This is a genomic window from Enterobacter cloacae complex sp. P29RS, assembly GCF_014893445.1.
In the GTDB taxonomy this organism is placed as follows: domain Bacteria; phylum Pseudomonadota; class Gammaproteobacteria; order Enterobacterales; family Enterobacteriaceae; genus Enterobacter; species Enterobacter intestinihominis.
In genome coordinates, this window is sequence record NZ_JADBPZ010000014.1 from 56485 (window position 1) to 113291 (window position 56807).

Genomic DNA, 56807 nt, shown 5'->3' on the forward strand with positions numbered 1-56807 from the left:
TACATAAACTCCACCGGATCTTCCAGGGTCAGAATGTGCCCGTCCGTATGGTGATTGAGAAAATCGACCATCGCGGCCAGGGTGGTCGATTTCCCGCTGCCGGTGGCGCCGGTGACCAGAATCAGGCCATTGTCATTGGACAAAAGCTCCGGGATCGCGCGCGGCACGCCTAGCGCAGAGAGCTGCGGACACGTCAGCGGCAACAGGCGTAGCGCGATCGAAACGCCGTGCATATGCTTAAACGCACTGCCGCGCAGCCGCTGACCGTCTGTGAGGGTAACGGCAAAATCTACCTGCCCGTTTGCCCACCAGGCACCCTGCTGCTCGTCGTTGAGCCACGCTTTTAATAACGCCTCCACATCGGGGGGCGGAAACGGCGCAGGTTCAAGACGGCCTGACCTGCGCCAGCGCGGTGGTGAATCACTGCACAGGTGTAGATCGGAGACGTTATGCTTTACACTAAGGGCCACAATTTCTTCCACATCCATAGACAACTCCTCGGAAAATGAACGACATTGCGCATAACCTGGCACAGGTCCGGGACAAAATCTCAGCCGCGGCAACGCGTTGCGGCCGTGCTTCAGAAGAAATTACGTTGCTTGCAGTCAGCAAGACCAAGCCTGCGAGCGCCATCGCAGAAGCGATAGCCGCCGGTCATCGTGCCTTTGGTGAAAACTATGTGCAGGAAGGCGTAGATAAGATTCGCGCTTTCCGGGAGCGGGGAAATACAGACCTGCAGTGGCACTTTATCGGTCCGCTACAGTCGAACAAAAGCCGTCTGGTAGCAGAGCACTTCGACTGGTGTCACACCATCGATCGTCTGCGTATCGCTACCCGTTTGAGCGACCAGCGCCCTATGGAGATGCCAGCGCTTAACGTGCTGATTCAAATCAACATCAGTGATGAAAACAGCAAGTCCGGCATTACGCTGAGCGAACTGGATGCGCTGGCGGCGGACGTGGCGGCGCTGCCGCGCTTAACCCTGCGCGGACTGATGGCCATTCCGGCACCAGAGTCAAGTTATGAAAGGCAGTTTGCCGTAGCACAGCAAATGGCTGTAGCATTTGAGGCGCTTAAAGCGCGCTATGACACGGTAGACACGCTTTCTCTGGGCATGTCGGACGATATGGAAGCCGCCATCGCGGCAGGCAGCACCATGGTGCGCATCGGCACAGCAATTTTCGGTGCGCGCGATTACACCCAATAATAAGGAAACCTGAGGAACGCCATGAAGACGTTGACTTTCCTGCTTTCAACGGTCATTGAACTGTATACGATGGCGCTGCTACTGCGCGTCTGGATGCAGTGGGCCCGTTGTGATTTTTACAATCCATTCTCACAATTTATCGTGAAAATCACGCAGCCCATTGTGGGGCCGCTTCGCCGCATCATTCCGGCAATGGGGCCGATTGACAGTTCATCTCTGCTGATGGCGTTTATTCTGAGCGTTATCAAAGCGATCGTGCTGTTTATGGTCATCACTTTCCAGCCGATTATCTGGATTTCAGCCGTTCTGATCCTGGTTAAAACCGTCGGCTCGCTGATCTTCTGGGTCCTGCTGGTGATGGCGATTATGAGCTGGGTAAGCCGGGGCCGTAGCCCGGTGGAGTACGCGTTGATTCAGCTGACTGAACCATTGCTGCGTCCGATCCGTAGCCTGCTGCCTGCGATGGGCGGAATCGACTTCTCCCCGATGCTTCTCGTTTTGCTGCTGTACGTGCTGAATATGGGTATCGCGGAACTGTTACAGGCGACGGGTAATATGCTGCTGCCGGGGCTGTGGATGGCGTTATGAGTGCAGTTAGCCCCTGCGCCGACGGGCTGGTTTTACGGCTGTACATTCAGCCGAAAGCCAGCCGCGACAGCATTGTTGGGCTGCATGGCGACGAGCTAAAAGTCGCCATCACTGCCCCGCCCGTTGACGGCCAGGCGAATGCGCATCTGACCAAATATCTGGCAAAACAGTTTCGCGTCGCTAAAAGCCAGGTCATCATTGAGAAAGGTGAACTTGGCCGGCATAAACAGGTAAAAATCCTTAACCCGCAATCTATCCCGACGGAAGTCGCGGCTCTGACAAAACAGGACTAAACCATGCAGAAAGTTGTTCTCGCCACCGGTAACGCCGGTAAAGTGCGCGAGCTGGCCTCGCTATTACATGATTTTGGGCTGAACGTGGTGGCTCAGACCGAGCTGGGCGTGGACTCCGCCGAAGAAACCGGCCTGACGTTTATCGAAAACGCCATTCTGAAAGCGCGCCATGCGGCGCAGATCACCGGGCTGCCCGCGATTGCCGATGACTCCGGTCTGGCCGTGGATTTTCTGGGCGGTGCGCCGGGGATTTACTCCGCCCGCTATTCCGGGGTGGACGCCACCGACCAGCAGAACCTGGAAAAGCTGCTTGTGGCCCTGAACGACGTCCCTGACGAACAGCGTACCGCGCAGTTCCACTGCGTGCTGGTCTACATGCGTCACGCGGAAGATCCCACGCCGATTGTCTGTCACGGCAGCTGGCCGGGCGTGATCACCCGTGAAGCGGCGGGCAACGGCGGCTTTGGTTACGACCCGATTTTCTTTGTCCCGACCGAGGGCAAAACCGCTGCGGAACTCACCCGCGAAGAGAAAAGCGCGATCTCCCACCGTGGACGCGCACTGAAACTGTTACTGGAAGCACTGCGTAATGGCTAATTTGCCGCCTCTAAGTCTTTATATTCACATCCCATGGTGCGTGCAGAAATGCCCGTACTGCGATTTCAACTCGCACGCGCTGAAGGGCGAAGTGCCGCACGATGATTACGTCGCGCATCTGCTGGCCGATCTGGATGCCGATGTACCGTACGCACAGGGACGTGAAGTGAAGACCATTTTTATTGGTGGCGGTACGCCGAGCCTGCTTTCAGGCCCGGCGATGCAGACGCTGCTGGACGGCGTGCGTGTGCGCCTGAACCTGGCAGCGGATGCTGAAATTACGATGGAAGCCAACCCGGGCACCGTTGAGGCCGACCGTTTTGTCGAGTATCAGCGCGCGGGCGTGAACCGTATCTCCATCGGCGTGCAGAGCTTTAGCGAGCCAAAGCTGAAGCGCCTGGGGCGCATTCACGGCCCGGAAGAGGCAAAGCGCGCGGCAAACCTGGCAACGGGGCTTGGGCTGCGCAGTTTTAACCTCGATTTGATGCACGGCCTGCCGGATCAGTCGCTGGAAGAAGCGCTGGACGATTTGCGTCAGGCAATTGAACTGAACCCGCCGCATCTGTCGTGGTATCAGTTGACCATTGAACCGAACACCCTGTTTGGTTCCCGTCCTCCGGTGCTGCCGGACGATGACGCGCTGTGGGATATCTTCGAGCAGGGCCACCAGCTTTTGACCGCGGCGGGGTATCAGCAATACGAAACCTCGGCGTATGCGAAGCCGGGCTATCAGTGTCAGCACAACCTGAACTACTGGCGCTTTGGTGATTATCTGGGGATTGGCTGCGGGGCACACGGCAAAGTGACCTTCCCGGACGGGCGCATTCTGCGTACTGCAAAAACGCGTCATCCGCGCGGGTTTATGGAAGGCCGCTACCTGGAGCGTCAGCATGACGTCGAGGCGGTGGATAAGCCGTTTGAGTTCTTTATGAACCGCTTCCGTCTGCTGGAAGCCGCACCGCGCGCGGAGTTTGCGCTCTACACCGGGTTGTCAGAGTCGGTGATTCGTCCGCAGATTGACGAGGCGTTGGCGCAGGGGTATCTGACCGAGTGTAATGAGTACTGGCAGATCACCGAGCACGGTAAGCTGTTCCTAAACTCCCTTCTTGAGCTGTTTCTCGCTGAAAATCCTGAAGGCTGATTCAGGATTTTACATCCCGTTCTGCTGGTTGAGGGAAAGGCTGGCAGAGTGTGGGGATGGAAAAATCAAAACAACTCCGCAAACAAATGACACCCGAAGAATTACGCCTCTGGTATCTGCTCAGAGGTCGCCGCTTCTTTGGGTATAAGTTTCGCCGACAGATGCCGGTTGGGCCGTACATCGTGGATTTTGCCTGCTTTAAGGCGAAACTGATTGTTGAGCTGGACGGGGGGCAACATCAGGATAAAGAGGCCTATGACTCTCGTCGCACCGAGTTTTTGAATGCGAACGGCTGGGAAGTCGTACGGTTCTGGAATCATGAATTCAGGGCTAATGAGGAGGAGATGCTGATGGCTATTCTGCAACGATTGCAATGCCTGATGCCCTCACCCTAACCCTCTCCCACAGGGAGAGGGAACTGGTTACTCCCTCTCCCCTGGGGAGAGGGCCGGGGTGAGGGGCCCTACGCGCAGAGGCGTTACTTCAGCGTCCCCACCAGCGCCTTCCGGCTGTCTTCCAGGGACACCACGCGTTTACACACGTCTTTGCCGAACTGCTGGAAATCGGCTTCCTGATTCTTCCACTCGTTCTGAATCGAGGTTTGCAGTCCGCCCAGGCTACCCAGTACACCCTGCAACGGATTACCGCCGCCTTTCAGCACCGCTTTGGCGCCCATCTCGTTGATGCTGTCCTGGAGAATGCCGCCCATCGCCTGGTTCACCAGCTGCTGACCGTCGGCTCGCACCTGATCGATCGCCTTATAGTGGAATGTCAGGCCATCAGAGCGCGTCTCAATAATGCGGTTCATCTGTTCTTTCAGCTGTTTATCCAGCTTCGTCAGGCGGGTGCGCATATTGCTGCTCTCCCCCACCTCTTTGGTGATGATTTTATCCAGCGCCACGCGGCCCTTCTCAACGCGGGTCAGCGCGCCATCGTTTATCCATGGCAGCGCGGTACGCAACTCGGCCTGGTAGTCCATCGCCTGCTCGCGCTGGGCGGCCGTCAGGTTTTGCTGTTTGCCGTTAAACGTCACGTTGCCATCCGGCGTGATCACCAGATTGCCATTCTCGCCCTTAACCTGCACGGTTTGCGGGCTTAATACCACGTCGTCACGCGGGGTGACGCTACATTTATACTCCGCATGGGCGGTGGTTCCGATTGCCAGTAAAGCAACCGCCAGCAACGTTTTACGCATCTTCAACACTCCCTCAGACAAAATGGGCCAGCTAATGCTGGCCCCGTTCTTGCTTTATTAGTCCCACCAAACGTCGAAAAGTTCGCTGACGCGGACATCTTCCAGTTTGTGGTCTTCAAGCCATTTGCGTACCAGCGCCTGATGTTCTTCGGTGCATTTCCCCACTTCCTGGGTGCAAATCAGACCTTCCCACGCCAGATAGCCGCTACCGTCGAAGGCCAGCTTGTTGGGTTCGATCACCTCGTTGATGAACGCATCAACGTCCTGATCGATCTGCTCAACGCTGGTGCCTTCCGGGAAACGCCAGGCAACGGAGAAACCCACTTCCTGGAATTCTTCGATGTGCATCTTTTTACGCAGACGACGGCTACGATTCTTTGCCATTATTTCACCCTCTCGAACATTAAGTCCCATACGCCGTGACCAAGACGATGGCCACGCTGTTCAAATTTTGTCACCGGACGTGAATCCGGACGCGGTACGTAGTCGTTGCTTTCAGACTGGTTTTTATACCCGTCCAGCGACGACATCACTTCCAGCATGTGTTCCGCATAAGGTTCCCAGTCGGTCGCCATGTGGAAGACGCCGCCCAGCTTAAGCTTACTTTTCACCAGCTCGGCAAACGGTGCCTGAACGATACGGCGTTTATTATGACGCGCTTTGTGCCACGGGTCAGGGAAAAAGAGCTGAACCATGTTCAAAGAATTGTCAGGAATCATTTTGTGCAGCACTTCCACCGCGTCGTGACACATAACGCGCAGGTTCTCAACGCCCTCTTCATGGGCCGTTGCCAGACACGCACCGACGCCTGGCGAGTGCACTTCAATACCGAGGAAGTTTTGCTCCGGTCGCGCTTTCGCCATAGTGACCAGCGAGGTGCCCATGCCAAAACCGATCTCCAGCGTCACTGGCGCATCGCGGCCAAACAGCTCGGTAAAGTCGAGCGGCTGCTCGCTGAACTCAACGCCCATCACCGGCCAGTAGTTGTCCAGCGCGTGTTGCTGCCCTTTTGTCAGGCGGCCCTGACGGCGGACAAAGCTGCGAATACGGCGCAGCGGGCGACCGTTTTCATCAAATTCCGGTGAAATGACGTCGTTTTTCATAAAAGAGTTGTCTGCTTGTGAGAGTGTACGGGAAACGGGCATTATCCAAAGTTAAGGCTTCTATGCAAGCATGGGAAAGATCCGGTTTACAGCAGATTGACGCTGTGCTGCAATCTGCCTCCCTGATTAAGCGAATCGATGACCATGCAAGCCTCTCAATTTTCAGCCCAGGTGCTGGACTGGTACGACAAATACGGGCGTAAAACCCTGCCCTGGCAAATTGAAAAAACGCCTTACAAAGTATGGCTCTCCGAGGTGATGTTGCAACAAACGCAGGTCGCGACGGTCATTCCTTATTTCGAGCGTTTTATGGCGCGCTTCCCGACAATCACCGATCTGGCCAACGCGCCGTTAGACGAGGTACTGCACCTGTGGACAGGCCTCGGCTATTACGCCCGCGCGCGCAACCTGCACAAAGCCGCACAGCAGGTCGCCACCCGCCACAACGGTAAATTCCCGGAGACCTTTGACGAGGTGGCGGATTTGCCCGGCGTCGGGCGTTCAACCGCAGGCGCAATCCTTTCCCTGTCTTTAGGCAAGCATTTCCCTATTCTCGACGGCAACGTCAAGCGCGTGCTGGCACGCTGCTACGCCGTAGAAGGCTGGCCGGGCAAGAAAGAGGTTGAGAAGCGCCTGTGGGAGATCAGTGAAGCGGTCACTCCGGCGAAAGGGGTGGAGCGTTTTAACCAGGCGATGATGGATCTGGGCGCGATGGTCTGCACCCGTTCAAAACCGAAGTGCGAACTCTGCCCGGTAAATAACCTCTGCGTGGCCTATGCGAACCACTCCTGGGCGCAGTATCCGGGGAAAAAACCGAAGCAGACGCTGCCTGAACGCACCGGGTACATGCTGCTGATGCAGCATGGCGACGAGGTGTTTCTCGCCCAGCGCCCGCCGAGTGGTCTGTGGGGTGGTCTATACTGCTTCCCACAGTTTGAGGATGAAGCTTCGCTTCGGGCATGGCTTGAACAGCGCGGCATTGCGGCCGATACCGTGACGCAACTCAACGCGTTCCGTCATACCTTCAGCCATTTCCATCTGGATATTGTGCCTATGTGGCTTCCCGTGTCCTCATTCACCTCCTGCATGGATGAAGGCACCGCTCTCTGGTATAACTTAGCGCAACCGCCATCAGTCGGGCTGGCGGCTCCCGTGGAGCGCCTGTTACAGCAATTACGTGTCGGTGCAATGGTTTAGCATCGGCAAGACAAAGAGGAATGAGTATGGCCAGAACCATTTTTTGTACTTTCCTGCAGCGCGACGCTGAAGGCCAGGATTTCCAGCTCTACCCGGGCGACCTGGGTAAACGCATTTACAACGAGATCTCCAAAGAAGCCTGGGGACAGTGGCAGAAAAAACAGACCATGCTGATCAACGAGAAAAAGCTCAGCATGATGAACCCGGAACACCGCAAGCTGCTGGAGCAGGAGATGGTGAACTTCCTGTTCGAGGGTAAAGACGTCCACATCGAAGGCTATACGCCACCGGAAAAATAATACTCTGCGGCTGCTGCCCGGCGGCGCTGCGCTTGCACGGGCCTACGGTTATGTAGGCCGGGTAAGCGCAGCGCCACCCGGCAACAGCAACCTCAAAGCAAACACAACACGCACTCCCGGAATGATGAAAAAACTATTAGCGCTAGCACTTGTTGCGCCGTTGCTTGTGTCTTGTTCTTCCAAAAAGGGCGATAGCTATAACGAAGCCTGGGTTAAGGACACCAACGGTTTTGACATTTTGATGGGGCAGTTTGCCCATAACATCGAGAACATATGGGGATTTAACGAAGTTCTTATTGCCGGACCGAAGGACTACGTTAAGTATACCGACGCCTATCAGACCCGTAGCCACATCAACTTCGATGACGGTACGATTACGATTGAAACCATCGCGGGGACTGAACCTGCGGCGCATTTACGTCAGGCCATCATCAAAACCTTGCTGATGGGCGACGATCCGGGATCTATCGATCTCTACTCTGATGCCGATGACATTACTATCTCCAAAGAGCCGTTCCTGTATGGGCAGGTCGTTGACCAGACCGGTCAGCCGATTCGCTGGGAAGGTCGCGCGACGAACTTCGCAGACTATTTGCTGCAAACGCGCCTGAAAAGCCGCACCAATGGCCTGAAGGTGATCTATAGCGTTACGATCAACCTGGTGCCGAACCACCTCGACAAGCGTGCGCATAAGTATCTGGGCATGGTGCGTCAGGCGTCGCGTAAGTATGGCGTGGATGAGTCGCTGATCCTGGCGATTATGCAGACCGAATCCTCGTTCAACCCGTATGCGGTGAGCCGTTCCGACGCGCTGGGGCTGATGCAGGTTGTGCAGCACAGCGCCGGTAAAGACGTGTTCCGCGCGCAGGGGAAATCCGGTACGCCGAGCCGCAGCTACCTGTTCGATCCGCAAAGCAACATTGATACCGGCACGGCCTATCTGGCGATGCTGAACAATGTCTATCTCGGCGGGATCGATAACCCGACTTCACGTCGCTATGCGGTGATCACCGCCTACAACGGCGGTGCGGGCAGCGTCCTGCGCGTCTTCTCGAACGATAAAGTTCAGGCCGCGAACATCATCAACAGCATGGCGCCGGGGGACGTGTACTCCACGCTGACCACTCGCCACCCGTCTGCGGAATCCCGCCGCTATCTGTATAAGGTGAATACGGCGCAGAAGAACTACCGTCGCCGCTAGAAACCAACACCACCCCTCACCCTACCCTCTCCCCAATGGGGAGAGGGTGTTCAAGTTCCCTCTCCCCTTTGGGGTGAGGGGGCATCAGACCGCACCCATCTCATCCCACCCATACAAAAATGCTATTTGCATCACAATCCAAACTGCAAATTAATGTGGATTGCATTTTTTTGCGGGAGGTAACAAAACATATCGTTGCCAACTGATAGAATTGCATCAAATAACAACCCTGAATGTTCCTATAACAACATATCTCCCGCTCACTTGTGAGGAAAGTAACATGAACCTTAAGCTGCAGCTTAAAATCTTGTCGTTTCTGCAGTTCTGCCTGTGGGGTAGCTGGCTGACTACACTCGGCTCCTATATGTTTGTGACGCTCAAGTTCGATGGTGCGTCAATCGGTGCCGTCTACAGCTCGCTGGGTATTGCGGCTGTTTTCATGCCAACGCTGCTCGGTATCGTGGCGGATAAATGGTTAAGTGCGAAATGGCTGTATATGCTTTGCCATCTGGTGGGTGCGGGGACGCTGTTTATGGCGGCCGAAGTGACCACGCCGGGGGCGATGTTTATGGTGATCCTGCTTAACTCGCTGGCGTATATGCCAACGCTTGGCCTGATCAACACCATCTCCTACTACCGCCTGAAATCTGCCGGTCTGGATATCGTCACCGACTTCCCGCCAATCCGTATCTGGGGCACCATCGGCTTTATCATGGCAATGTGGGGCGTGAGCTTCGCGGGCTTCGAGCTGAGCCACATGCAGCTGTATATTGGTGCCGCGCTCTCCGTGCTGCTGGCGCTGTTCACCCTGACGCTGCCCACCATTCCGGTTTCTAACCAGCAGAAAAACCAGAGCTGGAGCACCATGCTTGGCCTGGACGCCTTCGCCCTGTTCAAAAACAAGCGCATGGCGATCTTCTTTATTTTCTCCATGCTGCTGGGCGCGGAACTGCAAATCACCAACATGTTCGGTAATACCTTCCTGCACAGCTTCGATAACGATCCGCTGTTTGCCGGGAGCTTTATCGTTGAACACGCGTCGGTGATGATGTCCATCTCGCAGATCTCTGAGACGCTGTTCATCCTGACCATCCCGTTCTTCCTGAGCCGCTACGGCATCAAGAACGTCATGCTGATCAGTATCGCTGCCTGGATGTTGCGCTTCGGTCTGTTCGCCTACGGCGACCCAAGCGCGTTCGGCACCGTGCTGCTGGTTCTGTCGATGATTGTTTACGGCTGCGCCTTCGACTTCTTCAACATCTCCGGCTCGGTGTTTGTAGAAAAAGAGGTGAAACCTGAAATTCGCGCCAGCGCGCAGGGCATGTTCCTGATGATGACCAACGGCTTCGGCTGTATTCTGGGCGGCGTGGTGAGCGGTAAAGTGGTTGAGATGTATACCACCAACGGCATCACCAACTGGCAGCCAGTGTGGCTGATCTTCGCCGGGTACTCACTGGTGCTGTTCTTCGCGTTCATCGTGCTGTTCAAGTACAAGCACGTACGCGAACCACACGGTGCGCAGCCGATCGCGCATTGATTGTTGTGCCCGGTGGCGGCTTCGCCTTACCGGGCCTACAAACCGCAAACCGTAGGCCGGGTAAGCGTTAGCGCCACCCGGCTATTTTATTCCAGACAGCACCCACCCCACCGACAGCAAATCCGCGCTGCCGCCCGGACTCAGGTTTCGTTCAATCAACGCGTTATCCATCCTAAGTAACGCATCCTGATCCCAGCCGTTCGCCAGCAGCTCCTGCGCATAACCCTGGACGTAGCGCAGCCCTTCAGTGCCGCCGCGCGAAACGAGATTACTGTCCTGGTTGATGGCCATCAGGCGCAATAACAGGTCATGAAGGGTGTTTCCCTTCCACTGAGCCAACGCCTTACGCACCGTGCTGAAGCCGCTTTCTGCCTCACCGCGCGCGCCGGTTAAACCGTACTGTTGAAACTGTCGCTCTCCCGCCGTTGCCTGCCCGCTGCGCCCGCCCAGTTCCCGCGCCACCAGCCCACGACAGATGTTACTTACCTCACAACAGAGGCTATCCGCAGAGATATTTTTTACACGTCCGGCGGCGAAGCAGAGCAAACCAAGGGCAAAAATCCCGCCCTTGTGCGTGTTCACCCCGCCCGTGGCGGCGTACATTGCCTGCTCACAGGCCATTCCCATCGGGCGGATAATCCGCAACTGCTGATCGGCAGGTTTGGCCGCATGTGCTTCACCCAGTTCCGCAAAACGGGCAAACCACGGCGTAATCGCCGCAATGCTGCGGAGGAATAAGGTATGGTCCATATCGCGATGGGAGCCGTTATTGAGCCTGTCCACCAGCCCCGGTTTGGGCGTCAGCTCCAGCTCCTGCCACAGCGCCTCTGCGGCAAGCGCAGGAACATCAACCGGGCGCGGTTTAGTCGCGAGCAAACCAGTCATCTATCATTTTCTCCACGCGGGAAACCACCTGCTCAACGGGATGGTGCCGAGAACGGGAACAAGCGTGGGCAGGCTCGTCGCAAATCAGACAGCGCCTGAGGTGTGAACCCAACGACTGACGGCCAACGTGGCCGTTTTCAGGGCAGATCACATCCAGATCCCACAGTCTGCCGAGCGGGTGCGTCTGCTCCAGTTCAGCACAGTGCGCTTTAATTTCCGCCGCCGGATGCGCGACGCACCACAGCGCTTCAGGTCCGGTGGGTAGCCAGAGCACCTGGCGGTCCAGCACCTGCCAGCGGTTTTCCCACAGCAGCTGGTCGCACATCTGTAACGCCACGCCCATGGTGTTGCGATAGCGCAGGCTGTCTTTAATTTGCCCGGGCGTGACCAGCGTTAGGGAGATCACCGGTTGTTGATGGTGCGTAAGCCAGTCAGCCTGACGGGCTGCGCGGCGCTCTTTCGCCGCCAGCAGCGCGTCCAGGCTGACACCCGTCCGCACGGGTGTCGCAATAGTCATATTCACTCCTTTACCTGTCGAACGGTGTCGATCACGCTGCCGTCGCGGTAGCGGATCACCCCGACAATTTTGTCGGTGAACTCAATCGGTTTCGGTACGCCGGTCAGGGAAATCGCCCGCTCATAGAGCGCGTTGATATCTACAACCTTCAGGCCTGCTTCCATGAGTCGTTCGCGGATCTCCGGGCGCGCCGGGTTGACCGCAATACCGTGGTCGGTGACCAGCACGTCAATGCTCTCCCCCGGCGTGAGGCGCGTGGTAACGCGCTTCACAACGGTCGGGATGCGGCTTCGCAGCAGCGGCGCGACCACAATGGTCAGGTTGGCTGCCGACGCCACGTCGCAGTGCCCGCCGGATGCGCCGCGCATCACGCCGTCGGATCCGGTGATGACGTTGACGTTAAAATCGACGTCGATTTCCAGCGCGCTGAGGATCACCACGTCGAGCTGGTCGCAGCTTGCCGCCTTGCTGCCGGGGTTGGCGTAGACGTTGGTGGAGATCTCCACGTGGTTCGGGTTGCGCGCCAGCGAGGCCGCCGCCTGGCCGTCAAAGCACTGGGTGTCGAGCAGCTTTTCGATGAGCCCCTTCTCGTGCAAATCCACCAGGCTGCCGGTGATACCGCCAAGGGCGAAGCGCGCCTTCACGCCGCTGCGCTCCATCTTCTCTTCCATAAAGCGGGTGCAGGCGGTCGCCGCCGCGCCGGAGCCGGTCTGCATCGAGAAGCCCGGTTTAAAGTAACCAGAGTGTTCAATCACGTCCGCCGCATAGCGGGCAATCATCAGCTCGCGCGGGTTGCTGGTGACGCGCGCCGCACCGACGCTGATTTTCGCCGGGTCGCCCACGCTCTCCACCTGCACGATGTAGTCCACCTGATCCTGCACCAGGCTGGCGGGCATATTCGGGAACGGCACCAGCTCTTCGGTCAGCAGCACCACCTTACGGGCAAAGTGTGCGTCCACCATGGCGTAGCCCAGCGAACCGCAGCACGATTTGCCCTGCGTGCCGTTGGCGTTGCCAAACTCATCGCTGCACGGCACGCCAAGAAATGCCACGTCGATATTCAGCTCGCCATCCTGGAGCAGCTTCACGCGCCCGCCGTGGGAGTGAATTTGTACCGGCTCGTCCATCAGCCCGTGGGAGATGGCCTCCGCCAGCCTGCCGCGCATACCGGAGGTGTAAATTCGGGCGATCACGCCGTTTTGAATATGCTCGATCAGCGCGTCGTTGCAGGTCATCAGCGAGCTGGAGGCCAGGGTCAAATTTTTAAAACCCATCCGCGCCAGCAGCGCCACAACGGTGTTGATCACCCGGTCGCCTTCGCGAAAGGCATGGTGGAAAGAGATGGTCATCCCGTCCTGCAAGCCGCTGCGCATGACGGCTTCTTCGAGGGAGGCGCAAAGCTTACGGTTGTGTTTCGCCTCGCTGTCCGCCAGCCACGGCGTCGCGCTGTGGGCGGTATCAAAGGGCTTCAGATCCCGCAGATGGGGGAAATTCACATGGAGAAGTTCTGTCTGATTCATTATGTCATCCTTACCGACGCACGCCGGAGGCCGCCGCGCGCTCCAGCACCACCTGCGCGTGGTTAATAATCGGTGCATCCACCATTTTGCCGTTGAGCGAGACCACGCCCAGGCCGTTACGCTCGCCCTCTTCTGCCGCTTCAATCACCCGTTTCGCGTGATCCACCTCTTCCTGAGTCGGGGCGTAGGCGTTGTGCAGCAGGTCAATCTGGCGCGGGTTAATCAGCGATTTGCCGTTAAAGCCCATCTTGCGGATCAGATCGACCTCGCGCAGGAACCCGGCTTCGTCGTTAACGTCTGACCACACCACGTCGAAAGCGTCGATGCCCGCAGCGCGGGCGGCGTGCAGCACGGCGCAGCGGGCGTAGAACAGCTCGGTGCCGTCGCCGCGCTCGGTCTGCATGTCCATTACGTAGTCAAAGGCGGCCAGCGCGATGCCGATAAGGCGCGGGGAGCTGCGGGCAATCGCCACGGCGTTGATGACGCCAATGGCCGATTCAATCGCCGCCATCACGCGGGTGGAACCTACTTCACGCCCGCACTCCTGCTCAATGCGCTCGAGGTGGTCCTCCAGCTCGTAGATATCGTCCGGGGTGTCGGTTTTTGGCAGGCGAATCACGTCTACGCCCGCGCGTACGGCGGCCTCCAGATCCAGCAGGCCAAACGGCGTGCTCAGCGGGTTAATACGCACCACGGTTTCGATATCCTGATACATCGGGTGCTGCAACGCGTGGAACACCAGCATGCGTGCGGTGTCTTTCTCGCGCAGGGCCACGGCGTCCTCAAGGTCAAACATGATGGAGTCGGGGCGGTAGATAAAGGCGGTGGAGAGCATGGCGGCATTGGCGCCCGGCAGGAACAGCATACTGCGGCGGAGTTTGCTCATTTCAGCGCCCCCCAGTTGATGGCCTGTTCATCGGCTGCACGCAGAAGCGCGCTTTGCAGGCGGGCGCGGATCACACAGTCCAGCGCCCCTTTGTCTTCAATAATGATTAATCCCTGGTGCACGTTCATGGCGCGCAATGTGTCGTTGACCACCTGGCGTATTTGCTCGCCAAACTGCTTAATCACTTCACTGTGGATGACAATCTCCAGCTCACCGTGAGCGGGGGCGATTTTCACCATCAGGTCGCTGGACTCCTGCGTTCCGGCCAGCGCCTCCCTTACAATATTCATGATAAATTCCTGATAGTTATGCGACTTCCGCACTCGCACGATAATGTGCTTCGAGGTGCGCGAAGGTGGAGTCCGGGACAATCTCCCGGATCCGGGAAAACTGCTGTGTCTTGAGTAAACGGCGCACTTCCGAGGCCGAAATGGCGTTGCCGGTGGCTTTGATGCGCGGCATTTCCACCACGTCGATGTGCGAGGCCAGCAGATCGTGCAGCGTCTGGTTGTACTGGCGGGTGATATCGCAGAACGGTTCCGAACCAATAAAACGGTGCGTGATGCCCAGCGCCGGGGCGATAAAGTCCCGGAAGATCAGCACGTCGATCTCGCTCCATGCCTGCTGCACTTTGCCGGTCTCCTTCAGGAAGTAGGCCGGAAACGTGGCGCGGGAGATGATGTACTGCGAGCCTTCATGCACCACCACGTTCGGCAGATGCGCCACGCCCGCACGCACCATCTCAAGGCGCGCGCTGAACGGGAAGAACGAGGCGTCTTCACGCACCACGAACAGATGCAGAGCATCGCACTGCGCCGCCGCCTGCTCCACCAGATGACGGTGACCGAGGGTGAACGGGTTGGCGTTCATCACGATGGCACCAATCTTCTCCCCACACTTGCGGCTAGCGCGCAGGGATCGGCAGTAGCGCACGATCCCTTGCGGAGTGTTCTCCATTAGCACCGCGTTGTTCCCGCTCTGGGCAACCGGCCAGAAACCGCTGCGGCCAAAGCGCTCCTTATTACACGGACGGGTGCAGAGGAAGAGGTGAAAATGGCCGCGCTCCAGCGCCGCATTTTCCACCTCTGCCAGCAGACGCGCGCTGAGGTTTTCCCCACGAAGCTGCTCGTTGACCGCGACGCACTTGATGACGTTGGCAGCAAGCCCGGCGCAACCCACCAGCTGCGCGCCGGACCAGGCTTCAACAAACAGCGTGATGTCGTTGTCCAGGCCAAGGCCGCTGTCTGCCAGCAGGTAGCGGATCTGGCTTAAGCGTTCCGGGTGTTTCGCCACAACGGTGTGGCGAAAATCAATGGGTTGCGATTGCATGCTGCCGCCTTACTCAGTGCGCTGCCGCGAGCCCGACGGCTGGCGCTTCCACGATCACGTTGCTCAGATGACCGATATGTTCGATCTCCACCTCAATGCGATCCCCCTCCTTCATAAACAGTGGCGGGTTGCGCTTTTTACCCACCCCGCCAGGCGAGCCGGTGATGATCACGTCGCCCGGGCTGAGACGGGTGAAGGTGCTGATGTACTCGATCAGCTCCGCCACCTTGTGGATCATGCTGCTGGTGTTGTCCTCCTGCACCATGTGGCCGTTCAGCCAGGTGCGGATCGCCAGGCTGTGCGGGTCCGGGATCTCATCCGCCGTCGCCATCCACGGGCCGAACGCCCCGGTCTGCCGCCAGTTTTTCCCGGCGGTGAACCAGGTGTGCTGCCAGTCGCGGGCGGAGCCGTCCATGTAGCAGCTGTAGCCCGCCACGTGGCGCAGGGCGTCGTCGCGGCTGATGTTCTCCCCGCCTTTGCCGATGATCACCGCCAGCTCGCCTTCGTAGTCGAACTCGCTGGAGTGGCGCGGCTTCAGCACCGGCTCGTTGTGGCCGGTCTGTGAATCAGGGAAGCGGACAAACAGGGTCGGGGCCGGGTTATGCTGATCAAACTCCTTGCGCTTGTCGGCATAGTTCATGCCCACGCAGAGAATTTTTTCCGGCTGGACAATCACCGGTAAGAAGGTGATGGCGTTCAGCGGTACATCCACCGCGTCGTTCAGAAAACGGGTGGCCTGCGCCAGCCCGTTCCCCTGCAACAGCGCTTTAAGGTCGCCATAGCGGTCGCCCAGGCGGCGGCCTAAATCAATCACGCCCTCGGCCTGAACGATGCCGTAGCTGCGTTTACCCTGGTATAAAAAGCTTGCGAGTTTCATTGTTCTTTCCTGAAAACTTAAACGAGGAAGTTGCCCAGAATCAGCAGTGAGACAGAGACGTTAATCGCCCCGCCGATACGGGTAGCAATCTGGGCGAATGGCATCAGGCTCATGCGGTTGCCTGCGGTCAGGATCGCCACGTCACCGGTACCGCCCTGCCCGCTCTGACAGCAGGAGACGATGGCGACATCAATCGGGTGCATACCAATCTTTTTGCCAACGAAGAATCCGGTTGCCACCAGCGCGGAAACGGTGCTGATAATCACCAGCAGGTTGCTGACGGTGAACGCCGCCACCAGTTCATGCCATGGGGTAATCGCCACGCCAACGGCGAAGAGAATCGGGTAGGTCACGGAGGTCTGGAAGAATTTGTACACCACCTGAGAACCTTCCAGCAGACGCGGAGAGGCGCCATTACAGAGCTTCACCAGCACCGCCATAAACAGCATACCGACCGGCGCTGGCAGACCAATCAGCTTGTGACCGAGCATGCCCAGCATGTACAGCAGCACCGCCAGCAGCGCGCCGGAGGCGATGGTGGTCACATCCGCTTTGCCGGAGAACGCGGGTTGAGAGACGGTGGCATCGGCGTTGGCGCGGTTAGGCATCAGCTGGCCTTCACCGGTCAGGTGCGGGTAGCGTTTCCCGAGCTGGTTGAGGCAACCGGAGATGATGATCGCCGTCAGGCCGCCGAGCATTACCATCGGCAGCACGCGGCCGAGCGCCACGCCCTGATCCATGTGCAGCAGCGTGGCATAGCCGATAGAGAGCGGGATCGCCCCTTCCCCGACGCCGCCCGCCATGATCGGCAGAATGATAAAGAAGAAGATCTGGAACGGCTCGAGGCCCAGCGCCAGTCCAACGCCCATGCCGACAATCATGCCGACGATTTCACCGCACAGCATCGGGAAGAAGATGCGCAGGAAGCCCTGGATCAGCACGGTGCGGTTCATGCTCATGATGCTGCCGACAATAATGCAGCAGATATAGAGGTAGAGAATATTGGTGGATTTATAGAATTTGGTCGTGGACTCGACCACCACGTCCGGCAGCAGGCCGTAATAGACCAACGCGGAAGGGATAAAGGTGGCGCAAATTGCCGCCGCGCCGAGCTTGCCGACAATCGGCAGGCGTTTGCCGAACTCACCGCAGGCAAAGCCGAAGAAGGCCAGCGTGGCCACCATGACTACGATGTCGCTCGGCAGTTTTCCGCCCAGGCAATCTATCGCAATCAGCGCGCCCGCCAGAACGAACAGTGGCAGAGGAATAATGCCGATTTTCCAGGTATCCATAATATGCCACCAGCGCTCTTTGAGCGATGGCCGCTGAATATCAATCGGGTCGTGGGTAACAGAGAATGAATCGTCAGTTGTGCTCATAATAAGCCCCTTAGTTATTTTGTGCGTCCAGCTTAGAGTCACAAAGGCTTACTTTATGTGAGGGATGGCATATTAAAAGCGAAGTTTTAATGGCCGCTATGGTTTTAATGGTTTCTTTTATTTAATGTGATTTATGCCTTATTTATTGCCGTGGTTTTTATGGTTTCTTTTCTTAACTGAACAAAGAAATAACATTTATTCATTTAACCTTAAGAGGATGAGACTTTCGGAAAAATCTTTTACAGGCTGCGCTGTGCAAGGGATCACAAGTTTTCGGCAAAGCGGGCATCCTGGCCTTAAAAGATGATATATTCAGCCGACCTGTTGATATCTCGCGTGATAGTTATGAAAGTATCGTTTCAGATCAAGCTGTTTATTTCGCTGGTCGCCTTTTTCTCAGTGCTGTTCGCATTACTGGGCGGATATTATTATGTCGATGTCGGCAGGCAGCTTTATCAGGAAATGAGCGCGCGCGCAAAAATACAGGCCGAAGAAATTGCGCTTATTCCTTCTCTGCGAAAAGAAGTCGAACAAAAGGATATCCAGGGCATCCATGACTTTATGCAGAAAATAGCCGCCCGCAGCGACGCCAGTTTTATTGTGATTGGTGACAATAAAGGGCTGCATCTTTTCCATTCCGTGTTTGCCGACCGGGTAGGCAAAACGCTGGTTGGCGGAGACAACGACGAGGTATTACACGGCAAAAGCACCATCACCATCCGCAAGGGCGGGTTAGGCATTTCGCTGCGCAGCAAAGCGCCCATTTTTAATGATGCCGGGCAGGTGGTAGGGATTGTTTCGGTAGGCTATCTCACAAGCTATCTGGACACCATCACCGTCAGCAAGGTGGTTAATATCCTGATTGCCGCCGTGCTGCTGCTTATCGCCCTGTTTATTTTCTCCTGGTTCTTCACCCGCAGCATCAAGAAGCAGATATTCTCTCTGGAGCCGCGCGAAATCGGCCTGCTGGTGCGTCAGCAAAAGGCGATGATGGAATCCATTTATGAAGGGGTGATTGCCATCGACGACGATCTCCGCATTGAGGTGATTAACCAGGCGGCGCGTAAATTATTAGGCTTACGCCAGCCCGCCCGCGAACTGCGGGGTCAACTCATCAGCCAGGTGATTGCGCCCGTCCCGTTCTTTAACGCGCAAACCATGCTTGCGAAAGACACCCACGATGAGATCTGTCGCTTTAACGATCTCACGGTCATTGCCAGCCGGGTGCGGATCATGCTGGAAGATGCGTTGCAGGGCTGGGTGATCACCTTTCGCGATCGCAACGAGATCGACTCGCTCAGCGCCCAGCTCAGCCAGGTGAAGCGCTATGTTGATAACCTGCGCATTATGCGCCATGAACAGCTGAACCGCATGACCACGCTGTCCGGCCTGCTGCATATGGGCCGTTATGACGAGGCGATCCGCTACATACAGGCGCAGTCGGAACACGCTCAGGAGCTGCTGGACTTTATCTCGTCCCGCTTTAGCTCCCCGACGCTGTGCGGTTTGCTGCTTGGAAAGGCCGCCCGCGCGCGTGAAAAAGGCGTTGAGCTGAGCTTCGATCCGGCCTGCCGGGTGGACAAACCCTTCCTGCCGCTGCTCGAATCGGAACTAGTCTCGATTATCGGGAACTTGCTGGATAACGCCATCGAAGCGACCCAGCGCGCCCCGCTCCCGCATGCCCCGGTAGACGTGCTAATAAAGTTGAACGAGCAGGAACTGATTATTGAAGTCGCCGACCAGGGCGTCGGCATCACACCGGAGATCCGCGACCGGATCTTTGAGCGCGGCATCACTACCAAAACGCGCGGCGATCACGGTATTGGCCTGTATCTGATTGAAAGCTACGTCACGCAGGCTGGCGGTGCAATTGAAGTTGCCGATAACACCCCACGCGGTGCCATTTTCTCACTGTTTATTCCCGCCACGGGAACGGTCCGGCACCCCGTACAGGAACTGGAAGATACCGACTATGCAACATGAACTTATCGACGTACTGATTGTTGAAGACGAGAACGAACTGGCGCAACTGCACGCGGAGCTTATCGGTAAACATCCGCGCCTGAGGCTGGTGGGGATTGCCGCGTCACTGGCCGACGCGCAGGTACAACTGGAGAGCAAACAGCCGAAGCTGATGCTGCTGGATAACTATCTGCCGGACGGCAAAGGCATCACCCTTATCAGCAACCCGATGCTCACCCGCGCCAACTGCTCGGTGATTTTCATCACCGCTGCCAGCGATATGGACACCTGTAGCCAGGCCATTCGTAACGGCGCGTTCGACTACATCCTCAAGCCAGTTTCCTGGAAGCGCCTGAGCCAGTCGCTGGAACGTTTTGTGCAGTTTGCCGAACAGCAGCGCGTCTGGAAGATTGTCGACCAACAGAACGTGGATTCACTCTATCAGCTACAGGCGAAAAATTATCGACTGGACAACGGCAGCAAAGGGATAGAGGAGAACACGCTGGCGCGGGTGCAAACGCTGTTTAACAACAAGGCGGCGCACTGCTTTACGGTGGATGAGGTGGTGAGCGAGACGGGACTGAGTAAAACCACCACCCGGCGCTATCTGGAACACTGCGTGGAGGTGGGTTTTCTGACGGTGGAGATGCTGTACGGGAAGATTGGGCATCCGAGAAGGATGTACCGGCGTAGTGCGACTTAACTCCCCTCACCCCGGCCCTCTCCCCAAAGGGGCGAGGGTGAAAAGACGGCTCCGTGCAATCCCCTCTCCCCTTTGGGGAGAGGGTTAGGGTGAGGGGCCCTACTTTAACACGTACCCATACAGTCGCTTGATCCCGTCGGCATCCTTCTCGCTGTAAACGCCCTGCAACTCTGGCGAGAAACCCGGCAGCATATTAATGCCCTCTTCCAGCGCCAGGAAGTAGCGCTGTACTGCTCCACCCCAGACTTCCCCCGGTACCACGCACAGCACGCCCGGCGGGTATGGCAGCGCACCTTCGGCGGCAATGCGTCCTTCGGCGTCACGAATACGCACCAGTTCGACATTCCCGCGAATGTACTCCTGGTTGGCATCCTGCGGGTTCATCACCACGGCAGGCAGGCTCTCCTGGCGGAACATCGCCTTCTGTAAATCCTTCACGTTAAAGCTGACGTAGAGATCGTGCATCTCCTGGCACAGCTGACGGATCGTATAGTCGCGGTAACGCACCGGGTATTTCTGATAGATGGTCGGCAGCACATCCACGAGCGGCGTATCGTCTTCAATATGCTGTTCAAACTGCCCCAGCATCGCCACCAGCTGCATTAGCTTCTCCGCGCTCTCGGCTGGCGTCAGCAGGAACAGGATGGAGTTGAGATCGCACTTCTCCGGCACAATGCCGTTTTCGCGCAGGTAGTGGGCGAGAATGGTCGCCGGAATGCCGAAATCGGTATAGTGCCCTGTTTCCGCATCAATGCCCGGCGTGGTCAGCAGCAGCTTGCACGGATCGACGAAATACTGCTCGCGGGCATAGCCTTCAAAACCGTGCCATTTTGCACCCGGTTCAAAACTAAAGAAGCGACGCTCGCTGGCGATAGCCTGCGTGGGGTGATCCTGCCATGGCCGCCCCGCCACCACCGGTGGGATAAAGGGTTTGATCATATTGCAGTTGGCGATAATTGCCTTGCGCGCTTCAATGCCCAGCTCGACGCACTCAGCCCACAACCTGCGTCCGCTCTCACCCTCGTGGATCTTGGCGTTCACGTCCAGCGCCGCAAACAGCGGGTAAAACGGGCTGGTGGAGGCATGCAGCATGAACGCATTGTTCAGCCGCTTGTGCGGGCAGAAGCGCGACTGACCGCGAATATGGTTATCCTTTTTATGGATCTGTGAGGTTTGCGAGAACCCGGCCTGCTGTTTGTGGACCGACTGGGTCACGAAAATTCCCGGATCGTTCTCGTTCAGTTCCAGCAGAAGCGGAGACGTTTCCGCCATCATCGGGATAAATTGCTCGTAGCCGACCCAGGCGGAGTCAAAGAGGATGTAGTCGCAAAGGTGACCGATCTTGTCGATCACCTGACGGGCGTTGTAGATCGTGCCGTCGTAGGTGCCGAGCTGAATGATCGCCAGACGGAACGGGCGCGCCTCGGCGGCTTTCTGCGGCGCGACGTCACGGATCAGTTCCCGCAGCCAGGCCTCATCAAAGCAGTGTTCATCGATCCCGCCGATAAAACCAAACGGATTACGGGCTGCCTCAAGATAGACAGGCGTTGCCCCGGCCTGGATCAGCGCCCCATGATGGTTGGACTTATGGTTGTTACGATCGAACAGCACCAGATCGCCACGGGTCAGCAGCGCATTGGTCACCACTTTATTGGCCGCCGACGTGCCGTTCAGCACGAAGTAGGTTTTATCCGCGTTGAACACTTTCGCCGCGAACTTTTGCGCGTGCTTGGCAGAACCTTCGTGGATCAGCAAATCACCGAGCTTCACGTCGGCATTGCACATATCGGCACGAAACACGTTTTCACCGAAGAAGTCGTAAAACTGCCGCCCGGCGGGATGCTTTTTGAAAAAGGCGCCGTGCTGGTGACCCGGACAGGCAAAGGTGCTGTGTCCCATCGCCACATACTGGCTCAGGGTGTCAAAAAAGGGTGGCAGCAGGTTCTCTTCATACCGGCAGGCGGCAGATTCCAGTTCCAGCAATTCCTGTGCTTTACCCGAGATGATCGCCGTGACACCCTCTGGCACCTCTCCTGGCTCTGTTGAGAACATAAATACCGGTAGCTGAAAGCCCGTACGCTTCAGCAACGCAAGAATGCCGCTGTAGCTTTCAACAACCGTAATGACGACTGCCGCCACATCGGTGAAATCGGTGTTATCCAGCATAACCTTTTCGCGATGCGTAGAAACTTTGGATACCAGCTCACGGCTGACGGCAATTTTCATGGTTTTCATAAGCGCAAATACCCTCACCGAACGGTGAGACAGGAAGGAGAAAATTCGCGCAATCATGTCACCTTTTATTTTCAGGTGCAAGAAGGAATCAGTATGCGTTACGCCTCCCAAAGCTAAGCATAATCAGGGACGGACGTGCCATAATCATGCAATGCCAGTGCTTAAATAACAGGAGTTAAACGTGGTGATTGGACCCTTTATCAATGCGGGAGCCGTATTGCTGGGCGGTGTACTTGGGGCAGTATTAAGTCAGCGGTTGCCGGAGCGTATTCGCGTCTCCATGCCCTCCATTTTTGGCCTGGCGTCGTTAGGGATTGGTATCCTTTTAGTGGTGAAATGCGCCAACCTGCCGGTGATGGTACTGGCGACACTGCTCGGCGCGCTGATCGGCGAGTTTTGCTATCTGGAAAAAGGCATTAATCACGCGGTAGGCAAAGCCAAAAATCTGATTGCCCGACCGGGCAAGGCAAAGCACGGCACGCACGAGTCGTTTATTCAGAACTACGTTGCGATCATTATTCTGTTCTGCGCCAGCGGCACGGGGATATTCGGTTCGATGCAGGAAGGGATGACCGGCGATCCCAGCATACTGATTGCGAAAGCGTTTCTGGATTTCTTTACTGCCACCATCTTTGCCACCACCCTCGGCATCGCCGTGGCGGCGATTTGTGTACCGATGCTGCTTATACAGCTGGCGCTGGCCACCTGCGCCACGCTGATCCTGCCGCTGACGACGCCTGCGATGATGGCGGACTTTACCGCCGTCGGCGGCCTGCTGCTGCTGGCGACAGGGCTGCGCATCTGTGGCATTAAGATGTTTGCAGTGGTGAACATGCTCCCTGCCCTGCTGCTCGCGATGCCGCTTTCCGCGCTCTGGACGCACTTTTTCGCTTAAGTTTGCGACGAAATGGTGAGAGAGTGTGCAGTCTGCACCGAAAACAACAAATTTCGTTGACGTCGGAGGGAGGATCGGGTTTAATGCGCCCCGTTGCCCGGATAGCTCAGTCGGTAGAGCAGGGGATTGAAAATCCCCGTGTCCTTGGTTCGATTCCGAGTCCGGGCACCACTTATTTATAACCCTCGCTTCGGCGGGGGTTTTTGCTTTCTGAGTCAGCAACTCGTTGTTTGAACAGTAGTTACCGCCCTTATCTCTCCTCCGGCCCCGCTTCCCGGTGGTACAACTGGCGTTGTTTACCGCCTTTACCGCCACACAGAAGCAGAAAAACCTGACCTTCACCGATCTATTTGAGCATTACAAATGCACATATCAATTGGACAGAGCCCGACAGAGCGGCATCACGTATCCGTGATTACCCCCCATCGGCTAACTGTTTTATTAGATTCATCGGTGGTAAATCCATCCGGGACATCCTGAAAAGTGACCTTTCGGCGTTCCGTACACTGCTGGAACAGGCCCTGGCTAACCGCAGTAAAGTAGGCCGAGGAACGAAGCTGTAAAAAGCGACTTCTACTTCAGACACCGTAACCACATTGCTACTATATTGTGTGTGCGTTGGCACGCATGGCTGTCATGGGGGCGTTTATCAGTCTAAGCAGAGGCCGGTAAAGCAATTGAGAGGAACTACAATGGATGCAGCATTACTTAACATGATGCGCTCAGATGGAAGAAATAAAGCCTGGGCGGAAACTATGGTGAATATGGAAGCCAGGAAACTGGTAAATACAGCCAACACTCTGTCGGCTTTTCATCTCAGCGATAGTTTGACTCGAATGAAGTTTGTTCAAGAAATTCGGGACCTCATAGAACATCAGTTTACGTTAGCTCGTCGGGCTAAATCAGATGAAGAATGCATGGAATGCGTTAAAATTCTCAGAGAAGAAAACAGTAACCTGCTGGAACAAGCGCGTTAATTAAGAACGAAGGCAGCGAAGCTTTGCGCTAAAGTCGAGTTTATCCGAGAGAATAACAAAATTGTTGGGTATGTGATCTCGGCTGTTAGTGTTGTCCTGGCCGGTGCTGAAATAGCCGCAGGATTTACCCTCATAGGCACTATGACCCCTCTCGGGGTTCTTGCTGGTGCGATTCTGGTTACTGACGGGACAAACAGCATCAGTAAAGAAGTGGCTCGCTACGCAACTAACAACACTACCAGTGAAGGGCTGGTCGCGAATGCCGCGATGTCTACAGCTGAGTTTATGGGCTTTAGTCGTGAGAATGGGTTAGGTGTCTACAAATCAATTTCACTGGCCGCTAATGCGTACACCATTTTTGGCTTGTTACGGCGACCTGGTACCTGGCGACTGTTTCGTTATCTCCCTGCTGACTATTACCGAAAGGTGAGCACACTGAGCCGCCCGCAGCTTACAATGAAAATAGCGGGTTATGGCGTGAAAGCTAAGATTATTTTTGATCTGTTGTCCGTCAGCGACCCGTCCCAGAATTAGTCAGCATTTTACGATAACGCCAGGATTTGTAGCCAAGTTTTGCTGGCGTTATATACCAGATGAAAGGTAGTACAATCAATAATGTGAGCGCAAGTGTCAGGCTTGTATCCTTGGATGCAAGTAAAAGTGTTAAAGCCAGTATGATGAAGGCAATAATAGTTATCCACTTCATAGCCTTAAAACGATTGGCCAGATCATGAGTTACGCTATCAAACGAACCACCGTAATTTTCAATATTGTTTTTTAACTTTTGAAGATCTCGTTTGCTAAAACCTGATTTTAAAAGTGCCTCTTCGCTGGTCATTCTGTTATCCGTCCCATAACTCACTGAAACCTGTGACGAAGTTTAACTTAATTTGGCGGATAAATCGCTACCTGACGATATTCGTCAAATTTATATATATCAACGAGTTGAAGATATCTTAGAGTATACGCTCGAAAACTGACATTATTGCCCACTGCGGAACTTCGCTGGTAGCAACTCTAATGACTCCTTCGGGGCCGTTTCCAACATCTCCCGCCCTGCCCGGTAGAAGCAACATGCAGATCACCACAGGAGGCTGAATCATGCACGATGAAATCATTAATCAGGCCCGCGAAATCCTCCCTCAGCGGCTCAACCATACCGACACATTGGCATCACAGCAGGACACCGCGTACTATCTGGCCCTACAGTGAAGCGCAATGCTGCTATTATCTATTCCCCTATCCACGACACCCCGACCACTGCGTCAGCAGCGCATGCAGATTAGCCGGCTCAAGAGGCTTGCGGAGCACCAGATACCCCTCCTGCTCCGCCTCCAGCAGAACCGGTGAATTAAATTCGCCGCTGACTATCGCGCCGCTCATATCCGGCAGACGGTCAAAAAGCGCTTTCAGGATATCGAAGCCGCTTTCGCCGGATCGCAGACGCTGGTCGCACAGCACGGCGAACGGCGTAAAGCCGTCGTCGATTATGGCAAACGCTTCTTCAGCCGAGGCCGCACAGCGTACGTCGATTCCCCAGACGCTCATCAGGCTCTCCCAGGCAGACGTCACCAGCGGGTCGTCATCGACGACCAGGCAGGAACCGTTCAGCGGGGCATAGCGTACCGGCGTGGCGGTGTTGTCAGCGGCGGGCGGGATATCCAGGGCGCTATCTTCGCCAGCATATTGGGTGAAGCGCATCCAGAAGCGTGAGCCTTTACCTTCAATGGATTGCATCCCGTATTTCACCTTCATCAGCTTGGCACAACGGGCCACTACGGCCAGTCCCAGCCCGTGTCCGGCGCTGTCGATCTTCCATGCCAGCTCGGGGCGGTAGTAAGGTGAGAAGATTTTGCCCTTCTCTTCATCGGCGATACCGACTCCCGTGTCCCACACCTCCACCATACACTCGTCACCGCGCGGTCGGATGGCGACCAGCACCCCGCCCTGGAGCGTGTAACGAAGGGCGTTTTGAATCAGGTTAATCAGGGACTGTCGTACCAGCAGCGAATCGCCCATCACGTAGATACGGCGTTTAGGCCGCCGGATGCACAGCCTAAGCGCACGGCTGTTGGCCTCTTCGCGAAACAGCGTGATGACCGAGTCGAGCAGAGCACCGATATCCACTTTGGCCGGGGCAGAGAGGACATTCCCGGATTCTATTTTGCTGAGATCGAGCAGAGAGTTGAGCATTAAATGTACCGAGCGAACGCTCTGCTGCAGGTCAAGAAGCTGTGGCGTCAGGCTATCGTCCCGGTTTCGGTGGAGGATGGCTTCGATCAGAAAGCCCATAGCGTGTACGGGCTGGCGCAGATCGTGGCTGGCGGTGGTCAGAAACTGATTTTTATCCAGCAGTGCCTGCTCCGCGTCCTCTTTGGCCTGACGAAACTGTTCCGCCAGGCGTGAGCTTTTTTCCTCAAGCAGTGCCTGCTGAATAAAGAACGCATGGGAAGTTAACGCATGGCGGTAAATTGCGAAGCCGTAAAGCAGATTCAGCATGAGCACGATGAACATCAACTCATCCAGCCGCCAGATAATACCGAGGTTCAGCACCCCCCAGGAGGCGAAGAAAAAGCGCGTAAAGGTGCTGATGACCGGCGTCAGATGCGTCGCATTGGCGGCGACGATAGCGGCGATGCTGATATTAAGTAACAGGAAAAAGTCAAAATTCTGCGTCTGTGGAGTAATTAAATAGAGCGAAGAAATGCCCAGCCCGTGAATAAAGGCGATATTATTAATACGCGGAAGCCAGCGTCGCAGGACGTCCCTATCACCGTTTTCTTTCGCTTCACGCTGATAGCGTCGGTGCAATAGTCTTATCGCCACGGCACATAGCAGATAAATAATTATCCAGATAATCGTTGGGCCGAGGTCGTCCCCAAGCATATAAATCCAGATGGCGAAAGGAATACCCACAAAGGGCACAGCACTAAAGCTAAATACCAGCCGCAGAAAGGTGTTGTTTAGCAAACGGATCTGCGCCGGAGCAGAGATACCTTCGTTTTGTAAGCTCTGGAAAAACCTCATTCCGACGGTTCCTGCTTGCCGTGCAGAAGCGTGATGGCTTCGACCCGGCTGTTAACACCTATCTTTTTCAATATATTGCTGATGTGTTCTTTGACCGTGGGCTCAGAAATTGAAAGCTGCGCGGCGATTCGTTTATTTGGCAGGCCGCGCATAATCATATTTAATACGTCTATTTGTCGCGGCGTTAAGTTAAATTTACTTAACTTCTCATTATTTGCCTTAACGGAAATTTCGTTTCCCTCAGGAAACCAGGTCTGATTATCACTGAGTGCGAAAACGGCCCGCGAGAACATCTCAGGTGGCTCGCTTTTCAATACAAAACCGTGGCCCCCGGCGGCATTAACTTTGCGCCAGATGTCATTATTGTCATCCCCGCTGACCACCAGGAGTCGTACCTGTGGGTAAAGTTGTTTTACTTCTTTGAGTAATTTCAGGGCCGTTCCGGAAGAGAGCCAAAAATCGATTACCAGCAAACGTGGCGGGCCATGATCCCTAATTTGGCGGTAGCAATCATCCTCATTCGTCACCACACACGCCTGTTTAAACTGGCAATGTGTAATCAGAAAATTGGCGATGCCGCTTGCTACCAATGGATGGTCATCAACGACTAACGCATAATTCTGTCCCAAAGGAGCCTCCTTTTACCTTCGCATATCTTAGAGTACAGATGAATTATTATCTACCCACCCTACTTTAGGAGGGTTTTTTCGATTAGGAAAGAGAAATATATTATTCGCTGATTTGGGTAAAAGAAAACATAAATACAATCAGTGAAATTAACTGGTTGGATATCAAGGATAATTTATGAAAAAACCACTAATCGTTTTAACCGTTACGTTGATGCTAGCCGGTTGTTCCACGTTGAAAACCGATCAGGCTATTCCACTCCTGCAAGCGGAGACCGCTAAAATGCTGGGACTGGGCTCATCGGATGAAATAACCGTGACCAACGTTAATGGCGCCCAGCCGGACGCACTGGGAGGACAAAAACTGTCTTATCGCGCCACGACAGAAAAAGGGCGTATTTTCGATTGTTCATCAATGATGATGCCGGGGATTTTAGGATCCGCACCGACGCTAAGCGCGCCAACCTGTACACCTGTTGTCACACATAAATAATTAACGCCGCATCAAAAGGCGTACATAAATAACGCCTTTTACATTTTCTGACGTATCTGAGTTTTCATAAAAACGATTTTCCAGACATCACGCTAATGAGTACGGAGATAGCCCGTGAATAACTCTACATCGCATGCTTTAGCGGTTAAGACACCGCTTTCAAGACTTTACCTCGCTCTATTTTCCGCGCCGCTGTTACTGTTTTTACCTGCCGATATCGCGCGTGCAGCCGATGCCTTTTTTGATGGCGACTCGCGTATTACCGAAACGCTGGGTTACACCGGAGATGTTTATGTTGGACGTAATCAACGCGGAAACCTGCTGATCGATAATGGCAAAATCACCGCCTATAACATCAATATCGGTCGGCTGTTCGATGGCAAAATTTATGAAAGCGTGGTCACGGTCCGTGGGCCAGACGCTGAGCTTAACGCGGTGAACGATCGGTACGTCCTGCGCGGCGACCTGAATCTTGGCCTCGGCACCCTGCGAGTCGAAGAGGGCGCGCTGGCGAGCGCAAAGGAGATCGTTGTCGGCACCACCCGGGGCTACGACAGCCACCTTATCGCCACGGGTGCCGGCTCTCGTGTGACCAGTAATTTTCTCAGCGTAGGCACCGATCTGGGCGCACGCTCCACGCTGGCAATTGAGGACGGCGCGGCGCTCAATACCGCCTACGATGCGCGCATCGGGAATGGTACCGGACCGGGTGAAACCGACACGCTGAGCCCGAAAGCCACCGTCACCGGGAGCGGCTCACAGTGGAACGTTGGCCGTACGTTAACGCTTAATGGCGACCTGGACGTACTGGACGGCGGAGCGGTTAACGTTGGCGGCGTGCAGGTGGCGGGCGTCTCCGGCGCAGGGAAAACCGCCGAATTGGTTATTGCGGGCAAGGACTCGCGCTTTACCAGCGGCAGCAGCGTGAGCGTGGGCGATTACGGCAATGGCGTGCTGTCTGTGATTGACGGCGGTTCATTTTCCGCTGGCAGCAATGCGCTGATCGTGGGGACATCGGGTTCCGGCTCGAACCGGGGTGCGCTCATCATCGGCAGCCGCGGCAATATGGACACCGGCACGGGTTTAACTGAGCCAACGCTAGGCACGGCGGGCGGCGCAGGTACCCTCGATGCGAAGACGGCAATCAGCCTGCGTGGCGGACTGTTCGGCAGCTATGTCTACTTCAACCATACCGACGGAAATTACCTCTTCAGCAACACGATGAGCGGTGAAGGTGATGTGATCAATACCTCCGGGCAGACGACGCTGAACGGCGATCTTTCCGCACTCAAGGCGAACGTAACCGCGCGGGGCGGTAAAGTCATCATTGCCAGCAATATTAATACCCAGCCAGAAGACGATATTTTTGATGTTCAGACGCTTAGCGCCGAGAACGGCGGTACGCTGATCCTCAACGCGACGGCGGGTTCAGACGTCAGCGACGGGGTCGGTTACAGCAGCGCCGCGTCAATCAAGTCCGGCGGCACGCTGGGCGGCAACGGCACGCTGGGCCAGACCGAGATCCTGTCTGGCGGGCATATCTCGCCTGGCGACGGCAATATCGGTACGTTGACGCTGAAACGCTATCTGAACTTTATCGGCGAATCCTTCTATGACGTGGATATCGCGGGCGATGGCAGCAGCGACCAGCTACTGGTATCGGGCAAAACCACCATCAGCGATCGGGCTAAGGTACAGGTCACCGCGCTGGATCCGCAAACCAGCTATAAAACGGGCCAAAGCTACCGCATTTTGACCTCCGACGGGGGAATTGACGGTGAGTTCGCCGGAGCGATTTCCAAATCCGCCTTCCTGGACGTGGCGCTTGAGCAAAGCACCAACGCCGTCGATCTGACCATCGCGCAGAAAGAGACCGGAGGCGAAAATCCCGGAGGCGAGAACCCGGGCGGTGAAAATCCCGGAGGCGAGAACCCGGGCGGTGAAAACCCCGGAGGTGAAAACCCGGGCGGTGAGAACCCGGGTGGAGAAAACCCGGGCAGCGGCAAGCCGGGCATTTTCCAGACCGTGGCCCAAAGCAGCAACCAGTGGAATACCGCTGGCGCGCTCTCCACGCTGACGCAAAGCGGCCCGTCGCTGGCGCTGTATAACTCGCTGCTTCTGCTGAGCGCGCCGGAAGCGCGCGAGGCGTACAACCAGCTGTCTGGTGAAGTTTATCCATCAATGCAGTCCAACCTGATCGCTGGCAGCACGCAGGTGTTTAACGTGTTAAACCAGCGTATGCAGCGCGCGTTTGATAACGACAGCCTGCCGATCCCACCGTTAGCCATGTCGCTGGTGCAGCAGCCGGAGCCGCAAAACAATGGCGTCTGGGGCCAGACCTTCAGCTCCTGGAGCCGAAACAGCGGCGACGGTAACGTGGGCAAGCTGGACGGCAACACCACCGGCTTCCTGCTGGGGGCAGATCGCAAGCTGGCGGACCATAACGTGCGTGTCGGCGGCTACTTCGGCTACAGCCGGGGTGATTACGACGTCGACAGCCGTCGCTCCTCAACGGATACCGACAACTATCACCTTGGCCTGTATGCGGCGGGTCAACAGGATGCGTTCTCCCTTCGCGGCGCGCTGGGTTACACCTGGCACAAGATCGAGGGCGAGCGCAATGTTGATTTCAGCGGCTTCTCGGATCGGCTCAAGTCAGATTACGACGCTAACTCGCTGCTGGCGTTTACCGAAGCGGGCTACCGTTTCGGCCAGCCAGACAGGAATATTGAGCCGTTCGTCAATTTATCGTACATCCGGCTGCATACCGACAGCTTCAGGGAAGACGGCGGTGCCGCTGCGCTGAGCGTCCGTAACGAAACGATGAACACCTTCTATTCCACACTCGGGGTGCGCGGTGTGACCGAGCTGCCGAAGAACGTTAACCTCTACGGTTCGCTGGGATGGCAGCACGCTTATGGCGATAAGAATACCTCTTCGCGCATGGCGTTTGCGGGCAGCGACGCGTTCATTACTCAGGGGCAAGCCGTGGATGAGGACGTAATGGTGGGTGATATCGGCGTGAGCGTACAGCTGTCGCGTGCTGCGACGCTGGATGTGGGTTATCAGGGACAATATGGTGCGGATACCCGCGTCAACTCTGTTAACGCCAATCTGCGCTGGTCGTTCTGAATTATTTCCATTAAAAGAACCCGCCCTCGTGGCGGGTTTGTGCTTTTGGCTTCTGACGAAGCTAGGGATCGTTCCCAGCCGCGTCCAGCAGTTTGTTTTTGAAGATAAACAAACACGCCTCGTTGAAGTTCCCTGCCCCTAACCGCTCCGATAGCGCCGTTCGCTTGCGATAGAGGCTTTTAACCGACATATTCAGCTTATCTGCAATCTCTTCCATTGACCTCCCTGCCTTCAGCAACCGGAGCATTATCGCTTCATGTCTACTCAGCCGTAAGTTAAGCAGCCATTTGGTTGTCAGACGCCAGCCTTTCATATCAAGCACCAGATTGAATAACGACGCCATATCCGGAGGCGTAAGCGACGTGTTCATAAACAGCTTCATACTGTGCAGATCCTCCTCTCGAGGGCGCATATCCAGCATAACGCAGCAGATGGTTTTTCTCGTTCTGGCCGGATGGCGTATCAGGTAATCATATAAACGGAGCGGCGTACGGCTATCAATCAGTACAGTATATTCATTTGCGTCGGTATCAAATATGTTTCTGTCTATCGAACAGAGGCAAATTATATCCGGGAAAAATAGCCGCATCCCCCTGACAAGGAAACAATCCTGAGTCACTAACACTATTGAAGTCGCCACTAATCATCCCTTTTAGATTAAAGCAAGCCCGCCTCTTAAGAAACAAGGACGCTTTCGTTTATAGCGCTTTACATTAACGGCAAATGTTTTCTGGCTTTGATCATCCCTCAATATGACATTGGTGAGCTAGACTTTTTGTAGACTATCACTCAATGCCTGGCGTTAATTATAAATAAAAAAGAATTTCAGAAAAGTCACTTCTCTGAACATTAAGAATTTTTGTCATGAAACTTCCCAAACATGCACCGGAAAGTACTTTAATTAACTCAGCAGAACTTCATTTCAAATATAAAAAAACCGCAAACAGCAAAAGAAAAAACATTTAATATCAATCATTTAAAAAGAACAATCCTGCACTGAATTATCTAAAAAACTTACTTCTTCCAGAATTATCTCAAAACCTCCCAGCCGCTTTTCAACTTATTTATCCCCCAACACATCGGGTGTACATTAAGCCCAATCAGACCACTGAGATGAGGGCGCATAATTACCTTTAAGTAAGTACCCCATAACGTAGCATCATTCAGATTTAATGTTCTCCTTTATGCCCTTTAACGCAGAGTTAAAAGGCGGCCGTGTTATGCAATGGATTCACGATAAACAAATGGCAAATAGATATGGAAAGATCGCTTAGCTTCACTACGTTATTCTTTTATCGCACCACAATATTATTGCTCCTGCTTTTACTCTTTCCTGTTCTGGTTCAGGCTGATGAATCCGTTTATGAGCATCAGATACAACAGGCACGTAACGGTAATTATGCTCTGTTTCTTGATTACCTACAGCGCTATGAGCAACAGCATGCTTTAACACCTGGACAGGTTGCGGACTGGTTACAGGTAGCCTCCTGGGCAGGACGCGATGATGAGGTTATTCGAGTCTGGCAGCGTTATGGTATTTATATGCCGCTTCCCGCTCGCGCCATCGCTGCTGTCGCCCAGTCCAGAAGAAACCAAAAAGCCTGGCCATCCGCCTTATCGCTGTGGAAAGAGGCGCTCAGCCTTGCGCCGGATAACGACGATTACCGCATCGGCTATGTTAAGACCCTGGCCGATGCCCGCAGAGATCGCCTCGCGCTTTCGAAAGCCCGGCAGTTGGTTAAGGACGATCCTTCTCCCGCGCACCTTGAGACGCTCTCCTATGTCTGGATGCGCCAGGGAAAAAACGGGGACCGGCTGCTGGCGGACATGCGCGCGCTAAACGCCGCACCAGGGAATAACGCCCTTCTTCGCGAGACGATCGATGCGTTAACGGATAACCGGGTAAGCACGCCCGCACTCTGGCTGTCGCAAAGCGCAGCGATGTCCCCCGCGGAGCGTCGCCGCCTTGAGCGTAACGCCGCGGCTGAAAAGGTACGCCTGGCGGATGTGCCTGGCAGAACGGAAAAAGAGCGGCTGCGGCTGGCACAAAACGCATTAGATCGCTATCACGTCCTGCTTTCCCGCTGGCAAAACGAACCGCAGGCGGCTGAAGACATCATCCTTGCCCGTATCGATCGGCTTGGCGCGCTGTATGCGCAGGGTGATTACCGGCAGGTTATTAGCGAATATGAGGCGCTGACGACCGCACAGCATCCGGTGCCAGACTGGGCCATCGGCTGGGTGATCTCTGCATATTTGCAGGAGAAAAACACCGTCGCCGCCTTCTCGCTTGTACAACGCTATCCACACTACGCCTCCGATCCGCAGGATGAGGAGCATGCGCTTTTCTACGCCTGGCTGGATACGGGGCAGTATCAAACCGCCCGCCGCTACGTTGAGCGCGAGACCCGCAGCGTTCCCTGGACCCGCTACGATTTCGGATCCCCGACCGCTCAGCCGAACGATCGGTGGCTCACCGGACAGTCACTCAAACTTAACTATTTGCTGGCGACCAACGCCCTGCCCGAGGCCGAAAAGCTGTCGTATCGTCTGGCGTCAACGGCGCCGGGAAATCAGGGATTACAGATTGATTATGCCGCCCTGCTTCAGGCCAGGGGCCTGCCGCGCGCGGCCGAGCAAAAGCTTAAACGAGCAGAGGCGCTCGAACCCACGAATCTGGAGCTTGAAAAACAGCAGGCTTACGTCGCAATGGACCTTCAGGAGTGGCGCCAGATGGATTTACTGGCTGATGACGTAATTGCTCGCGCCCCCGCCGATCGCAGCGCCCGCCGCCTGGACAGGCTCAGAGCGGTCCACCATATGTCAGAGCTGCGTCTGAACGCGGGTAAAGGATTGCACTCAGATAACCCCGTCAGCGGTAGCCACGACATGAGCTGGGACGCCACGCTCTATGGCCCACCCGTGGCGGATAACTGGCGGCTATTTGCTGGCGCCCGCTATGCACAGGGGAATTTCGACGAAGGTAAAGGCATCAGCCGCCACCTGTTGGGCGGCTTTGAGTGGCGCCCACGTGACCTCACGCTCGAAGCCGAGCTCTCCAGCAACCGCTATCACGGCACAAACAGGCCGGGTGCACGGCTCTCAACAACCTACAGCCTGAGTGATAACTGGCAGGTCAGCGGTAGCCTCGAGCGCTTATCACGCGCGACACCCTTACGGGCATTACGCAATGGGATCAGCGCCAACCGGGGTGAAGGTGGGGTGCGCTGGTATCAAAACGAGCGACGTGAATACCAGTTCAACGCCGCCGTCAGCCGCTTCTCAGACCACAACCGCCGTCAGGAATACACCCTCTCTGGGAAAGAGCGTCTCTGGCAGACCCCGACCCTGACGCTGGATCTCGAACCGGGGATCGCCGCCAGTAAAAACAGCCTGCGGAATACGCTCTATTACAACCCGGCACGGGATCTGTCCGTGACGGCAGCCCTGTCCGTTGACCATGAGATGTACCGCCACTACGACACCCTCTGGAGCCAGCAGTTCGTGGCAGGCGGCGGCAGCTACTGGCAGAAAAATCAGTCGCCTGGCGCCATTACCCTGCTGGGTTACGGGCAACGCATTCAGTGGAACAACGTTGTCGATACTGGCGTGATGCTGAACTGGGATAAACGCCCTTACGACGGCAAACGCGAGAGCAATCTCTCCGTCACGTTAGATGCGACTTTACGCTTTTAAGGATGAATATGCTGAATACACGTTTTTCTGTAAGCCTGATCGTCATCGGCTGGCTCTGCCTCAGCGCGAGCCTCTGCGCGCAGCCGCTCTCCTTTATGGCTCCTGAAGAGAGGCCGCAGCTGGAGGCCAGCAAACCCTGGCCGGAGAATCAGTTTCTGGTCCTGGCCTACCACGACGTCGAAGATGATGCTGCCGATCAGCGCTACCTCTCCGTTCGCACCAGCGCGTTAAACGAGCAGATAAGCTGGCTTTTGCACAACGGCTATCACGCCATCAGCGTGCAGGACATTGTGGATGCGCATGAAGGAAAAAAAGCGCTGCCGCCGAAAGCCGTTTTGCTCAGCTTCGACGACGGCTACAGCAGCTTTTACACCCGCGTTTGGCCCCTGCTTCAGGCCTGGAACGTTCCTGCGCTGTGGGCGCCGGTGGGCAGCTGGGTGGATACGCCGGCAAATCAAAAAGTTAACTTCGGCGGTCTGATGACTCCCCGCGATCGGTTCGCGACATGGGACATGGTGCGCGAGCTCAGCCGCTCCCCGCTGGTTGAAATCGGCTCGCATACCTGGGCCTCGCATTACGGCATCCCGGCCAACCCGCAGGGAAGCCGTGAACCCGCTATCGCCAACCGTTTTTTCGATAACGCGACGGGGCATTACGAAACCGATGAACACTTCAACCAGCGGATCGCCGCAGACGTACGGAAAGTCACCGAAAAAATCACCCAGGTGACGGGAAAAGCGCCGCGTGCCTGGGTGTGGCCCTATGGGGCTGCCAACGGTACATCGCTCGCTATCGCCCAGAAACAGGGCTATCAGCTGGCCTTTACCCTGGAGGACGGGCTGGCAAACGTACGCGACCTCGGCAACATCCCGCGCCTGCTGATTGCCGGAAATCCGTCGATAAAAACCTTTGCCAACACGGTTAGCCGCGTTCAGGAGTTTGACCCGGTGCGCGTCATGCATGTTGATCTCGATTATGTCTACGATCCCGATCCGACCCAGCAGACGAAAAACATCAACAAACTCGTCCAGCGGGTCTACGACATGAAAATCAGCCATGTGTTTCTCCAGGCGTTTTCGGATCCGCGGGGCGACGGCAGGATCGGCGCGCTCTATTTCCCCAACCGTCGTCTTCCGGTCCGGGCCGATCTTTTTAATTTTGTCGCCTGGCAGCTACAAACCCGCGCGGGAGTGAAAGTCTTTGCGTGGATGCCGGTCCTCTCTTTCGATCTCAGTCCAGCCCTGCCGCGCGTGCAGCGCCGGGATCGTCAAACGGGAGAGTTGACCGTGGCCGCCGAGCCCTATATCCGGCTCTCCCCCTGGAGTCCGCAGGTTCGCCAGCAGGTGACGGAGATCTATGAAGATCTGGCCCGCTATGCCAGCTTCAACGGGATCTTGTTCCATGACGACGCGGTGCTGACGGACGTTGACGATGCCGGGCAGGAGACGACGCGCCAGAAAAGCCAGCAGCTTATCGGGTTTACCCAGGCCCTGAGCCAGGCGGTGAAAAACATCCGTGGCCCGCAGATCAAAACCGCGCGCAATATGTTCGCCCTCCCCATTCTGCAGCCCGAAAGCGAAGCGTGGTTTGCGCAAAATCTGGATGATTTTCTGGCGGCCTACGACTGGACGGTGCCGATGGCAATGCCACTGATGGAGTCCGTCCCGGCAGAAGAGAGCAATGCCTGGCTGACGCGTTTAGTCAACGCCGTCGCCGCACGCCCCGGCGCGCTGAATAAAACGATTTTTGAGCTACAGGCCAGGGACTGGGCGCAGAAACCGCAGCGTGCCGTAGCCGATGAACGTCTGGTGGAGTGGATGCAGGTGCTCCAGCTGAACGGCATCAAAAATTACGGTTATTACCCCGACGACTTCCTCAACAACCAACCTGATATTTCGCGTATCAGGCCTGAATTTTCTTCGTACTGGTATCCTGACAATGACTGATCGCATTATCGCCTTCTCTATTTTGTGTCTGGTATTCGGGTTGCCGTTAGGCGTAGCCGCGCTGTTTACCGGCGAACTGATTCTGGACTTTGTCTTTTTCTGGCCGCTGTTTATGTCCGTGCTCTGGGTAACCGGCGGCCTCTATTTCTGGTTTCAGCTTGAACGGCACTGGTCGTGGGATAACGCAACACCCGCGCCTGCCTTAGCCGGTGAACCGTTAATCTCGATTCTTATTCCCTGCTTTAATGAGGAACGCAACGCACGGGAGACCATTAGCGCCGCGCTGGGTCAGCGGTACTGGAATGTTGAGGTTATCGCCATCAACGACGGCTCTTCGGACAATACCGCGCTGGTGCTGCATCAACTGGCGCAGGAGCAGCCGCGCCTGCGGGTGATTAATCTCGCGGAGAATCAGGGGAAAGCCGTGGCGCTCAAGGCTGGTGCGGCGGCGGCCCGGGGCGATCTGCTGGTCTGCATTGACGGCGATGCCCTGCTCGATCGCGATACGGCCGCGTATCTGGTGGCACCGCTGATTCAGTATCCCCACGTTGGGGCCGTCACCGGAAATCCGCGTATTCGCACGCGCTCAACGCTGATTGGTCGTATTCAGGTGGGCGAGTTTTCTTCCATTATTGGTCTTATCAAGCGAACGCAGCGGATCTATGGCCGGGTCTTTACGGTCTCCGGCGTCATCGCCGCCTTTCGCCGACAGGCGCTGGCGGATGTCGGGTACTGGAGCCCGGATATGATCACAGAGGACATTGACATAAGCTGGAAGCTTCAGCTGCGCCACTGGGATATCTTTTTCGAGCCGCGGGCGCTGTGCTGGATCCTGATGCCGGAGACGCTCAAGGGGCTGTGGAAACAGCGTCTGCGCTGGGCTCAGGGCGGTGCAGAGGTGTTTCTGGTTAACCTGCGCAAAATGGCCCGCTGGGAGCATCATCGGATGTGGCCCCTGTTTCTCGAGTACGCGCTATCAACGCTGTGGGCGTTTGCCTATGGAGCGACCGTGGTGTTGTTCATTCTTAGCCATATTATCCCTCTTCCCGCGAACCTGGCCGTTGCGAGTCTGTTTCCCCCGGCGTTTACCGGGCTGCTGCTGGGGGTGATGTGCCTGCTGCAATTCCTCGTCAGTTTGTATATCGAGCGGCGCTACGAGCGGAAAGTGGCAGGCTCGCTGTTCTGGGTGATTTGGTTCCCGATGGTGTACTGGATGATTGGCCTGTTTACCACCCTCGTGGCATTTCCGAAAGTCATGCTTAAACGTAAACGCGCCCGCGCGCGCTGGATCAGTCCGGACCGGGGAAAAGGGAGCATTCAATGAACGAGAATACGTTAATTTTGACTGAACATCGGCTGGCACCGCGTCTTTTCGATGCCGCATTAACGCTGATAGCCTGGGGAGGATTCCTGTTTTTCCTGTATGCCAGGCTGTGGATGCAGTTAACCGAGGAGAGCGATCACCGCTGGAGCGTGATTATCGCCTCTTTTAATACAGTGCTGGTCTATCTGCTGATTGCCGCGTTCAACGGCTGGCTGCTGATCCTGTGGTATCAGTACAATCGCCGCCGCGCGCATGTGAGGCGGCGTCATCCGCAAATGTTGCGCCATGACGAGCTTGCCCAAAGTTTTAACGTCACGCCGCACATTATGTCCGAGATGAGCCAGTACAACCTGCTGACGGTCTATCATGACCAGATCGGCCGGATCATTGATTTGAAGATCAGCGAGCAGCAGGTCAAGGAAGAAGAGTAATAAAAAGCCCCCGCAGCATACCCTGCGGGGGCTTTTTTATAACAGGGAGACGTTATTTATCCTTCACCACAATCAGCGGTTCAATATCGCTCTCTTTCTTCACCACCAGCGAGTCATCCCCACGCAGACAGGTTCCGCCATAGTTTCCGCCCACGGTAAAGGTGCAGACCTGTATGTATCTGCCGTCAACCTTTGGCAGGCACCATAGCTGCTGGTAGATATTTTTGCGGTCAACAAACTTGCCGCTGGACTGGTCCAGCAGTTGATCCTGGGCGCCGATCAGATCGATATTGCTCCCGCAGCGTCCGGCTATCGGTTTAACGGCATAGCCTGTCCGTTTCAGCAGCGCATTCACCTCAAAATCGGTATCCAGCAGGTAACGGTGGTTCGGGAACAGCTGCCACAGCACCGGCAGGATCGCCTTGTTACCTGGGATCACCGTCCACAGCGGTTCAAAGACCAGCACTTCCGGGCGCAGCAGGACGTCAATCAGGCGCACTTCACCCTTCGGGTGACCGGTACGGATGGGCACGGCGGCGTACTCGGTTTCGCTCACCTCGCGGATCTGCTCGATCGCCGTTTCCCACGCCCAGGTTTTCCATACGCAGTTGACGTGACGGCCTTCATCATCAATCAGTTGCCCGGCGGCATCCCAGCTCAGCGCGCCCAGTCCATGCAGGATTTTGGTTTCAAACCCGGCCTGGATCAGCGAGCGCTGAATAAAGAGCGCGTGGTAATCCTCTTCGATATCGTTGTCCTGCATGATATGGACGAACGGCCGCGCGTGGCTGTGCTTCCAGGCGCCGGTCAGCTCCTCCAGCAAGCCTTCCGCCGGATTGTGGCCGGTGCCGCGATAGCCGTTTTTCACCCACTCTTCAAGAATCAGCCCGCCCTCGGTATGGCAGGAGGCGGAGTCCGCGTTGTACTCGTAAACCTTAATGCCGCGCTCATCCATGCAGAAATCCATACGACCGGTGATCATATGGTGACGACGCCACTGCCAGGAGAGGCGCAGACGCGGCCAGAGAATTTTCGGGATGTCGAAAAGCGCGAGTAAGCTGTCGTCTTTCAGCACCTTGTCGGTGGCATGAAGGTACATCAGGTGCAGTTCGTTGGTGGCTTTGATCAGCTCCTGCTCGGCACTTTCGGTAATGGTGAAGTACTGGCAGGGATCGTTGTTAATAACGTGGCCGTTCGCGCGAATGTACGCCTGTTGCAGGGCGTCGTTTTCATTGAGCCATTTTCCGTCGAACTGACGGTTGTTCTTCAACCGCGCGCCGCTGATTTTCAGCAGCTCACCGTCGATCTCCGGCTGAGGAATACTGTGTTCCGTCTCCTCCGTCTGGATCATCCAGCCGAGGATCTCGGTATCGCTGAACGTATCATGAAGCGTATAGCAACCGTTCTCAACGCTCAGACGCAGCTCGCGCGTCCACTGCTGCCCCATCGGCAGCGGAGAGTGAATAACGTTCTGCTCGGCAATGCGCACTCTGTCGTCCAGCAACTGGGTGATGACGGCGACGTGGCCGGTCTCTTGAAATTCACCGCCCTTTTGCCAGATGAGCAATGCACCGGCCTGCGGCGCGCGCTTCGAGCCATTAGCAAAGGCCTGTAGCGGCAGGATGTTGTCATTCACCACCTGGCGTAAAAAACGCAGGGAGAAGATCTCCCACGCCATCCCGACGTCGGTAAAGACAAACCCGTGGTTGAGAAACAGGAAACGGCGCGCAAACTCAACGCACTGCCATTTATGGCCCATGTATTCGTTGCCGATATAGCTGCGGAATTCCGCGTCTTCCGGATAGTGCCGCGGATCGAGACTGCCGTAATTTGAAGAGTAAATCGCCACGCCACCCGGCGCATAGCCTAATAACGTCCCGAAGGGTGCGTCACTGCTTAACGTTCCTTTACGCATGTGTCCAACCTAAAACAGGCAGGCGGCAATTTTTTTGTGGGGTTGTCGTCGTCTGCACGTTGTAATTAACTGACAGAGGTGGCGTTATCATACACCCGCCCTGCCCATTACGCTCGCATCGTTAAACGGTTCCCCTATCTCCTGCTACACTGCCTCAACACAACACCAAAAAGGCAGGCCAACATGTCAGATAACACCTATCAGCCACCGAAAGTGTGGGAATGGAAACAGAATAACGGCGGCGCGTTCGCCAATATCAACCGTCCCGTCTCGGGCGCTACGCACGAGAAAGAGCTGCCTGTGGGCGAGCACCCGCTCCAGCTGTACTCTCTGGGTACGCCGAATGGACAGAAAGTTACCATCATGCTGGAAGAGCTGCTGGCGCTGGGCGTGACGGGCGCGGAATACGACGCATGGTTAATCCGCATCGGTGAGGGCGATCAGTTCTCCAGCGGTTTTGTCGACGTGAACCCGAACTCGAAGATCCCGGCACTGCGTGACCACTCCACCACCCCGCCGACGCGCGTCTTTGAATCCGGCAATATCCTGCTCTATCTGGCCGAGAAATTTGGTCACTTCCTGCCAAAAGATCCGGCAGGACGAACGGAAACCCTGAACTGGCTGTTCTGGTTACAGGGCGCGGCCCCGTTCCTCGGCGGCGGTTTTGGCCACTTCTATAACTACGCGCCGGTGAAGATTGAGTACGCTATCGATCGCTTCACCATGGAAGCTAAACGCCTGTTCGACGTGCTGGACAAGCAGCTGGGGCGCGGTCGTTATGTAGCGGGTGAGGAATATACCATCGCCGATATGGCGATCTGGCCGTGGTTTGGCTGTGTGGCGCTGGGCAGCGTCTACAACGCCGCCGAATTCCTCGACGCCGGGAAGTACACCAACGTGCAGCGCTGGGCAAAAGATGTGGCGAATCGCCCGGCCGTTAAACGCGGGCGCATTGTTAACCGCACCAACGGCGAGCTGAACGAGCAGCTGCATGAGCGCCATTCAGCGAGCGACTTCGATACCCAGACGGAAGATAAACGTCAGGATTGACCCATGACCGGGCGGTTCGCCGCCCCTCTTCTGCGATGAGAAAAATGAGTCAGCACGCGTGAGCAAGGATCCTCGAATGTCAGACCAGACGCTAAAAGCGACCCGACAGCAGAGCATCATCACCCTGCTGAGTAAAAGTGACTGGCTGACCACCGATGCCCTGGCTGAAAAGCTCTCCGTCAGCAAAGAGACGATCCGCCGGGATCTGAAGTCGTTACAGCAGCAGGGGAAACTTCTGCGCCAGCACGGGCGTGCGCGTCTGATTCACCCGGACAGCCGCGACAGCGGTGAACCCTTTGGCGCACGCCTGAAAAGCCATTATGCCGACAAAGCCGATATTGCCCGACACGCGCTGGGCTGGATCAGCGAAGGGATGACCATCGCCCTCGACGCCAGCTCGACCTGCTTTCATCTGGCGCGCCAGCTTCCGGATATCGAACTCACCGTGTTTACCAATAGCCTGCCTGTCTGCCACGAGATGGCAAAGCGCGAGCGGATCACGCTTATCTGCTCCGGCGGAACGCTTGAGCGTAAGTATCGCTGCTATGTTAATCCGGCGCTGGTGACGCAGCTTAAAGGACTGGAGATCGATCTGTTTATCTTCTCGTGTGAAGGGGTTGATGAGCATGGCATCCTTTGGGATCCGTCCGAGCACAACGCGGGCTTTAAGGCGCTGCTGTTAAACCGGGCCAGCCAGTCGCTGCTGCTGATCGACAAAAGTAAATTTATGCGGGCAAGCGAAGTGAAAATCGGTCAGCTGTCGCAGGTGACACAGATTATTCAGAGCGATAAATGTCAGGCCGCCAGAGACGGCCTGACGCGATGATGTTACGCGGAGAGACGGAACTTCTGCACTGAGCGCTGGAGTTCTTCGGTCTGCCGTTCCAGTGCGGCCGCAGCGGCGGAAACCTGCTCCACCAGCGAGGCATTCTGCTGGGTCACGCCGTCCATCTGCGTGATGGCTACGCCGACCTGAGAAATACCTTTGCTCTGCTCCTCTGACGCGGTGGCGATCTGCTTCATAATGACGGTCACCTCCGTCACGTCGCGCAGGATAGCTTCCATCGTCGTGCCGGTATCGTTCACCAGCTGCGCCCCCTGCTCCACGCGGGCAACGGAATCCGCAATCAGCCCTTCGATCTCTTTTGCCGCATTCGCGCTGCGGCTGGCCAGATTACGCACCTCACCCGCCACGACCGCAAAACCGCGCCCCTGCTCCCCGGCCCGAGCCGCTTCCACCGCGGCGTTCAGCGCCAGAATATTGGTCTGGAAGGCGATGCTGTTGATAACGGTAGTGATTTCAGCAATTTTCTTCGAGCTGTCCGAAATGCCGCTCATGGTCGTGACCACATCGTCTACCAGCGACCCGCCGCGGCTGGCCGTACTGGAGGCGACATCCGCAAGCTGGCTGGCCTGGCGCGCGCTTTCGGCGTTCAGCTTCACCGTTGCGGTAAGCTGCTCCATGCTGGCCGCGGTCTCTTCCAGCGCAGCGGCCTGCTCTTCGGTACGCGAAGAGAGATCGTTATTCCCGCTGGAGATCTCCGTTGCCCCGCGCCAGATATTCTCGCTGCCGGAACGAATCGTGCTGACCGCCTCCCGCAGGCTGTCCTGCATGGCGCTTAGCAGCGGAACCAGTTGCCCCACGCAGTTGCGGCCAATGGGCTCAATCGGCTGGCTGAGATCGCCCTGCGCAATCTGGCGGAACTGCTGACGGATACGCTCCAGCGGTTTTACCAGCAGCGCCACCAGGTAGCGGTCGGTGAACAGCAGGATCAGCAGACCCACGATCGTGGCGGTAATAATCACCGTCCGGGTCATGCTGGTCAGGCTGTCGACCACAACGCGCGTACTGTCGAGCGCCTTCACCGCAGAATTGTTAAAGTTCTCAACCGCGGCGCCAAACGCGCGGCTTAGCGGCGGCGTAACGTTGTTGGCATGCTGACGATAGCCTTCGAGCGTCGCCTGCTTTGCCTGCACCATCTGAGGCGTAACGCCCCGATCGAGCAGCGCCTGCCAGGTGGAAATCACCTGCGCAGAGACCTTTTCATCCATCGGGCCTGGGGAGATAGCTTTCATCTCTGCCAGCTTTTTACTCATGTTATCCAGCGCCTGCTGAGCAGGAGCCAGGTCCGGCGTGCCGCCCGCTGCTTTAGCTTCCATCGCCCGGCTCAGGCGGGTGACGAAACGGAAATACTGATCGTTGCCCTGGCTCAGCACCGTCATCTGCCTGACCAGCTGGCGGTCAACGTCATTACCATCAGAAACACGAGACAGAGACCAGGTGCTGTAAAGCCCCACGCCTGCCCACATGACACAAAAGATCCCCAGTACCGTCAGCATGACGAAACGGATGGTGAAATTACGAAGCATCTTCATTGAGTATTCCTTGCCGTGAGGGTGAATTCGCCCAGAGGCGAGTACTACCCTCGTTATCGGCAGGGACAGGGGAAAAGATAACCCTTTATGATGATTTATTTAAGCAGGGCTTATCATTCCAGATATTTTTTAAACCAGCTTAACGTTCTCGACCAGGCCAGCTCGGCTGCGGGCTGGTCATAGCGTGGGGTAGAATCGTTGTGAAATCCATGGTTTACGCCGGGGTAGATATACGCTTCATAAACCTTATTATTTGATTTCAGCGCGGCTTCATAGGCAGGCCAGCCCTCGTTAATATTTTTGTCCAGCTCGGCATAATGAAGCAGGAGCGGCGCGCTAATTTTTGGCACATCCTCCACCCGCGGCTGACGACCATAGAAGGGCACCGCGCAGTCGAGTTCCGGATACGCTACGGCGGCGGCATTCGATACGCCGCCGCCGTAGCAAAAACCGGTAATCCCCACCTTACCGGTGGCTTCCGGATGATTTTTCATAAACTCTATGGCGGCAAAAAAGTCGTTCATCAGCCTTGTCGGGTCGACCTTCTGCTGCAAAACCTTTCCTTCGTCGTCGTTGCCGGGGTATCCCCCCACCGAGCTCAGGCCGTCGGGAGCCAGCGCGATATACCCCGCTTTCGCCACGCGTCGTGCCACGTCTTCAATATACGGATTCAGCCCCCGGTTCTCATGCACGACCACTACCGCGGGCGTTTTCGCGGTAGCTTTGGCCGGCTTCACCAGGTAACCGCGCACTTCGCCGTGACCATTGGGCGAGGGATAAGTGATGTATTCCGGACGAATATCGGGATCGGTGAATTTAACCTGCTCCGCGAGGGCGTAGTTGGGTTTAAGCATATTAAACAGCATCAGCGCCGTTACGCCGCCTGCGGCATAGCGCGCCGCGAGATTCAGAAATTCGCGTTTGCTGATTTTACCGTGGGCGTAATAGTCATAGTAATCAAGCAGCTCTTGCGGAAAATCTTTGGCAGTCAGGCGCGTCATCGCTTATCTCCATGATTTATGATTTGATAAGCTTAGAATAAAAACGCTGTTTCGAAAATTCACCGATAAGAAAGGAGACATCATGTCCTGGCACCCTTACACCGGCCGATACGAAAACATGCAGTACCGATACTGCGGCAAAAGCGGCCTGCGCTTACCGGCGCTGTCGCTGGGTCTGTGGCACAGCTTTGGCCACGTTCAGGCGCTCGATTCCCAGCGCGCGCTGCTGCGTAAGGCCTTCGATCTCGGCATTACCCATTTTGACCTTGCCAACAACTACGGCCCCCCTCCAGGCAGCGCTGAAGAAAATTTTGGCCGCCTGCTGCGAGAAGATTTTGCCGGGTATCGCGACGAGCTGATCATCTCCACCAAAGCGGGCTACGACATGTGGCCAGGACCGTATGGTTCGGGTGGTTCACGTAAGTATCTGCTCGCCAGCCTCGACCAGAGCCTGAAACGCATGGGCGTGGAGTATGTGGATATTTTCTATTCTCACCGCGTAGACGAAAACACGCCGATGGAAGAGACCGCCGCCGCGTTGGCACACGCGGTGCAGAGCGGAAAAGCGCTGTACGTCGGCATTTCGTCCTACTCCACGGAACGCACGACGGTGATGGCCGAATTGCTGCGCGAGTGGAAGATCCCGCTTTTGATCCACCAGCCCTCTTACAACCTGCTTAACCGCTGGGTCGACAAGACTGGTCTGCTGGACGCGCTGGAGAAAAACGGAACGGGCTGTATCGCCTTTACCCCGCTGGCGCAGGGCCTGCTGACCGGGAAATACCTGAACGGTATTCCGGACGGTTCACGTATGCAGCGCGAAGGGAAAAAAGCGCGCGGCCTGACGGAGAAAATGCTGACCGAAGCCAACCTGAGCAGCCTTCGTCTGCTGAACGAGATGGCGCACGCGCGCGGGCAGACGATGGCGCAGATGGCGCTAAGCTGGCTGTTGAAAGATACACGTGTAACGTCAGTGCTCATCGGCGCGAGCCGCCCGGAGCAACTGGAAGAGAACGTTCAGGCGCTGAATAACCTGTGCTTTACCGAAGATGAACTGACGCGGATTGACCAGCACGTGGCGGATGGTGAGCTGAATTTGTGGCAGGCGTCGTCGGATAAATAAATAGTGCGGTCCGATGCTTTCGCCCCTCACCCTAACCCTCTCCCCAGAGGGGAGAGGGAACTTGAACACCCTCTCCCCTCTGGGGAGAGGGCAGGGTGAGGGGCCTGGTAAATTTATTTCTTACTGATCTTATCCAGATATCCCATCACAAACGCCGACAGTACAAACGTCAGGTGGATAATCACATACCACATCAGCTTATTATCCGGGACGTTTTTAGCATCCATAAAGACACGTAACAGGTGAATAGACGAAATCGCCACAATCGACGCCGCGACTTTATTTTTCAGCGATGAGGCGTCCATTTTCCCCAGCCAGTTGAGCTTTTCTTTGTGCTCGGCGATATCAAGCTGAGAGACGAAATTCTCATAACCGGAGAACATCACCATCACCAGTAATCCTCCTACCAGCGTCATATCCACCAGCGACAGCAGAACCAGAATCAAATCGGCTTCTGCCACGGAGAAAATGTTTGGCAGGACGTGGAATATCTCCTGGAAGAACTTGATCGTCAGGGCGACCAGCGCCAGAGAGAGACCAAAATAGACGGGTGCGAGCAGCCAGCGAGAGGCATACATTGCGTTTTCAAAGAAGCGTTCCATAAAATCCTGTCTGCAAACGAAACCAGCGCTCAGTATATCTCAACTATACCTCGTTGGGATCCACATCCGGACGCGCATACTCCGGCCAGACCAGTGCGACCAGTTCCGGGTAGGCTTCCAGGCTAAACTCGCGAAAACACTGGCGCAGATTTAATACGTCTAAATCGGAATACGACACCTTCTCGCCATTCAGACAGCGCTTTTTGATATTGTCGTAATATTTATAGACCGCCGAATTAAGGTCGCTACAGCGGCGCTGCGCGTCGAACAGGCCGGGCGTATCATTAATTTCGGCCATTTTCATTCGCTTAATTGTCGCATGGAGAAAATCGATATATTCGTGATTCACCCGCCAGTACCAGACTGGCGTCACGGCGTTCATCAAGACGGAGAAATGATCTTCCCCCTCCTCTTTGGACATCAATTCAGGCTGCGGTGGTTCACTGGCGTCATTTGACACTTTCGTTTTATTGAACTCTTGCATCAATAAAAGCACGCCAGCGGTCAGTAATAGTAACGTTACGACCGTGAAGAAAATGCTGTTCATGGGTAGGCTCCATTTTTTTTGATTTTAAAATTGCCTCATGATATTGTCAACGAATCTCACCCTTTTTCCAACCCCACCCTTTTGAAATTAAAGGAAATTAAAATGCTGCCCGACAATCTTGTCCCGGCAAAGTACCACATTACGCCTGTGGAACAGCCTTCGACGGAAGCAGATAAAGAGGCGAATTTCACTCAAGGAAAAAGAAAACTCTCCGACTATGAAGCCGATATATTAATTGGTGTTTCACGCACCGGCAAATCCCGTAATATGGTGCTGGAAGAGCACGATCGCCATTTAAAAGAACGGTTATTTCGTGCCATCAAGATTGAAGCCTTAGTTCATCTGCTAAATGATTTACAGGCCGAAGGGGAAATAGATGCCCAGGCTCTAAGTCAAATAATGGCCGAGAAAACACAGCAAATAAATGAAGCTGGCAATGAAATTTGGCTTAACTTAATTACGCGTGAAAAAAGCAATCCCATTTTTTATAACCTGGGGGATGATTAACGTGAATGATGATAGCGGTAATAACGTTTATTTGACTTTAGATGATAAGAAAAGCGATGAATTTATCTTAAAGCAGAATCTCGACGCCCTGAAAAAGATAAAAAATGACGAGATGACGCGAATAACGCAGGACTTGGTTTCGATTCCGGCCACGCTGGTGCGCCTGAAATGGCAGAACCGTCGGGAAATTTATGCCTTGCAGGCCAAAGAGGAGATTTACGGCGCGGTGATGAACGCCATTATTGAGCTGCGCCCTGAGCTTAAAGAGAAGATCCTTGGGCGACTGGAGACGAACTATCAGTACCTGCTGGCACGCGAGACAGCCACCCTGCGCCTGACCCGTAAACTCTCGGAAGGCAACTATCGCACATCAAACGTCACCTGCGTGGCGCTCGATGAAGAGGCGTCAACAACATCTTCTAACTGCTGACAACGTGGTTCGCCCGGCGGCGCTAGCCTGAGATTGTAGGCCGGGTAAGGCGAAGCCGCCACCCGGCACGGAAGGCGGCTTCGCCTTCGTTTTACTTCGCGGCCGCTTTCTCTTCGCCGACCAGACCAATCTTCAGGTATCCCGCCTGATGCAGCGTGTCCATTACCTTCATCATGGTTTCATAATCGACGGTTTTATCCGCGCGGAAGAAGACGGTGGTGTCTTTCTTGCCGCCGGTCAGCTGGTCCAGCGCCGGAATAACCGAGGCATCCGTCACCGGATCGTTGCCCAGGAACATGGACTTATCGGCCTTCACGGACAGGTAGACAGGCTTTTCCGGACGCGGCTGCGGCTGGCTGGAGGACGCAGGCAGATTCACCTTCACGTCCACCGTCGCCAGCGGCGCGGCAACCATAAAGATAATCAGCAGAACCAGCATGACGTCGATAAACGGCGTCACGTTGATCTCATGCATTTCACCGTTATCGTCCAGATTTTCATTAAGACGCATTGCCATACAATCAACCTACGCGCAGTTTGGACGCCGCATGCACCGGTTTAACGGCGCTGGCGTTCAGGTCCAGATCGCGGCTTTGCAGCAGCAGAACCTGCGCGGCAACGTCACCCAGTGTGGCTTTGTAACTGCCAATCATGCGCGCGAAGATGTTATAGATAACTACCGCAGGGATAGCGGCAACCAGACCGATAGCCGTTGCCAGCAGCGCTTCTGCGATACCCGGCGCGACGACCGCAAGGTTAGTGGTCTGCGTCTGGGCGATACCGATAAAGCTGTTCATGATGCCCCAGACGGTACCGAACAGGCCGACGAACGGGGAGATAGCGCCGATAGTCGCCAGGTAGCCGTTACCGCGGCCCATATGACGACCCACGGCCGCAACGCGACGCTCCAGACGGAAGCCGGTACGCTCTTTAATGCCTTCGTTATCTTCACTGCCTGCGGAGAGTTCCAGCTCGTTCTGCGCTTCGTTCACTAACAGGGTAGTCAGGCTTTTCGCATGGAAGGATGAGGTGATATCAGAAGCCTGATCCAGAGAGCGGGCTTCCGCCAGCTGCTTCTGCTCACGCTTGAGGCGGCGTTTTTGTGAAAGAAGTTCGGCGCTCTTGCTGAAGAAGATAGCCCAGGTGATCACGGACGCCAGAATCAGGCCGATCATCACAACCTTAACGACGATGTCAGCATGTTGATACATGCCCCAAACGGAGAGATCCGTCTGCATCAAATTATTACCCACTCTGTATCTCCAGGACGCAAATCACACAATCTGAACGTAATAATATCAAAACGTCGTCGAATTGATAGTAGTTCTCATTAGTATTTACATAGTGCCGTAATTTTCGCTCACTTTCCTTGCGCTTACGCAGTAAAAATTTCTTGTGCGAATTTTTAATAATATTTTCTGCTTATTCGATAAGCATCCGGATGCACATTGTGACAATCGTGGTAGTCTGGACGTCCAGACGTATAAAAATAGGGTTAGCGAACATGACTAAAAAGCAGCTTGAGACCACGCTGGTGCAGGCAGGACGCAGTAAAAAATACACCCAGGGCTCGGTCAACAGCGTGATCCAGCGTGCCTCCTCGCTGGTGTTTGATACCGTCGAAGATAAAAAAATCGCCACGCGTAATCGCGCGAAGGGCGGGCTGTTTTACGGTCGCCGTGGCACGTTAACCCATTTCTCGTTGCAGGAAGCCATGTGCGAACTGGAGGGCGGCGCGGGCTGCGCGCTGTTCCCGTGCGGTGCGGCGGCGGTCGCCAATACCATTCTGGCGTTTGTTGAACAGGGTGACCACATCCTGATGACCAATACCGCCTACGAGCCAAGCCAGGACTTCTGCACCAAAATACTCAGCAAGCTCGGCGTCACCACCAGCTGGTTCGATCCGCTGATTGGGGCCGGTATTGCCGGGCTTATTCAGCCCAACACGCGCGTTGTGTTCCTGGAATCTCCCGGCTCCATCACCATGGAAGTGCATGACGTCCCGGCCATCGTGAAGGCGGTGCGCAGCATAGCGCCGGAAGCGATCATCATGATCGACAACACCTGGGCGGCAGGTGTGCTGTTTAAAGCCCTGGAATTTGACATCGATATCTCCATTCAGGCGGCGACCAAATACCTGATTGGCCACTCAGACGGCATGATCGGTACGGCGGTATCTAATGCCCGCTGCTGGGAGCAATTGCGTGAAAACGCCTACCTGATGGGCCAGATGGTGGATGCCGATACCGCCTACATGACCAGCCGGGGCATCCGTACGCTCGGCGTGCGTCTGCGTCAGCATCACGAAAGCAGCCTGCAAATTGCACAGTGGCTGGCGCTGCATCCACAGGTGGAGCGCGTTAACCATCCGGCGCTGCCTGGCAGCAAGGGCCACGAATACTGGCAACGTGACTTTACGGGCAGCAGCGGGTTGTTCTCATTTGTTCTTAAGAAGCGCCTGAATGACGCCGAGCTGGCAAGCTATCTGGATAACTTTACCCTCTTCAGCATGGCCTATTCATGGGGTGGGTTTGAATCGTTGATCCTGCCCAATCAGCCGGAGCAGATTGCGGCCCTGCGCCCGGGCGGCGAGGTGGACTTCGAGGGGACCTTAATCCGCCTGCATATCGGGCTGGAAAATGTGGACGATTTAATTGCGGATTTATCGGCAGGATTTGAGCGCATCGTGTAAAGTGCTGGCTGACATGTACTCCCTGGACGCTATTCTGAACACCGCAAGCAGAAAAGTCTGTATGAGATGCGCCTGCGATCAACCCCGACAGGCAAAATTGGGAGTACAATAGCGTTATATCTGCTGTTCCACAGGAAAGTCCATGGCTGTTATTCAAAATATCATCACGGCGCTCTGGCAACACGATTTTGCCGCGCTGGCGGACCCACATGTCGTCGGGATTGTCTATTTCGTGATGTTCGCGACGCTGTTTCTGGAAAATGGATTACTGCCAGCCTCATTTTTACCCGGTGACAGCCTGCTCCTGCTCGCAGGGGCGTTAATCGGCAAGGGCGTGATGGACTTCGCACCGACAATGGTGATCCTTACCTCTGCGGCCAGTCTCGGCTGTTGGCTGAGCTACCTGCAAGGGCGCTGGCTTGGAAACACCCGCGTGGTGAAAGGCTGGCTGGCGCAGCTGCCGCATAAATATCATCAGCGCGCGACCTGCATGTTTGACCGTCACGGCCTGCTGGCGTTGCTTGCCGGGCGTTTTCTGGCGTTCGTTCGCACCCTGTTGCCTACCATGGCGGGTATTTCAGGCCTCTCTAACCGCCGCTTCCAGTTCTTCAACTGGCTGAGCGCCCTGCTCTGGGTGGGCGTGGTCACCACACTCGGCTACGCGCTGAATATGATCCCCTTTGTTAAACGCCATGAAGACCAGGTGATGACCTTCCTGATGATCCTGCCGATTTTCCTGCTGGTTGCAGGGCTGGTGGGTACCATTGCGGTGGTGATCAAGAAAAAGTATTGCAGCGCATAAATAAAAGCCGGGTGGCGCTACCGCTTACCCGGCCTCCGTTTCCCCTCACGCTCCCTGCATGGTTCTGATACGTGACGCATCTTCCCCCGGCGTGACGCCGAAGTAACGCTTAAACTCCCGACTAAACTGCGACGCGCTTTCATACCCGACCCGCATCGCCGCGGCGCTGGCCTTCATGCCATCGTGGATCATCAGCATCCGCGCCTTATGCAGACGGTAGGTTTTGAGGTACTGCAACGGCGACGTGCTGGTGACGGATTTAAAGTTATGGTGAAACGCCGAGACGCTCATATTGGCTTCCGCCGCCAGCTGATCAACGCTGAGGTTTTCCGTGTACTGGCTCTCGATGCGCTTCAGCACGCGACTAATGAGGCTGAAGTGCGTTTGCCGGCTTACCAGCGCCAGCAGCGCCCCGCCGCCCGGTCCCAGCAGCACATGGTAAAGAATTTCGCGGATAATCTGCTTTCCGAGAATACGCGCATCCAGAGGCCTTTCCATCACGTCTAACAGGCGTTCAATCGCGCAGAGAATTTCCTCCGATAAGGTCGCGGAGTTGATACCGCTTGCCGCCATCGACGGCCGGAAAAGTTCGTCCTCCCCAATCTCCATCAGCAACTCCTGCAACTGGAGAATGTCGACGTTGACGCGGATCCCGGCCAGCGGTACCTCCTCTGTCGCGAAAGTTTCACATTCGAAGGGTAAAGGTACAGTCAGAAGCAGATATTCATTGGTGTCGTAACGGAACACGCGCTCATTGATATAGCCAATCTTATGGCCAGAAAAGAGAAACACGATGCCGGGCTGATACATCACCGGGGTGCGCGTTCCGGGCTGGGTACCGTAGAGCAATCGGATATCCGGCAACAGCTCAGCCGAATCATTTCCGTTATCTATCAGTCTTTTAATCTGCGACGTTAGCTGGCGGCAGATGGCATCACGGTTCATTTTCAGTTACTCCGGGTACGGTTTCCGACGCTAACAGTGTGCGCATTTTCTTACCGTTTCTCCAGAGCGCTGTAGAAATGGGCAAGACATCGGCAGGAATGTGCATTGAGAGGATAGCGCCTGCCCGCCACAATGTGCAGCATCAGGTTGCCTTCTGCGCCACCACGATTTTTTACCCACTACAGGGAACAAGCCATGAACAACTTTAATCTTCACACCCCAACCCGCATTCTGTTTGGTAAAGACGCTATCGCTGACCTGCGCGCGCAAATCCCGACGGACGCCCGCGTCCTGATTACCTACGGCGGCGGCAGCGTGAAAAAAACCGGCGTACTGGATCAGGTTTACAGCGCTCTGGAAGGGCTGGACGTACGCGAGTTCGGCGGTATCGAGCCTAACCCGTCTTATGAAACGCTGATGAACGCGGTAAAAATCGCCCGTGAGGAGCAGATCACTTTCCTGCTGGCGGTGGGCGGCGGTTCCGTGCTGGACGGCACCAAATTCATCGCGGCGGCAGCGCATTACGCTGACGGCATCGACCCGTGGCATATTCTGGAAACGGGCGGCAGCGACATCAGCAGTGCGATCCCGATGGGCTCCGTGCTGACGCTGCCGGCCACCGGCTCTGAGTCCAACAAAGGCGCGGTCATCTCCCGTAAAACCACCGGTGACAAGCAGGCCTTTATGAACGAACACGTTCAGCCCGTGTTCGCGATCCTCGATCCGGTTTACACCTATACCCTGCCTGCGCGTCAGGTGGCGAACGGCGTGGTCGACGCCTTTGTTCACACCGTTGAGCAGTACGTCACTTACCCGGTGAACGCCAAAATTCAGGATCGTTTCGCGGAAGGCATTCTGCTGACGCTGATTGAAGAAGGTCCGAAAGCGCTGAAAGAGCCTGAAAACTATGACGTGCGTGCTAACGTGATGTGGGCTGCAACACAGGCACTGAATGGCCTTATCGGTGCAGGCGTGCCACAGGACTGGGCGACCCATATGCTCGGTCACGAGCTGACGGCGATGCACGGCCTGGATCACGCCCAGACGCTGGCGGTGGTTCTGCCTGCGCTGTGGAATGAAAAACGTGACGCTAAACGCGCCAAACTGCTCCAGTACGCCGAACGCGTCTGGAACATCACCGAGGGTTCCGACGATGCGCGTATCGATGCCGCAATTGCAGCCACCCGTCACTTCTTTGAAAGCCTGGGTGTGCCAACGCGTCTCTCTGGCTACGGCCTGGACGGCAGCTCCATCCCTGCCCTGCTGGCGAAGCTGGAAGCACACGGTATGACGCAGATCGGCGAGCATGGCGACATCACCCTGGACGTCAGCCGTCGTATTTACGAAGCGGCACGCTAAGCGTTTTTAGGATCCTGACTTTCGTTTTTTGACATTTCGTCCAGACTTAATGCACATCACATTGTCGGAGGTTCCCTCCGGCGATGAGCACCTGAAGGAGGAAAAATGGCAAACCAAACCGTAATCAAGCTACAGGACGGCAACGTGATGCCCCAGCTGGGGCTAGGTGTATGGAAAGCCGGTAACGACGAGGTCGTCTCCGCCATTCATAAAGCCCTGGAAGTCGGCTATCGGTCCATCGATACCGCCGCCGCCTATAAAAACGAGGACGGCGTGGGGACCGCGCTTGCCAGCGCTGGCATTCCCCGCGATGAGTTATTCATCACCACCAAGCTGTGGAACGACGATCAAAAGCGTCCACGCGAAGCGTTACAGGAGAGTCTGGAGAAACTCCAGCTCGATTTCGTCGATCTTTATCTCATGCACTGGCCGGTACCGGCTATCGACCATTACGTTGATGCCTGGAAAGGGATGATTGAGCTGCAAAAAGAGGGGCTGATAAAAAGCATCGGCGTCTGTAATTTTCAGGTTCATCACCTGCAACGCCTGATTGATGAAACGGGCGTCGCGCCGGTGATTAACCAGATTGAGCTACACCCGCTGATGCAGCAGCGCCAGCTTCATTCGTGGAACGCCACGCACAAGATCCAGACCGAATCCTGGAGCCCGCTGGCTCAGGGCGGCGAAGGGGTGTTTGACCAGAAAATCATTCGTGAACTGGCGGATAAGTACGGCAAAACGCCGGCGCAGATCGTCATTCGCTGGCATTTGGATAGCGGTCTGGTGGTGATCCCGAAATCGGTCACGCCATCGCGTATCGCCGAGAACTTCGACGTCTGGGATTTCCGCCTGGATAAAGACGAGCTGGGTGAGATTGCGAAGCTGGATCAGGGCAAGCGGCTTGGGCCGGATCCGGATCAGTTTGGCGGGTAGTTTCCCCTCACCCTAACCCTCTCCCACAGGGAGAGGGAATGCTTTCCACCCTCTCCCTGTGGGAGAGGGCCGGGGTGAGGGCATCATCGTTATCCGATCTTACGTTTTCCCGTTTTTTTCGTCCCCGAAGCCCCACCGTTCGAACGCTGATGCACAATTGGCGTGTGCTTGGTCAGCGCCGGGCGCGTATTGCGGTTCTGGCGGCGCGCTTCGCGCATCTCTTCCAGCGTTGGCGCTGGCACCAGGCAATCACGACGCGAGCCGATCAGGTGCTTTTTCCCCATCTCTTCCAGCGCCTGACGGATCAGCGGCCAGTTTTTCGGGTCGTGATAGCGCAGCAGCGCTTTGTGCAGACGGCGCTGTTTATCCCCTTTCGGCACCACCACGTCTTCACTCTTATAGCCAATCTTACTTAGCGGGTTTTTGCCGGTGTAATACATGGTCGTCGAGTTAGCGAGCGGCGACGGGTAGAAGTTCTGCACCTGATCCAGACGGAATCGACGCTGCTTCAGCCACAGCGCCAGGTTCACCATGTCTTCATCACGGGTGCCGGGGTGCGCGGAGATGAAGTATGGGATCAGATACTGCTCTTTCCCCGCCTGTTTTGAAAAGGTATCAAACAGCTGTTTAAAGCGGTCATAGCTGCCCATGCCCGGCTTCATCATTTTGGACAGCGGGCCCTCTTCGGTGTGCTCCGGGGCGATCTTCAGATAACCGCCAACGTGATGCGTCGCCAGCTCTTTGATGTAGCGCGGATCTTCCACCGCAATGTCGTAACGCACGCCGGAGGCGATCAGGATCTTCTTGATGCCTTTCAGGTCACGGGCGCGACGGTAAAGGTTGATCGTCGGCTCGTGGTTGGTGTCCATATGCTCGCAAATGCTCGGATAGACGCAGGAGAGACGACGACAGGTCTGCTCAGCGCGCGGCGATTTGCAGCGCAGCATGTACATGTTAGCCGTTGGACCACCCAAATCGGAGATTACGCCGGTAAAGCCCGGGACCGTGTCGCGAATGGCTTCGATCTCGTTAACAATCGACTCTTCGGAACGGCTCTGAATAATACGACCTTCGTGTTCGGTGATCGAACAGAAGGAGCACCCGCCGAAGCAGCCGCGCATGATGTTGACCGAGAAGCGGATCATCTCGTACGCTGGAATACGGCTGTTGCCATATGACGGATGCGGCACACGCTTGTACGGCAGGGCAAAAACGCTGTCCATCTCTTCGGTAGAGAGCGGGATCGCCGGTGGGTTAACCCAGATATAACGCTCGCCGTGCTTTTGCATCAACGCGCGGGCACAGCCCGGGTTGGTTTCATGGTGCA

General features: G+C 55.8%; 54 protein-coding genes, 1 tRNA gene and 1 pseudogene (2 of these 56 only partly in view). 30 read left to right on the forward strand and 26 right to left on the reverse strand.

The genetic code is table 11. The features are described 5' to 3' along the window. Positions 1-488, reverse strand: partial view of a type IV pilus twitching motility protein PilT gene (locus tag IM282_RS12315; RefSeq protein ID WP_192970440.1) — the start only. Its footprint begins 493 nt before the window's first position; the window shows 488 of its 981 coding nt (coding positions 1-488); the start codon lies at positions 486-488; the stop codon falls past the left edge of the window. 17 nt (positions 489-505) lie between these two features. Between IM282_RS12315 and IM282_RS12320 the strand changes: the two genes are divergently transcribed. Genes IM282_RS12320 through IM282_RS12345 form a run of 6 tightly spaced genes read left to right on the forward strand, consistent with a single transcriptional unit; the run spans position 506 to position 4221 of the window. Beyond that, on the forward strand, positions 506-1207 hold the full coding sequence (locus IM282_RS12320; RefSeq protein ID WP_023298569.1) for a YggS family pyridoxal phosphate-dependent enzyme: 702 nt from the start codon (positions 506-508) through the stop codon (positions 1205-1207). 21 nt (positions 1208-1228) lie between these two features. Next, a complete protein-coding gene (locus IM282_RS12325) occupies positions 1229-1795 on the forward strand; it encodes a YggT family protein (RefSeq protein ID WP_003860024.1) in 567 nt (188 codons plus the stop codon). Then, positions 1792-2088, forward strand: a complete 297-nt coding sequence (gene yggU / locus IM282_RS12330) for a DUF167 family protein YggU (protein WP_022649356.1) — start codon at positions 1792-1794, stop codon at positions 2086-2088. The genes IM282_RS12325 and yggU overlap by 4 nt, the downstream gene beginning before the upstream one ends. 3 nt (positions 2089-2091) lie before the next feature. Beyond that, on the forward strand, positions 2092-2685 hold the full coding sequence (locus IM282_RS12335) for an XTP/dITP diphosphatase (protein ID WP_192970441.1): 594 nt from the start codon (positions 2092-2094) through the stop codon (positions 2683-2685). Then, positions 2678-3826, forward strand: coding sequence for a radical SAM family heme chaperone HemW (gene hemW, locus IM282_RS12340; protein ID WP_192970442.1), 1149 nt, complete (start codon positions 2678-2680; stop codon positions 3824-3826). The genes IM282_RS12335 and hemW overlap by 8 nt, the downstream gene beginning before the upstream one ends. A 56-nt stretch (positions 3827-3882) precedes the next feature. Continuing rightward, entirely contained in the window at positions 3883-4221 is a 339-nt protein-coding gene (locus IM282_RS12345) for an endonuclease domain-containing protein (RefSeq protein WP_023298571.1), read from the forward strand. Positions 4222-4304: 83 nt separating this feature from the next. On the opposite strand, the gene IM282_RS12350 is transcribed toward IM282_RS12345, so the two are convergent. The 3 genes from IM282_RS12350 to trmB are packed head-to-tail and all read right to left on the reverse strand — an operon-like array spanning position 4305 to position 6124. Next, complete coding sequence (locus IM282_RS12350) at positions 4305-5021, reverse strand: DUF2884 domain-containing protein (RefSeq protein WP_022649360.1); 717 nt, start codon at positions 5019-5021, stop codon at positions 4305-4307. 57 nt (positions 5022-5078) lie between these two features. Then, complete coding sequence (locus IM282_RS12355) at positions 5079-5405, reverse strand: YggL family protein (RefSeq protein ID WP_003862421.1); 327 nt, start codon at positions 5403-5405, stop codon at positions 5079-5081. Beyond that, positions 5405-6124, reverse strand: a complete 720-nt coding sequence (gene trmB, locus IM282_RS12360) for a tRNA (guanosine(46)-N7)-methyltransferase TrmB (RefSeq protein WP_022649361.1) — start codon at positions 6122-6124, stop codon at positions 5405-5407. The genes IM282_RS12355 and trmB overlap by 1 nt, the downstream gene beginning before the upstream one ends. Positions 6125-6268: 144 nt before the next feature. Between trmB and mutY the strand changes: the two genes are divergently transcribed. The 4 genes from mutY (at position 6269) to IM282_RS12380 (ending at position 10358) form a co-directional block, all read left to right on the forward strand. Next, positions 6269-7321, forward strand: a complete 1053-nt coding sequence (mutY, locus tag IM282_RS12365) for an A/G-specific adenine glycosylase (RefSeq protein ID WP_192970443.1) — start codon at positions 6269-6271, stop codon at positions 7319-7321. 26 nt (positions 7322-7347) lie between these two features. Then, complete coding sequence (locus tag IM282_RS12370; protein ID WP_003862425.1) at positions 7348-7620, forward strand: oxidative damage protection protein; 273 nt, start codon at positions 7348-7350, stop codon at positions 7618-7620. A gap of 124 nt (positions 7621-7744) precedes the next feature. Then, positions 7745-8821: a membrane-bound lytic murein transglycosylase MltC gene (mltC, locus tag IM282_RS12375; protein ID WP_032621902.1), complete on the forward strand. Its 1077-nt coding sequence runs from the start codon at positions 7745-7747 to the stop codon at positions 8819-8821. A 280-nt stretch (positions 8822-9101) separates the two neighbouring features. Then, positions 9102-10358 carry a nucleoside permease gene (locus tag IM282_RS12380; protein ID WP_022649364.1) on the forward strand — a complete coding sequence of 419 codons (1257 nt, stop codon included), beginning with the start codon at positions 9102-9104 and terminating at the stop codon, positions 10356-10358. Positions 10359-10439: 81 nt separating this feature from the next. Here IM282_RS12380 and citG read toward each other — a convergent pair whose 3' ends face one another. From citG to IM282_RS12420, 8 genes are read right to left on the reverse strand one after another with little or no spacing between them, the layout of a single operon-like run. Further along, on the reverse strand, positions 10440-11243 hold the full coding sequence (gene citG, locus IM282_RS12385) for a triphosphoribosyl-dephospho-CoA synthase CitG (RefSeq protein ID WP_022649365.1): 804 nt from the start codon (positions 11241-11243) through the stop codon (positions 10440-10442). Continuing rightward, positions 11221-11760, reverse strand: a complete 540-nt coding sequence (citX, locus tag IM282_RS12390; protein ID WP_022649366.1) for a citrate lyase holo-[acyl-carrier protein] synthase — start codon at positions 11758-11760, stop codon at positions 11221-11223. The genes citG and citX overlap by 23 nt, the downstream gene beginning before the upstream one ends. Before the next feature lie 2 nt (positions 11761-11762). Continuing rightward, the gene (gene citF / locus IM282_RS12395; RefSeq protein ID WP_023298575.1) at positions 11763-13280 is read right to left on the reverse strand and encodes a citrate lyase subunit alpha; all 1518 of its coding nucleotides are present in this window, start codon (positions 13278-13280) and stop codon (positions 11763-11765) included. A gap of 10 nt (positions 13281-13290) precedes the next feature. Beyond that, a complete protein-coding gene (citE, locus tag IM282_RS12400; protein WP_192970444.1) occupies positions 13291-14166 on the reverse strand; it encodes a citrate (pro-3S)-lyase subunit beta in 876 nt (291 codons plus the stop codon). Next, a complete protein-coding gene (gene citD / locus IM282_RS12405; RefSeq protein ID WP_017382935.1) occupies positions 14163-14456 on the reverse strand; it encodes a citrate lyase acyl carrier protein in 294 nt (97 codons plus the stop codon). Before citD ends, citE begins: the two co-directional genes overlap by 4 nt. Positions 14457-14472: 16 nt before the next feature. Beyond that, a complete protein-coding gene (citC, locus tag IM282_RS12410) occupies positions 14473-15495 on the reverse strand; it encodes a [citrate (pro-3S)-lyase] ligase (protein WP_022649369.1) in 1023 nt (340 codons plus the stop codon). Positions 15496-15508: 13 nt separating this feature from the next. Next, positions 15509-16372, reverse strand: a complete 864-nt coding sequence (locus IM282_RS12415; RefSeq protein WP_192970445.1) for a fumarylacetoacetate hydrolase family protein — start codon at positions 16370-16372, stop codon at positions 15509-15511. A gap of 17 nt (positions 16373-16389) precedes the next feature. Continuing rightward, positions 16390-17751, reverse strand: a complete 1362-nt coding sequence (locus IM282_RS12420; RefSeq protein ID WP_022649371.1) for a 2-hydroxycarboxylate transporter family protein — start codon at positions 17749-17751, stop codon at positions 16390-16392. A 345-nt stretch (positions 17752-18096) separates the two neighbouring features. Between IM282_RS12420 and IM282_RS12425 the strand changes: the two genes are divergently transcribed. Further along, a complete protein-coding gene (locus tag IM282_RS12425; protein ID WP_022649372.1) occupies positions 18097-19734 on the forward strand; it encodes a sensor histidine kinase in 1638 nt (545 codons plus the stop codon). After that, positions 19724-20416 (forward strand): response regulator, encoded by a 693-nt coding sequence (locus IM282_RS12430; RefSeq protein ID WP_022649373.1) that lies wholly within the window; start codon positions 19724-19726, stop codon positions 20414-20416. Before IM282_RS12425 ends, IM282_RS12430 begins: the two co-directional genes overlap by 11 nt. A gap of 99 nt (positions 20417-20515) precedes the next feature. On the opposite strand, the gene IM282_RS12435 is transcribed toward IM282_RS12430, so the two are convergent. Continuing rightward, positions 20516-22651: an ornithine decarboxylase gene (locus IM282_RS12435; RefSeq protein ID WP_192970446.1), complete on the reverse strand. Its 2136-nt coding sequence runs from the start codon at positions 22649-22651 to the stop codon at positions 20516-20518. Positions 22652-22832: 181 nt separating this feature from the next. Here IM282_RS12435 and IM282_RS12440 point away from each other — a divergent pair, with 181 nt between their 5' ends. The 3 genes and pseudogenes from IM282_RS12440 (at position 22833) to IM282_RS12450 (ending at position 25057) form a co-directional block, all read left to right on the forward strand. After that, on the forward strand, positions 22833-23546 hold the full coding sequence (locus tag IM282_RS12440) for a DUF554 domain-containing protein (RefSeq protein ID WP_003862452.1): 714 nt from the start codon (positions 22833-22835) through the stop codon (positions 23544-23546). 95 nt (positions 23547-23641) lie between these two features. Continuing rightward, a tRNA-Phe gene (locus IM282_RS12445) sits at positions 23642-23717 on the forward strand. A gap of 521 nt (positions 23718-24238) precedes the next feature. Beyond that, a pseudogene (locus IM282_RS12450) lies at positions 24239-25057 on the forward strand (DUF4225 domain-containing protein). On the opposite strand, the gene IM282_RS12455 reads toward IM282_RS12450, so the two are convergent. From IM282_RS12455 to IM282_RS12465, 3 genes are all read right to left on the reverse strand, one after another. Further along, positions 25035-25361, reverse strand: coding sequence for a hypothetical protein (locus IM282_RS12455; protein WP_023298582.1), 327 nt, complete (start codon positions 25359-25361; stop codon positions 25035-25037). The pseudogene IM282_RS12450 and the gene IM282_RS12455 overlap by 23 nt on opposite strands. Positions 25362-25762: 401 nt before the next feature. Continuing rightward, a complete protein-coding gene (locus IM282_RS12460; RefSeq protein WP_192970447.1) occupies positions 25763-27550 on the reverse strand; it encodes a hybrid sensor histidine kinase/response regulator in 1788 nt (595 codons plus the stop codon). Next, positions 27547-28179, reverse strand: a complete 633-nt coding sequence (locus tag IM282_RS12465) for a response regulator transcription factor (protein ID WP_063163587.1) — start codon at positions 28177-28179, stop codon at positions 27547-27549. Before IM282_RS12465 ends, IM282_RS12460 begins: the two co-directional genes overlap by 4 nt. Before the next feature lie 175 nt (positions 28180-28354). Here IM282_RS12465 and IM282_RS12470 point away from each other — a divergent pair, with 175 nt between their 5' ends. Both IM282_RS12470 and IM282_RS12475 read left to right on the forward strand, forming a co-directional pair. Next, positions 28355-28669 (forward strand): lipoprotein, encoded by a 315-nt coding sequence (locus IM282_RS12470; protein WP_003862457.1) that lies wholly within the window; start codon positions 28355-28357, stop codon positions 28667-28669. A 114-nt stretch (positions 28670-28783) separates the two neighbouring features. Further along, positions 28784-31801 (forward strand): autotransporter outer membrane beta-barrel domain-containing protein, encoded by a 3018-nt coding sequence (locus IM282_RS12475; RefSeq protein ID WP_192970448.1) that lies wholly within the window; start codon positions 28784-28786, stop codon positions 31799-31801. Between the two features lie 61 nt (positions 31802-31862). Here the strand turns inward: IM282_RS12475 and IM282_RS12480 are convergent, their stop codons facing one another. Beyond that, positions 31863-32390 carry a LuxR C-terminal-related transcriptional regulator gene (locus IM282_RS12480; protein WP_045308383.1) on the reverse strand — a complete coding sequence of 176 codons (528 nt, stop codon included), beginning with the start codon at positions 32388-32390 and terminating at the stop codon, positions 31863-31865. A gap of 668 nt (positions 32391-33058) precedes the next feature. Here IM282_RS12480 and pgaA point away from each other — a divergent pair. The 4 genes from pgaA to pgaD are packed head-to-tail and all read left to right on the forward strand — an operon-like array spanning position 33059 to position 39198. Beyond that, the gene (pgaA, locus tag IM282_RS12485) at positions 33059-35497 is read left to right on the forward strand and encodes a poly-beta-1,6 N-acetyl-D-glucosamine export porin PgaA (protein WP_192970449.1); all 2439 of its coding nucleotides are present in this window, start codon (positions 33059-33061) and stop codon (positions 35495-35497) included. 8 nt (positions 35498-35505) lie between these two features. Beyond that, positions 35506-37443 (forward strand): poly-beta-1,6-N-acetyl-D-glucosamine N-deacetylase PgaB, encoded by a 1938-nt coding sequence (gene pgaB / locus IM282_RS12490; RefSeq protein WP_192970450.1) that lies wholly within the window; start codon positions 35506-35508, stop codon positions 37441-37443. Next, positions 37436-38767, forward strand: a complete 1332-nt coding sequence (gene pgaC, locus IM282_RS12495) for a poly-beta-1,6-N-acetyl-D-glucosamine synthase (RefSeq protein ID WP_063850063.1) — start codon at positions 37436-37438, stop codon at positions 38765-38767. The genes pgaB and pgaC overlap by 8 nt, the downstream gene beginning before the upstream one ends. Then, positions 38764-39198: a poly-beta-1,6-N-acetyl-D-glucosamine biosynthesis protein PgaD gene (gene pgaD / locus IM282_RS12500; RefSeq protein WP_192970451.1), complete on the forward strand. Its 435-nt coding sequence runs from the start codon at positions 38764-38766 to the stop codon at positions 39196-39198. Before pgaC ends, pgaD begins: the two co-directional genes overlap by 4 nt. 52 nt (positions 39199-39250) lie before the next feature. Here pgaD and gss read toward each other — a convergent pair whose 3' ends face one another. Continuing rightward, entirely contained in the window at positions 39251-41113 is a 1863-nt protein-coding gene (gene gss / locus IM282_RS12505) for a bifunctional glutathionylspermidine amidase/synthase (protein WP_155026025.1), read from the reverse strand. Between the two features lie 183 nt (positions 41114-41296). Between gss and yghU the strand changes: the two genes are divergently transcribed. Next, positions 41297-42163, forward strand: a complete 867-nt coding sequence (gene yghU / locus IM282_RS12510) for a glutathione-dependent disulfide-bond oxidoreductase (RefSeq protein WP_023298592.1) — start codon at positions 41297-41299, stop codon at positions 42161-42163. Positions 42164-42239: 76 nt separating this feature from the next. Next, positions 42240-42989 carry an L-fucose operon activator gene (gene fucR / locus IM282_RS12515; RefSeq protein WP_038416725.1) on the forward strand — a complete coding sequence of 250 codons (750 nt, stop codon included), beginning with the start codon at positions 42240-42242 and terminating at the stop codon, positions 42987-42989. A gap of 2 nt (positions 42990-42991) precedes the next feature. Here fucR and IM282_RS12520 read toward each other — a convergent pair whose 3' ends face one another. Continuing rightward, the gene (locus IM282_RS12520) at positions 42992-44539 is read right to left on the reverse strand and encodes a methyl-accepting chemotaxis protein (protein ID WP_022649391.1); all 1548 of its coding nucleotides are present in this window, start codon (positions 44537-44539) and stop codon (positions 42992-42994) included. A 113-nt stretch (positions 44540-44652) separates the two neighbouring features. Then, positions 44653-45540 carry a YghX family hydrolase gene (gene yghX / locus IM282_RS12525; RefSeq protein ID WP_048966576.1) on the reverse strand — a complete coding sequence of 296 codons (888 nt, stop codon included), beginning with the start codon at positions 45538-45540 and terminating at the stop codon, positions 44653-44655. A gap of 82 nt (positions 45541-45622) precedes the next feature. Between yghX and IM282_RS12530 the strand changes: the two genes are divergently transcribed. Continuing rightward, entirely contained in the window at positions 45623-46663 is a 1041-nt protein-coding gene (locus IM282_RS12530) for an aldo/keto reductase (RefSeq protein WP_192970452.1), read from the forward strand. Positions 46664-46776: 113 nt separating this feature from the next. Here IM282_RS12530 and IM282_RS12535 read toward each other — a convergent pair whose 3' ends face one another. Further along, entirely contained in the window at positions 46777-47265 is a 489-nt protein-coding gene (locus tag IM282_RS12535) for a TIGR00645 family protein (RefSeq protein WP_006811956.1), read from the reverse strand. A 43-nt stretch (positions 47266-47308) separates the two neighbouring features. Beyond that, positions 47309-47812, reverse strand: coding sequence for an ESA_00282 family adhesion-associated protein (locus IM282_RS12540; RefSeq protein ID WP_023298598.1), 504 nt, complete (start codon positions 47810-47812; stop codon positions 47309-47311). A gap of 102 nt (positions 47813-47914) precedes the next feature. Here IM282_RS12540 and IM282_RS12545 point away from each other — a divergent pair, with 102 nt between their 5' ends. Further along, positions 47915-48319, forward strand: a complete 405-nt coding sequence (locus IM282_RS12545; protein WP_023330187.1) for a hypothetical protein — start codon at positions 47915-47917, stop codon at positions 48317-48319. Then, on the forward strand, positions 48312-48749 hold the full coding sequence (locus IM282_RS12550; protein ID WP_023298600.1) for a hypothetical protein: 438 nt from the start codon (positions 48312-48314) through the stop codon (positions 48747-48749). The genes IM282_RS12545 and IM282_RS12550 overlap by 8 nt, the downstream gene beginning before the upstream one ends. Before the next feature lie 91 nt (positions 48750-48840). Here IM282_RS12550 and exbD read toward each other — a convergent pair whose 3' ends face one another. Together exbD and exbB are read right to left on the reverse strand one after the other, a co-directional pair. Then, on the reverse strand, positions 48841-49266 hold the full coding sequence (gene exbD / locus IM282_RS12555) for a TonB system transport protein ExbD (protein ID WP_023298601.1): 426 nt from the start codon (positions 49264-49266) through the stop codon (positions 48841-48843). A 4-nt stretch (positions 49267-49270) separates the two neighbouring features. Continuing rightward, positions 49271-50002 carry a tol-pal system-associated acyl-CoA thioesterase gene (exbB, locus tag IM282_RS12560; protein ID WP_023298602.1) on the reverse strand — a complete coding sequence of 244 codons (732 nt, stop codon included), beginning with the start codon at positions 50000-50002 and terminating at the stop codon, positions 49271-49273. Positions 50003-50253: 251 nt separating this feature from the next. On the opposite strand from exbB, the gene metC reads away from it, so the two are divergent. Next, positions 50254-51441 (forward strand): cystathionine beta-lyase, encoded by a 1188-nt coding sequence (metC, locus tag IM282_RS12565; protein WP_023306940.1) that lies wholly within the window; start codon positions 50254-50256, stop codon positions 51439-51441. Between the two features lie 142 nt (positions 51442-51583). Next, complete coding sequence (gene yghB / locus IM282_RS12570) at positions 51584-52243, forward strand: DedA family general envelope maintenance protein YghB (protein ID WP_015571869.1); 660 nt, start codon at positions 51584-51586, stop codon at positions 52241-52243. 45 nt (positions 52244-52288) lie between these two features. Here the strand turns inward: yghB and IM282_RS12575 are convergent, their stop codons facing one another. After that, positions 52289-53188, reverse strand: coding sequence for an AraC family transcriptional regulator (locus tag IM282_RS12575; RefSeq protein ID WP_017382749.1), 900 nt, complete (start codon positions 53186-53188; stop codon positions 52289-52291). Positions 53189-53383: 195 nt separating this feature from the next. Between IM282_RS12575 and yqhD the strand changes: the two genes are divergently transcribed. Both yqhD and dkgA read left to right on the forward strand, forming a co-directional pair. Beyond that, positions 53384-54547 (forward strand): alcohol dehydrogenase, encoded by a 1164-nt coding sequence (gene yqhD, locus IM282_RS12580; protein ID WP_192970453.1) that lies wholly within the window; start codon positions 53384-53386, stop codon positions 54545-54547. 105 nt (positions 54548-54652) lie between these two features. Continuing rightward, positions 54653-55480, forward strand: coding sequence for a 2,5-didehydrogluconate reductase DkgA (dkgA, locus tag IM282_RS12585; RefSeq protein WP_023306942.1), 828 nt, complete (start codon positions 54653-54655; stop codon positions 55478-55480). An 89-nt stretch (positions 55481-55569) separates the two neighbouring features. Here the strand turns inward: dkgA and IM282_RS12590 are convergent, their stop codons facing one another. Continuing rightward, on the reverse strand, positions 55570-56807 hold the 3' portion of the coding sequence (locus tag IM282_RS12590; RefSeq protein WP_046618810.1) for a YgiQ family radical SAM protein. Its footprint extends 940 nt past the window's final position; 1238 of the gene's 2178 nt are visible here — the last part of the coding sequence; its start codon lies beyond the right edge, outside the window; its stop codon occupies positions 55570-55572.

What these genes read in the sequence shown, in the direction of transcription:
- IM282_RS12540 (WP_023298598.1), bottom strand. Translation starts at nt 47,812, where the DNA reads ATGAACAGCATTTTCTTCACGGTCGTAACGTTACTATTACTGACCGCT.
- citX (WP_022649366.1), bottom strand. Translation starts at nt 11,760, where the DNA reads ATGACTATTGCGACACCCGTGCGGACGGGTGTCAGCCTGGACGCGCTG.
- IM282_RS12575 (WP_017382749.1), bottom strand. Translation starts at nt 53,188, where the DNA reads ATGAACCGTGATGCCATCTGCCGCCAGCTAACGTCGCAGATTAAAAGA.
- mltC (WP_032621902.1), top strand. Translation starts at nt 7,745, where the DNA reads ATGAAAAAACTATTAGCGCTAGCACTTGTTGCGCCGTTGCTTGTGTCT.
- IM282_RS12520 (WP_022649391.1), bottom strand. Translation starts at nt 44,539, where the DNA reads ATGAAGATGCTTCGTAATTTCACCATCCGTTTCGTCATGCTGACGGTA.
- IM282_RS12530 (WP_192970452.1), top strand. Translation starts at nt 45,623, where the DNA reads ATGTCCTGGCACCCTTACACCGGCCGATACGAAAACATGCAGTACCGA.
- pgaB (WP_192970450.1), top strand. Translation starts at nt 35,506, where the DNA reads ATGCTGAATACACGTTTTTCTGTAAGCCTGATCGTCATCGGCTGGCTC.
- citC (WP_022649369.1), bottom strand. Translation starts at nt 15,495, where the DNA reads ATGCAATCGCAACCCATTGATTTTCGCCACACCGTTGTGGCGAAACAC.
- IM282_RS12345 (WP_023298571.1), top strand. Translation starts at nt 3,883, where the DNA reads ATGGAAAAATCAAAACAACTCCGCAAACAAATGACACCCGAAGAATTA.
- IM282_RS12370 (WP_003862425.1), top strand. Translation starts at nt 7,348, where the DNA reads ATGGCCAGAACCATTTTTTGTACTTTCCTGCAGCGCGACGCTGAAGGC.
- IM282_RS12435 (WP_192970446.1), bottom strand. Translation starts at nt 22,651, where the DNA reads ATGAAAACCATGAAAATTGCCGTCAGCCGTGAGCTGGTATCCAAAGTT.
- IM282_RS12470 (WP_003862457.1), top strand. Translation starts at nt 28,355, where the DNA reads ATGAAAAAACCACTAATCGTTTTAACCGTTACGTTGATGCTAGCCGGT.
- citG (WP_022649365.1), bottom strand. Translation starts at nt 11,243, where the DNA reads ATGACTGGTTTGCTCGCGACTAAACCGCGCCCGGTTGATGTTCCTGCG.
- yqhD (WP_192970453.1), top strand. Translation starts at nt 53,384, where the DNA reads ATGAACAACTTTAATCTTCACACCCCAACCCGCATTCTGTTTGGTAAA.
- yggU (WP_022649356.1), top strand. Translation starts at nt 1,792, where the DNA reads ATGAGTGCAGTTAGCCCCTGCGCCGACGGGCTGGTTTTACGGCTGTAC.
- dkgA (WP_023306942.1), top strand. Translation starts at nt 54,653, where the DNA reads ATGGCAAACCAAACCGTAATCAAGCTACAGGACGGCAACGTGATGCCC.
- citE (WP_192970444.1), bottom strand. Translation starts at nt 14,166, where the DNA reads ATGAGCAAACTCCGCCGCAGTATGCTGTTCCTGCCGGGCGCCAATGCC.
- pgaC (WP_063850063.1), top strand. Translation starts at nt 37,436, where the DNA reads ATGACTGATCGCATTATCGCCTTCTCTATTTTGTGTCTGGTATTCGGG.
- metC (WP_023306940.1), top strand. Translation starts at nt 50,254, where the DNA reads ATGACTAAAAAGCAGCTTGAGACCACGCTGGTGCAGGCAGGACGCAGT.
- citD (WP_017382935.1), bottom strand. Translation starts at nt 14,456, where the DNA reads ATGAATATTGTAAGGGAGGCGCTGGCCGGAACGCAGGAGTCCAGCGAC.
- IM282_RS12460 (WP_192970447.1), bottom strand. Translation starts at nt 27,550, where the DNA reads ATGAGGTTTTTCCAGAGCTTACAAAACGAAGGTATCTCTGCTCCGGCG.
- IM282_RS12350 (WP_022649360.1), bottom strand. Translation starts at nt 5,021, where the DNA reads ATGCGTAAAACGTTGCTGGCGGTTGCTTTACTGGCAATCGGAACCACC.
- pgaA (WP_192970449.1), top strand. Translation starts at nt 33,059, where the DNA reads ATGGAAAGATCGCTTAGCTTCACTACGTTATTCTTTTATCGCACCACA.
- exbD (WP_023298601.1), bottom strand. Translation starts at nt 49,266, where the DNA reads ATGGCAATGCGTCTTAATGAAAATCTGGACGATAACGGTGAAATGCAT.
- IM282_RS12320 (WP_023298569.1), top strand. Translation starts at nt 506, where the DNA reads ATGAACGACATTGCGCATAACCTGGCACAGGTCCGGGACAAAATCTCA.
- IM282_RS12325 (WP_003860024.1), top strand. Translation starts at nt 1,229, where the DNA reads ATGAAGACGTTGACTTTCCTGCTTTCAACGGTCATTGAACTGTATACG.
- yghU (WP_023298592.1), top strand. Translation starts at nt 41,297, where the DNA reads ATGTCAGATAACACCTATCAGCCACCGAAAGTGTGGGAATGGAAACAG.
- IM282_RS12550 (WP_023298600.1), top strand. Translation starts at nt 48,312, where the DNA reads ATGATTAACGTGAATGATGATAGCGGTAATAACGTTTATTTGACTTTA.
- trmB (WP_022649361.1), bottom strand. Translation starts at nt 6,124, where the DNA reads ATGAAAAACGACGTCATTTCACCGGAATTTGATGAAAACGGTCGCCCG.
- citF (WP_023298575.1), bottom strand. Translation starts at nt 13,280, where the DNA reads ATGAATCAGACAGAACTTCTCCATGTGAATTTCCCCCATCTGCGGGAT.
- hemW (WP_192970442.1), top strand. Translation starts at nt 2,678, where the DNA reads ATGGCTAATTTGCCGCCTCTAAGTCTTTATATTCACATCCCATGGTGC.
- gss (WP_155026025.1), bottom strand. Translation starts at nt 41,113, where the DNA reads ATGCGTAAAGGAACGTTAAGCAGTGACGCACCCTTCGGGACGTTATTA.
- IM282_RS12455 (WP_023298582.1), bottom strand. Translation starts at nt 25,361, where the DNA reads ATGACCAGCGAAGAGGCACTTTTAAAATCAGGTTTTAGCAAACGAGAT.
- IM282_RS12335 (WP_192970441.1), top strand. Translation starts at nt 2,092, where the DNA reads ATGCAGAAAGTTGTTCTCGCCACCGGTAACGCCGGTAAAGTGCGCGAG.
- yghX (WP_048966576.1), bottom strand. Translation starts at nt 45,540, where the DNA reads ATGACGCGCCTGACTGCCAAAGATTTTCCGCAAGAGCTGCTTGATTAC.
- mutY (WP_192970443.1), top strand. Translation starts at nt 6,269, where the DNA reads ATGCAAGCCTCTCAATTTTCAGCCCAGGTGCTGGACTGGTACGACAAA.
- IM282_RS12480 (WP_045308383.1), bottom strand. Translation starts at nt 32,390, where the DNA reads ATGCGGCTATTTTTCCCGGATATAATTTGCCTCTGTTCGATAGACAGA.
- IM282_RS12535 (WP_006811956.1), bottom strand. Translation starts at nt 47,265, where the DNA reads ATGGAACGCTTCTTTGAAAACGCAATGTATGCCTCTCGCTGGCTGCTC.
- IM282_RS12425 (WP_022649372.1), top strand. Translation starts at nt 18,097, where the DNA reads ATGAAAGTATCGTTTCAGATCAAGCTGTTTATTTCGCTGGTCGCCTTT.
- yghB (WP_015571869.1), top strand. Translation starts at nt 51,584, where the DNA reads ATGGCTGTTATTCAAAATATCATCACGGCGCTCTGGCAACACGATTTT.
- pgaD (WP_192970451.1), top strand. Translation starts at nt 38,764, where the DNA reads ATGAACGAGAATACGTTAATTTTGACTGAACATCGGCTGGCACCGCGT.
- IM282_RS12545 (WP_023330187.1), top strand. Translation starts at nt 47,915, where the DNA reads ATGCTGCCCGACAATCTTGTCCCGGCAAAGTACCACATTACGCCTGTG.
- IM282_RS12420 (WP_022649371.1), bottom strand. Translation starts at nt 17,751, where the DNA reads ATGAGCACAACTGACGATTCATTCTCTGTTACCCACGACCCGATTGAT.
- IM282_RS12380 (WP_022649364.1), top strand. Translation starts at nt 9,102, where the DNA reads ATGAACCTTAAGCTGCAGCTTAAAATCTTGTCGTTTCTGCAGTTCTGC.
- fucR (WP_038416725.1), top strand. Translation starts at nt 42,240, where the DNA reads ATGTCAGACCAGACGCTAAAAGCGACCCGACAGCAGAGCATCATCACC.
- IM282_RS12415 (WP_192970445.1), bottom strand. Translation starts at nt 16,372, where the DNA reads ATGAAACTCGCAAGCTTTTTATACCAGGGTAAACGCAGCTACGGCATC.
- IM282_RS12355 (WP_003862421.1), bottom strand. Translation starts at nt 5,405, where the DNA reads ATGGCAAAGAATCGTAGCCGTCGTCTGCGTAAAAAGATGCACATCGAA.
- IM282_RS12430 (WP_022649373.1), top strand. Translation starts at nt 19,724, where the DNA reads ATGCAACATGAACTTATCGACGTACTGATTGTTGAAGACGAGAACGAA.